Origin of the sequence: Mycoplasma enhydrae, assembly GCF_017116825.1 — a bacterium.
Classification (GTDB): Bacteria; Bacillota_I; Bacilli_A; order Mycoplasmatales; family Metamycoplasmataceae; genus Metamycoplasma; species Metamycoplasma enhydrae.
Map to the genome: position 1 here is coordinate 1 of NZ_JAFIRD010000002.1, position 57671 is coordinate 57671.

48 protein-coding genes and 1 other RNA gene (1 of these 49 running past the window's edge) are annotated in these 57671 nt (G+C 27.3%); 17 read left to right on the forward strand and 32 right to left on the reverse strand.

Going from position 1 to position 57671, the window contains the following annotated elements; all coding sequences use genetic code 4:
- From JXZ91_RS01080 to JXZ91_RS01095, 4 genes are all read right to left on the reverse strand, one after another.
- Positions 1-791 (reverse strand): DAK2 domain-containing protein (locus JXZ91_RS01080; protein WP_205851177.1); only part of this gene is annotated, 791 nt, incomplete at its 3' end.
- Positions 791-1084, reverse strand: coding sequence for a hypothetical protein (locus JXZ91_RS01085; protein ID WP_205851178.1), 294 nt, complete (start codon positions 1082-1084; stop codon positions 791-793). The genes JXZ91_RS01080 and JXZ91_RS01085, both read right to left, overlap by 1 nt.
- 11 nt (positions 1085-1095) lie before the next feature.
- The gene (gene glyA, locus JXZ91_RS01090) at positions 1096-2352 is read right to left on the reverse strand and encodes a serine hydroxymethyltransferase (RefSeq protein ID WP_205851179.1); all 1257 of its coding nucleotides are present in this window, start codon (positions 2350-2352) and stop codon (positions 1096-1098) included.
- A gap of 47 nt (positions 2353-2399) precedes the next feature.
- A complete protein-coding gene (locus tag JXZ91_RS01095; protein WP_205851180.1) occupies positions 2400-2924 on the reverse strand; it encodes a hypothetical protein in 525 nt (174 codons plus the stop codon).
- 324 nt (positions 2925-3248) lie between these two features.
- Here JXZ91_RS01095 and JXZ91_RS01100 point away from each other — a divergent pair, with 324 nt between their 5' ends.
- Complete coding sequence (locus JXZ91_RS01100) at positions 3249-6170, forward strand: SMC hinge domain-related protein (RefSeq protein ID WP_205851181.1); 2922 nt, start codon at positions 3249-3251, stop codon at positions 6168-6170.
- 166 nt (positions 6171-6336) lie between these two features.
- Positions 6337-6633, forward strand: coding sequence for a virulence protein (locus JXZ91_RS01105; protein ID WP_205851182.1), 297 nt, complete (start codon positions 6337-6339; stop codon positions 6631-6633).
- A gap of 48 nt (positions 6634-6681) precedes the next feature.
- Here JXZ91_RS01105 and JXZ91_RS01110 read toward each other — a convergent pair whose 3' ends face one another.
- Positions 6682-7482, reverse strand: a complete 801-nt coding sequence (locus JXZ91_RS01110; RefSeq protein WP_205851183.1) for a leucine-rich repeat domain-containing protein — start codon at positions 7480-7482, stop codon at positions 6682-6684.
- Between the two features lie 74 nt (positions 7483-7556).
- Here JXZ91_RS01110 and uvrB point away from each other — a divergent pair, with 74 nt between their 5' ends.
- From uvrB to JXZ91_RS03610, 11 genes are all read left to right on the forward strand, one after another.
- The gene (gene uvrB, locus JXZ91_RS01115) at positions 7557-9527 is read left to right on the forward strand and encodes an excinuclease ABC subunit UvrB (RefSeq protein ID WP_205851184.1); all 1971 of its coding nucleotides are present in this window, start codon (positions 7557-7559) and stop codon (positions 9525-9527) included.
- A gap of 69 nt (positions 9528-9596) precedes the next feature.
- Positions 9597-10904, forward strand: a complete 1308-nt coding sequence (locus JXZ91_RS01120) for an MnuA family membrane nuclease (protein WP_205851185.1) — start codon at positions 9597-9599, stop codon at positions 10902-10904.
- 210 nt (positions 10905-11114) lie between these two features.
- A complete protein-coding gene (locus JXZ91_RS03600; RefSeq protein ID WP_205851186.1) occupies positions 11115-12770 on the forward strand; it encodes a ribonuclease J in 1656 nt (551 codons plus the stop codon).
- A 30-nt stretch (positions 12771-12800) separates the two neighbouring features.
- Positions 12801-14048, forward strand: coding sequence for a hypothetical protein (locus tag JXZ91_RS01130; RefSeq protein WP_205851187.1), 1248 nt, complete (start codon positions 12801-12803; stop codon positions 14046-14048).
- A 34-nt stretch (positions 14049-14082) separates the two neighbouring features.
- A complete protein-coding gene (locus JXZ91_RS01135) occupies positions 14083-15957 on the forward strand; it encodes a hypothetical protein (protein WP_205851188.1) in 1875 nt (624 codons plus the stop codon).
- A gap of 32 nt (positions 15958-15989) precedes the next feature.
- Complete coding sequence (locus JXZ91_RS01140; RefSeq protein WP_205851189.1) at positions 15990-16655, forward strand: LemA family protein; 666 nt, start codon at positions 15990-15992, stop codon at positions 16653-16655.
- 135 nt (positions 16656-16790) lie between these two features.
- The gene (locus JXZ91_RS01145; protein ID WP_241006149.1) at positions 16791-18761 is read left to right on the forward strand and encodes a DNA topoisomerase subunit B; all 1971 of its coding nucleotides are present in this window, start codon (positions 16791-16793) and stop codon (positions 18759-18761) included.
- A gap of 9 nt (positions 18762-18770) precedes the next feature.
- Positions 18771-19523: a phosphotransferase gene (locus tag JXZ91_RS01150; RefSeq protein WP_277395144.1), complete on the forward strand. Its 753-nt coding sequence runs from the start codon at positions 18771-18773 to the stop codon at positions 19521-19523.
- A gap of 10 nt (positions 19524-19533) precedes the next feature.
- Entirely contained in the window at positions 19534-21021 is a 1488-nt protein-coding gene (locus tag JXZ91_RS03605) for a hypothetical protein (protein WP_205851190.1), read from the forward strand.
- 2 nt (positions 21022-21023) lie between these two features.
- Complete coding sequence (locus JXZ91_RS01160) at positions 21024-21836, forward strand: hypothetical protein (protein WP_205851191.1); 813 nt, start codon at positions 21024-21026, stop codon at positions 21834-21836.
- Positions 21837-21983: 147 nt separating this feature from the next.
- Positions 21984-26144, forward strand: coding sequence for a lipoprotein 17-related variable surface protein (locus JXZ91_RS03610; protein WP_205851192.1), 4161 nt, complete (start codon positions 21984-21986; stop codon positions 26142-26144).
- Positions 26145-26201: 57 nt separating this feature from the next.
- On the opposite strand, the gene JXZ91_RS03615 is transcribed toward JXZ91_RS03610, so the two are convergent.
- Both JXZ91_RS03615 and JXZ91_RS01175 read right to left on the reverse strand, forming a co-directional pair.
- Positions 26202-27941 (reverse strand): MATE family efflux transporter, encoded by a 1740-nt coding sequence (locus JXZ91_RS03615; protein WP_205851193.1) that lies wholly within the window; start codon positions 27939-27941, stop codon positions 26202-26204.
- Positions 27942-27962: 21 nt separating this feature from the next.
- Positions 27963-28736, reverse strand: coding sequence for a DUF2779 domain-containing protein (locus JXZ91_RS01175; protein WP_241006151.1), 774 nt, complete (start codon positions 28734-28736; stop codon positions 27963-27965).
- Between the two features lie 99 nt (positions 28737-28835).
- On the opposite strand from JXZ91_RS01175, the gene JXZ91_RS01180 reads away from it, so the two are divergent.
- From JXZ91_RS01180 to pepF, 3 genes are all read left to right on the forward strand, one after another.
- On the forward strand, positions 28836-29411 hold the full coding sequence (locus tag JXZ91_RS01180; protein WP_205851195.1) for an NAD(P)H-dependent oxidoreductase: 576 nt from the start codon (positions 28836-28838) through the stop codon (positions 29409-29411).
- A gap of 70 nt (positions 29412-29481) precedes the next feature.
- The gene (locus JXZ91_RS01185; protein WP_205851196.1) at positions 29482-30000 is read left to right on the forward strand and encodes an adenine phosphoribosyltransferase; all 519 of its coding nucleotides are present in this window, start codon (positions 29482-29484) and stop codon (positions 29998-30000) included.
- Positions 30001-30050: 50 nt separating this feature from the next.
- Positions 30051-31877, forward strand: coding sequence for an oligoendopeptidase F (pepF, locus tag JXZ91_RS03620; protein WP_205851197.1), 1827 nt, complete (start codon positions 30051-30053; stop codon positions 31875-31877).
- Positions 31878-31925: 48 nt separating this feature from the next.
- Here pepF and dnaK read toward each other — a convergent pair whose 3' ends face one another.
- Complete coding sequence (dnaK, locus tag JXZ91_RS01195) at positions 31926-33713, reverse strand: molecular chaperone DnaK (protein ID WP_205851198.1); 1788 nt, start codon at positions 33711-33713, stop codon at positions 31926-31928.
- Positions 33714-33985: 272 nt separating this feature from the next.
- On the opposite strand from dnaK, the gene JXZ91_RS01200 reads away from it, so the two are divergent.
- Positions 33986-34378, forward strand: a complete 393-nt coding sequence (locus tag JXZ91_RS01200) for a hypothetical protein (RefSeq protein ID WP_205851199.1) — start codon at positions 33986-33988, stop codon at positions 34376-34378.
- 22 nt (positions 34379-34400) lie between these two features.
- Here JXZ91_RS01200 and JXZ91_RS01205 read toward each other — a convergent pair whose 3' ends face one another.
- From JXZ91_RS01205 to JXZ91_RS01320, 24 genes are all read right to left on the reverse strand, one after another.
- Positions 34401-35501: a nicotinate-nucleotide adenylyltransferase gene (locus JXZ91_RS01205; protein WP_205851200.1), complete on the reverse strand. Its 1101-nt coding sequence runs from the start codon at positions 35499-35501 to the stop codon at positions 34401-34403.
- Positions 35501-36748: a Y-family DNA polymerase gene (locus JXZ91_RS01210; RefSeq protein ID WP_205851201.1), complete on the reverse strand. Its 1248-nt coding sequence runs from the start codon at positions 36746-36748 to the stop codon at positions 35501-35503. The genes JXZ91_RS01205 and JXZ91_RS01210 overlap by 1 nt, the downstream gene beginning before the upstream one ends.
- Positions 36741-37163, reverse strand: a complete 423-nt coding sequence (locus JXZ91_RS01215) for an iron-sulfur cluster assembly scaffold protein (RefSeq protein ID WP_205851202.1) — start codon at positions 37161-37163, stop codon at positions 36741-36743. The genes JXZ91_RS01210 and JXZ91_RS01215 overlap by 8 nt, the downstream gene beginning before the upstream one ends.
- Positions 37150-38325: an aminotransferase class V-fold PLP-dependent enzyme gene (locus tag JXZ91_RS01220; RefSeq protein WP_205851203.1), complete on the reverse strand. Its 1176-nt coding sequence runs from the start codon at positions 38323-38325 to the stop codon at positions 37150-37152. Before JXZ91_RS01220 ends, JXZ91_RS01215 begins: the two co-directional genes overlap by 14 nt.
- Before the next feature lies 1 nt (position 38326).
- Positions 38327-39061 carry a TlyA family RNA methyltransferase gene (locus JXZ91_RS01225; RefSeq protein ID WP_205851204.1) on the reverse strand — a complete coding sequence of 245 codons (735 nt, stop codon included), beginning with the start codon at positions 39059-39061 and terminating at the stop codon, positions 38327-38329.
- Between the two features lie 10 nt (positions 39062-39071).
- The gene (locus tag JXZ91_RS01230; RefSeq protein WP_205851205.1) at positions 39072-39491 is read right to left on the reverse strand and encodes a transcription antitermination factor NusB; all 420 of its coding nucleotides are present in this window, start codon (positions 39489-39491) and stop codon (positions 39072-39074) included.
- Complete coding sequence (locus tag JXZ91_RS01235; RefSeq protein ID WP_205851206.1) at positions 39491-40300, reverse strand: TIGR00282 family metallophosphoesterase; 810 nt, start codon at positions 40298-40300, stop codon at positions 39491-39493. Before JXZ91_RS01235 ends, JXZ91_RS01230 begins: the two co-directional genes overlap by 1 nt.
- A 125-nt stretch (positions 40301-40425) precedes the next feature.
- A complete protein-coding gene (gene recA / locus JXZ91_RS01240; protein ID WP_205851207.1) occupies positions 40426-41430 on the reverse strand; it encodes a recombinase RecA in 1005 nt (334 codons plus the stop codon).
- 124 nt (positions 41431-41554) lie between these two features.
- The gene (locus JXZ91_RS01245) at positions 41555-43726 is read right to left on the reverse strand and encodes a phenylalanine--tRNA ligase subunit beta (protein WP_205851208.1); all 2172 of its coding nucleotides are present in this window, start codon (positions 43724-43726) and stop codon (positions 41555-41557) included.
- A gap of 11 nt (positions 43727-43737) precedes the next feature.
- The gene (pheS, locus tag JXZ91_RS01250) at positions 43738-44676 is read right to left on the reverse strand and encodes a phenylalanine--tRNA ligase subunit alpha (protein WP_205851209.1); all 939 of its coding nucleotides are present in this window, start codon (positions 44674-44676) and stop codon (positions 43738-43740) included.
- A gap of 3 nt (positions 44677-44679) precedes the next feature.
- Positions 44680-45897, reverse strand: a complete 1218-nt coding sequence (locus tag JXZ91_RS03625) for a replication-associated recombination protein A (RefSeq protein ID WP_205851210.1) — start codon at positions 45895-45897, stop codon at positions 44680-44682.
- Positions 45898-45960: 63 nt separating this feature from the next.
- Positions 45961-46386, reverse strand: a complete 426-nt coding sequence (locus tag JXZ91_RS01260; protein ID WP_205851211.1) for a hypothetical protein — start codon at positions 46384-46386, stop codon at positions 45961-45963.
- A gap of 56 nt (positions 46387-46442) precedes the next feature.
- The gene (rpsR, locus tag JXZ91_RS01265; protein WP_205851212.1) at positions 46443-46760 is read right to left on the reverse strand and encodes a 30S ribosomal protein S18; all 318 of its coding nucleotides are present in this window, start codon (positions 46758-46760) and stop codon (positions 46443-46445) included.
- A gap of 14 nt (positions 46761-46774) precedes the next feature.
- On the reverse strand, positions 46775-47233 hold the full coding sequence (locus JXZ91_RS01270; RefSeq protein WP_205851213.1) for a single-stranded DNA-binding protein: 459 nt from the start codon (positions 47231-47233) through the stop codon (positions 46775-46777).
- A gap of 34 nt (positions 47234-47267) precedes the next feature.
- Positions 47268-47723, reverse strand: coding sequence for a 30S ribosomal protein S6 (gene rpsF, locus JXZ91_RS01275; RefSeq protein ID WP_205851214.1), 456 nt, complete (start codon positions 47721-47723; stop codon positions 47268-47270).
- Positions 47724-47893: 170 nt separating this feature from the next.
- Positions 47894-48601, reverse strand: a complete 708-nt coding sequence (locus JXZ91_RS01280) for a ribonuclease HIII (protein WP_205851215.1) — start codon at positions 48599-48601, stop codon at positions 47894-47896.
- Positions 48602-48603: 2 nt separating this feature from the next.
- On the reverse strand, positions 48604-49560 hold the full coding sequence (locus tag JXZ91_RS01285; RefSeq protein WP_205851216.1) for a Cof-type HAD-IIB family hydrolase: 957 nt from the start codon (positions 49558-49560) through the stop codon (positions 48604-48606).
- 143 nt (positions 49561-49703) lie between these two features.
- Positions 49704-50333 carry a uracil phosphoribosyltransferase gene (gene upp / locus JXZ91_RS01290; protein WP_205851217.1) on the reverse strand — a complete coding sequence of 210 codons (630 nt, stop codon included), beginning with the start codon at positions 50331-50333 and terminating at the stop codon, positions 49704-49706.
- A gap of 27 nt (positions 50334-50360) precedes the next feature.
- The gene (gene deoC / locus JXZ91_RS01295; protein WP_205851218.1) at positions 50361-51023 is read right to left on the reverse strand and encodes a deoxyribose-phosphate aldolase; all 663 of its coding nucleotides are present in this window, start codon (positions 51021-51023) and stop codon (positions 50361-50363) included.
- Positions 51024-51058: 35 nt separating this feature from the next.
- Complete coding sequence (locus JXZ91_RS01300) at positions 51059-52354, reverse strand: thymidine phosphorylase (RefSeq protein ID WP_205851219.1); 1296 nt, start codon at positions 52352-52354, stop codon at positions 51059-51061.
- A complete protein-coding gene (deoD, locus tag JXZ91_RS01305) occupies positions 52354-53070 on the reverse strand; it encodes a purine-nucleoside phosphorylase (protein WP_205851220.1) in 717 nt (238 codons plus the stop codon). The genes JXZ91_RS01300 and deoD overlap by 1 nt, the downstream gene beginning before the upstream one ends.
- Positions 53071-53158: 88 nt before the next feature.
- Positions 53159-53908 carry a DNA-processing protein DprA gene (locus tag JXZ91_RS01310; protein ID WP_241006153.1) on the reverse strand — a complete coding sequence of 250 codons (750 nt, stop codon included), beginning with the start codon at positions 53906-53908 and terminating at the stop codon, positions 53159-53161.
- Between the two features lie 92 nt (positions 53909-54000).
- Positions 54001-54301: RNase P RNA component class B (gene rnpB / locus JXZ91_RS01315), an RNA gene on the reverse strand.
- Positions 54302-54453: 152 nt separating this feature from the next.
- Positions 54454-57671, reverse strand: the 3' portion of a protein-coding gene (locus tag JXZ91_RS01320) for an SGNH/GDSL hydrolase family protein (RefSeq protein ID WP_205851221.1). 2278 nt of this gene lie beyond the right edge of the window; 3218 of the gene's 5496 nt are visible here — the last part of the coding sequence; the start codon falls outside the window, past its right edge — the gene reads right to left on this strand; its stop codon occupies positions 54454-54456.

Here is a 57671-nt window from a genome sequence, read left to right on the forward strand (position 1 = left end):
TGAACAACAACCATTGAACTTCCAATTCTTTCTAATTTGTTAACCAAAAGGTCTTTATTAAATTTTTTAGGCTTTTTGAGTTCTAAAATAAATTCAGTACAATAACCAAATTCTCCTTCAAAAACTTCAGTATCAGATATAAATTTGTTAACTTCATCTTCAACATTTAGTAATTGTATTGGTTGCCCTTGGAAATAAGATAGCATTCCTTCTAGAACAGCATATAATCCTTCACCACCCGAGTCGGTAACCTCAACTTCTTTTAAAACTTTAAGTAAGTTAGGAGTATTATCACAACTTTTTCTAGCTAAATTTAAAGCGATTGTAAAAATGTCTTCAATATCGCTATCTATTAGTGCATTATCAATTAAACCCTCTGAAGTTTCTCTAATAACAGTTAAAATTGTTCCTTCAATTGGCTTTAAAACTGCCTTGTAAGCAGAATTAGAAGCTGACTGAAAAGCTTTAACCAAATCATAAGAATTAATTTCTTCTTTATTATTGAAACCTACTGCAAAACCCCTAAAAATTTGACTTAAAATTACACCAGAGTTTCCCCGGGCAGAAAATAACATGTTTTGAGCTATCTTAGAAGCAACCTCTGAGATATTTGTATTATCTTTATCAATTCCAGTTAATACAGACAAAATTGTAGATGCCATGTTTGACCCTGTATCTCCATCTGGCACAGGAAAAACATTCAAAGCATTTATGGAATTTTGTTTATTTTTAAGATTATAGGCACCAGAAGTGACAGCTTCTAATCAAATTTTTCCATTAATTTTTTTCATTATTTTGTTCCTTTAATATATACACATAATTTTCCAATTTTTCAGTTAATCTGTTTAAGATTGTAATTAATAATTTGGTAGATTTCTTCAACAATATTTTTAGCACTAATACTTACTAATGTAATTAAACCAATATAAACATCAATTGCATTTTTTTGTTTTTCACTTTTTAACACCACAATTCCATCATTAGGAGTATTTATTTCATTAGTTTCATCTAAGGTTTCAAAATCAATTACACCAGCGATTGAAGAAATTCAGTTTTTAATTTTGCTATCTATTTCTTTATTCATAATTTTGCCCCTTAATTTTTAATATAACTTCTTTTAATTGGGAACATTGAAGTTAATTTTGCTACTTCTTTTTTAATAACTGTTTTAAGGTTTTCATTATTTGGGTCACGCAAACATTTATCAATTAAATTAGCTAAAATAATAAACTCATCTTCACCAAAACCACGTGAAGTCATAGCGGCTGAGCCTAATCTAATTCCACTTGAAATCATGGGTGATTCGGTGTCATTTGGAATTGAGTTTTTATTTACTGTAATATTACATTCTTGTAAAATAGCAGAAGCCTCTTTGCCTGTCAAATTATATGAACTTTTAACGTCAATCATAAATAAGTGGTTTGCTGTTAAACCCGAAATTACTTTAGCACCCTTATTCATAAATGTTTGACAGAAAACTTTAGAGTTTTTTAACAACTGTTTTTGGTATTCAATAAATTCTGGTTGTAAGGCTTCATAAAAGGAAACAGCTTTAGCGGCTATTTGATGAAATAAAGCGCCACCTTGATAACCCGGAAAAACAGCTCTATCAATCTTTTTAGCAATTTCTTCGTTGTTGGTTAATATAATTGCGCCCCTGGTACCCCTTAAAGTCTTATGAGTTGTAGTCATAACAACGTCAGCATATTCAGCTGGAGAAGGATGTAATCCAGCAATAATCAACCCAGAAATATGTGAAATATCAGCAAATAAATAAGCACCTACTTCATCAGCAATTTCTTTAAATTTATCAAACTCAACAATTTGCGAATAAGCTGAATATCCACAAATAATCATTTTAGGTTTAATCTTTTTAGCAATTTTTAAAATTTCATTAAAATCTAGTATACCTTCTGAAGTAATTGTGTATGAATGAGATTCATATAAAATACCACTAAAAGAAATTTTATATCCGTGGCTTAAGTGTCCTCCCGAATCTAGTGATAGGCCTAAAACTTTGTCACCTGGTTTTAATAAAGCCATATAAATGGCAGCATTTGCCACAGAACCCGAATAAGGCTGTACATTAGCATATTGCATTTTAAATAATTTCTTAGCTCTTTCTTGTGCAAGAGTTTCTATCTGGTCGATATATTCGCAACCACCATAGTATCTTTTGTCTGGATATCCTTCGCCATATTTATTGGTTAAACAAGACCCAGCTGCTTTTAGTACATCTTCTGAAACAAAATTTTCAGAAGCAATTAGTTCAATATGGTCTTCTTGTCTTTTTGTTTCGTTATTTATTATTGTTTCTATTTCTTTGTCTGCTAATGATATTTTTTTGTACATAATATTACCTCAACTAATTATTAAAATAAAAAACTAAACTAAATTTTTTAGTCTAGTAATGATCTTTTTGCTTTTTCTTCCTCTTGAACTACTTTTTCCAGTTTGTCTTTTTTCTTTTTTTCAATATGTTTAACTAGTAAAAGAAGTGGTATTGCCAAGAACGCTAATCCCACGGCCGGTAAAACTCTTAATATTCAATTGTCAGTGCCCGAAGAAACTATAAAAGAATTCATTGCTACAGCAATCGGGACAAGAAAAATTAAAGCATTAATTTTAAAGACCTTAAATTTGAAAATTAATAATACCACAACTGATATTTGTATTAAAACCATACCAATTGCTATTGGTAATAAAACACTTCATGTGTTTAATAAATTCCTTGTTGAAGTAATAATTCAGCCATCTCTTCCTACAAGTAAAAAGACAAAAAATGAAGGAAAGGCAATTAAAAATAGCCCCGTAAGTGCAATTTTTCAATTTTCAGATAAACTTCTTCTTTGTTTTTCAACTTTAAGAGTTTGATAGTTAGCTAAATTAATTTTTTTATTTCTTCATTTTTTATTATTTGACATGTTTACCTCAATTAGTATAAGAATAATTAAAATTTTACCAAAATTCCTTCATATTTTAAAACCTTTTATGTATATGAAGGTCTTTATTAGTAAATAGTATCAAACAAGCACTAAAATCTGAAACTAATATTTGAAAATTTTGTTATAAAAAAACTTGAAACAGACCCAACAATTCAAATTTACTTATCGATAAATTAAATTTATTAAAAATAGTGACCATTTTAAGCCAAAAAAAGTTACAAAAAGCCTATTTTTTAGTAGGTAAGAATTTTTCTTTTATAATGTATAGATACGCATTTGTGTATTAATTTTGAAAGGAAAATAATGAAACTAATACAAGTAGAGGCACATGGGTTTAAATCATTTGCTGATAAAGTATCATTAAAGTTTGATGGTGGAGTAGTTGCCATAATAGGTCCTAACGGTTCTGGTAAGTCTAATATCAACGATGCCATAAGATGAGTTTTAGGTGAAACTAGTTCAAAAGTTCTTCGTGGTGATAACATGGAAGACGTTATTTTTGCGGGTTCTAAAACCGAAAAAGAAATGAACAAGGCAGAAGTAATTTTAACATTTGATAATAGAGATAGAGCAGTAAGCATACCTCATGACTATTTTACAATTTCTCGTGTTCTAAACCGCGGTAAAGGCGCTAACGAGTACTACATCAATGGAGAAGTGGCAAGACAAAGAGATATCAAAGAAATAGCTATGCAAAGTGGTATTTCAAAATCATCATTAGCTATCATTGGTCAAGGTACAATTTCAGATATTGCTGAAGCAACTCCTGAAAGAAGAAGAGAAATTTTTGAAGAGGCTTCGGGGACTTCAATGTATCGTTCTAAAAAACAAGAAGCTATGCGAAAACTTGAAAGAACAGATGCTGCTTTGGAACAAATAGGTACCATTGTTCAAGAACTTGAAAGACAAATTAAACCATTACAAAAGCAAGCAGAAAAAGCAATTATTTATAAACAAAAATCAGAACAACTAAAAGAAATTGAAGTTTCAGTTTTAGTCCATGATTTTATGTCATATTCAGAAAGACTTGAACAACTTAATTCTGAAGGTTTGGCTTACAATCAACAAAAAGAGGAACTAGAGATTAAAATCAAGATGTATCAAGATCTTTATAAACAAAAAGAAGCCGCAACTTTGAACCTTGATCAATCAATAGTTAAGTTAAATCAAAGAATTGACGAAATTACAGCAGAAATATCTGAATTAGAAATTAGATCTGCTCGTGAAGAAAAACAAAGAGAAATGCTAATTAGTGGAGAAATTAAAGTTACCACCGAACAAAAAATTCAAGCTCTAAAAGAAGAATTGAGTACTTTAAATACTAAGATAGCATATTCTAAAACATACATTGAAGATCAAAAGCAAAAAATATCTGAAATATCTCAAGAAATTCAAGATCTTTCAGCAAAGAATAACAATCTAAAAAGAGAGCTAGATATTAAAAGACAAAACCTACAAAAAATAAATTCAACACTCGATGTTATTCAAGAAATGAGACACTCTAAAACTAATCTTCAAAAAGGTACAAAGCATGTGGTAGAAAATGCCCATTTATTTAAAGGATATAAGGGATTAGTATCAGAGATATTAAACGTAGATTCTCGCTATGCACTTGCAATTGAAACAACTTTAACTAACGCGCTACAACACATTGTTGTTGATAATTCTGAAACAGCAGTTAAAGCAGTTGAATTCTTAAAACAAAATCGTGGTGGTAGAGCAACATTTATACCTTTAGCTTCAATTAGTCCTAAACGTATTTTAGAACAACACATAGTTGTGGCCCAAACTCAAAAAGGGTTCTTGGGAGTTGCTTCAGAATTAGTTCAAGTTGAAAAAGAATTTGACATTTTAAAAGGATTTTTATTAGGTAGCATTTTAGTTGCTGATAATATTGAAAATGCAAACAGAATATCACAGTTATTAGAAAAAAGGTATATGGTAGTAACTCTAGAAGGAGATATTATCAGATCTGGTGGTGTAATAACTGGTGGTCAAAAAAATGAAAGTTCAAATATACTAAATATTGAAGAAAGAATAAAAGAATTAGAATCTAAAAAACCTGAACTAATTGAGTTTATTTCTGCAAAAGAAAAAGAAGTAAATGAAATTAGTCAAAAAATCAATGAATTATCAGGCTTACATACTAATTTGAGTCTTGATAAAACAAAACAAAGTATGTCTCTTGAAGAAGCTTATAGAAAATTTGATGAATTAAGAGTTCAATATGAAAATATATCTAAAGAAAAAATCGCGGATTTAGAAACAGTTGATATATCATTGAAAATTCAAAAATTAACTTTAGAAAGAAGTGAACTAAACGCCAAAAAAACTTCACAATCTGAACTATTACAAACCGCTAAAAAAGAGTATTCTGAAGCTAACTTTAAACAATCTGAAGCAAGTAATGAATTAAATGCTTTAATTATGGAAAACTCTCAAAAAATAGCTGAAAAATCTAGAGCAGAAACTTCAATAAATTATGCTAAACAAAGATTATCAGAACAATATAATATGTTATTTGAAACAGCAAGAGAATTATATAATCCAGAAATTGATTTTGATACAGCTAGAAGAGCTGTAAATGACTTAAAAAATGATATCAAGGACTTGGGACACGTTAATTTAGACTCTATTGCTCAACTAGAAGAAACAGAGAATAGATATAACGAAGTTAAGAAACAAGAAAAAGACATAATTGATGCCAAAATAACAATTGAAGAAGTTATTGCCGAAATGGATAAAATTATTATTGAAAGAATAAGTAACACAGTCACTTTAGCTAATAACGAATTTAAATACGTATTCTCAAAAATGTTCGGTGGCGGTATGGCTGAAATAAGATATACCGATCCCGAAAACTTATTAGATAGTGGAATTGATGTTATGGCGCAACCTCCTGGTAAATCAATCAAGAATTTAAAATTATTCTCAGGAGGAGAAAAAGCACTTATAGCTATATCTCTATTATTCTCATTACTTAAAGCAAAACCATTACCTCTATGTATATTAGACGAAGTAGAAGCCGCTTTAGATGAAGCCAATGTTATTCGTTTTGCTGAATTCTTACAAAGTTTAAAAGAAAATACACAATTTATTGTTATTACACACCGTCAAGGAACAATGGAAAGAGTTGATAAACTATATGGTGCAACAATGCAAAAAAGAGGGGTTACCACATTCTTTAGTGTTAACTTAACTGAAGCTCAAAAGTTGATTGATTAATTTTTTAAAAAAATTGAGTTTATAGCGCTCAATTTTTTGTTTGAATTTTAAATTATCTCTTAAATTATGGCAATTAATTACAGTTATGAGGTCCCATAGCAATATTTTAAGTGCGTTTTGTGGTATAATAATAAGCGCAATTAAATTTCAAAAATTAAGGAGAATTATGTACGGGCTAGTTTTTTATTTAAGAAAAGAAATATTAATTAGAGAATATGGAAAAGGTAATGAAAATTACAAGCAAGCATATGAAGATGTCAGAGATATTTTAAGGCATTACGGGTTTCATTGATTATCAAATAGCTTTTATTTTTCACGTTCAATCAATAATCTATTACAAATAACTAAAGCCTTGCAACATATAAAAACTATTTCTTGATTTAAAAAATCCTTAGTATCTTTACACGTTTTTAAGATGGAAGATTTGTCAAATTTCACTGAATATATAATTGGAGAAGAATAGGGCACATTGCTCTATTTTTTTAAAATAAAAAAACTAGAAAATTCTAGCTTAATCAATTATTTCAAAGTAAAGAGGCTCTTTTGAAGAAGTTAATGAATTTTTTAATTCTTTCTTAAGTATTTCATTTAAAACCTTTAATTTCACTTTTTGAACATTTTTCATTTCACCGCTAAAGAAAAATAATTTTGGTGAACAATTATTTAAATTAGCAGGCAATTCTAATTCAACAAAGCTATTCATAGCTAATGCTGAAGGTTCAATAGCATTTATATTAGATAAATTAATTGTTGTTAATTTGTTTTTGGCAAATACACCAATACTTAATTTTTTTAATTCTTTTAGGTCTGGAAGGTTAACATTACTAATTTCGTTACCATAAAAAGCTTCTTCATGTATTTCTTTAATAGAAGAAGGTAAAACTAAATTTTGTAACTTATTTTGTTTGAATGCTTCTTGTTCTATTGTTTTTAGTTTACTTGAGGTTGTATTAAAAACAAATTCTTTAATACCTAATCCTAAAAAAGCACCTTTACCTATAACTTCCACATTATTCGGTAAAATAACTTTTTCTACATTTTCTAAGAAATTTTTAATTTCAGGATATTTTAATAAATTAATAGACTGAAATGAAAAAGCTGCCGCAGGAATAGATTTTATATCTTCTTTAGAAAGATCAAAAGTTTTTGTACTTTTGTCATAATTTATTAATGTATTTTCTTTACTTATTAGATACCTTCTTGCAAAATCATTAAGTTTTTCTTTTTTTCCACAAGAAATTAAAGATACACCCGCAATAATAGGTGTTGAAAGCCCAATAAGTGATAATAATATTTTGTTTGATTTTTTCATAATTACATGTTATTTTACCACAAAAAGGCCGCTTCTGCTCTAAAAATTCTGGTGCTGTAGTTTATAATTAAACCATGAAAAAATTTAAACTAGTTTCTAAGTTTCAACCTTCAGGAGACCAGCCACAAGCAATTAATCAACTTGCTGAAGGAATAATCAATAATAAAAAACACCAGGTTTTATTAGGTGTAACTGGTAGTGGAAAAACTTTTACTCTCGCAAACGTAATTGCAAAAACAAATAGACCTGCTTTAGTCATAAGTCATAACAAAACTTTAGCTAGTCAACTATATATGGAATTAAAAGAACTTTTTCCAGAAAACAGAGTCGAATATTTTATTTCTTATTTTGATTATTATCGCCCTGAGGCTTATATAGTTTCTTCGGACCAATATGTAGAAAAAACATCCAAAAATAATAAGCAAATTGAAGCTATGAGAATGTCAGCGGTAAATGCATTAAGTACAAGATATGACACGATTGTCGTGGCCAGTGTGGCATCAATCTATGGTGAATTCAATCCCAAAGAATATCGTAAACATTTCTTTCCAATTAGTGTAGGACAAAAAACTACTAAAAAAGAAATAATGAGAAACTTGATTAAACTGCGTTATGAAAACAAGCGTTTGGCCCCTCAAATAGAACAAGGTGAATTTAGTTCTTTTGGCAATATTATTACAATTAGTCCTGGATATAAATTTGATTATCACATTCAAATCGAATTATATGATGATGAAATAGTTAAAATTAGTTTCATTGATCCTATTACAAAAGATGAAGTAGAACAAGTAAAAGAACTAACAATTTTTCCTTCCACAACCTACTTAATTAATATGGACAATATGGATCAGATTTGTAATGAAATAGAAAAAGAAATGGAAGAAAGAGTTTCTTATTTTAAACAAAATGAAAAGTATGTGGAAGCTCAAAGAATTGAAGATAGAACTAGAAACGATTTAGATTCAATTCGAGAATTTGGTTATACCAATGGCATGGAAAATTATTCAAGATATATGGACGGAAGAAAAGCAGGTCAAAAACCTTATACACTTTTTGATTATTTGCATGAAGATACAGTTATTTATATTGATGAAAGTCATTTAATGTTGCCACAGTTAAAAGGAATGTATGAAGGCGACAGATCAAGAAAAGAAACGCTAGTTCAATATGGTTTTAGATTACCTTCCGCTTTAGATAATAGACCATTAAAATATAGCGAATATCAACAAATTGACTTACCTAGAGTGTATTTGTCAGCAACTCCCGGAGATGAAGAAATCTCTAATGCTGAAGGCGAATTAATTACTCAATTCATAAGACCAACAGGTTTATTAGATCCAATAATAGAAATCAAACCTAAAGCAAATCAAATTAACGTTATTCATGACTTATTAAAAGAACAAATTTCAAAAAACGAAAGAACATTAATTCTTACACATACTAAAAAGAACGCTGAAGAATTAGCATATTATCTAAAAGAAAAAAAATTCAAGTCAGCATATATACACAACGAATTTAAAGTATTTGAAAGAAATAATATTTTAAATGGCCTAAGACTTGGAAAATATGATGTTGTAATTGGGATAAACTTGTTGCGAGAAGGTATTGATTTACCAGAAGTCAGCTTAATTTTAGTCTTAGATGCTGATATAACTGGCTTATCTAGAGATAAGCGCTCGTTGGTCCAAATTGTTGGACGTGCCGCTAGAAATGATCATGGTAGAGTTATCTTTTTTGCAAACGAAATGACTAAATCAATGAAAGAAACAATTGATGATAACCTACTAAAACGAAGCATTCAGCAAAAATATAATTTAGAACATAATATAGTTCCACAAACCATAATTAAACCCATTCCCAAAATAATTCAAGATGTAGCTTTAAATTTTAAAATTGAAGATATTGGAAATGAATCTAAAACTCATAACCGCAAATATATTAAACAATTAATTAGAGAAATGGATGAAGCCGCTAGAAATAGAAACTTTGATAGAGCTATTGAAATACAAACTTATTTAAGAGAAAACAATATCGATATTGACTAAAAAAAACTTGTTATTGTTTTTATAATTATTTTGTAAATAATAATAAAAAAACATTTATCATATATGTGTATGAACAAATCAAAAATACTACTACTAGCTTCTTTGGCAGTTCCAATTGTACCAGCTATTACAGTTAGTTGTTACAAGGACACCAAACAGGTTGAACTAAAAACTGAAGAAAAAGATGATACCGATTCATCTAAAAAAGCGGAAGATAAAACTAAAGAAATTAAACAAAAATTAGACCAAATATTAGTTGAATTAGAAGAACTAAAAAACCAAAACAATGAAGAATGAAAAAAATTAATTGAAGAGTTTCAGGCTCAATTAGTTATATTTAAAGAAAAAATAGAAAATGAAGATTCTGAAGAAATTCTAAAACAAATAGACGAAGAGTATAAAAAGTTTAAAGAACGTATTACTGAAGTTAAAGACGAAAAAAAGCACACCTTAAAATGAGGTCATTGAAATGTCCTAAAATTTACAGGAGATAAAACTAAACAAGAAGCAAAAACCAAAAGATTGGCTTTACTTACATTTTTAGAAAAATTTGATATTTTAGGCTTAACAGAGGTTGGTCACAAATTCGGTGTTCAGGAAATGACTAAATATCTAAACTTATATGACGGTAGTTCGAATAAATATTCATATGTAATTTCAAAAAAACTAAAGGGAGATAAATTTAATCCAAGTTCTGCTGAATATGTAGCTATTATTTATAATACTCAAAAAGTAGCTCCAGAGGCATTTGATAATGGTGAAATTGGCTATAGTTGACAAAAAACATTTGATGATGGTATTAAGGAAAAAGATGCACAATATTCTAGACCTCCTTATGGTGTTAAATTTAAATATAATTTAAAACCAGCCAAAAAAATGACTTTTGTATTTTCTCATTTTGATAGCCCTGGAGCCAAAAAAGGTGAAGGAACGTATAAAGAAACAGGAATAGGAATATATGAATATCGAGAATCAAAGAAATTAGTAGATGTATTGGATTATTTCGATTCAATAGATGGGCAGCAAAGTAATATATTTTTTGGTGGTGACACTAACATCAAGAAAGGTAAACAAAAAATTGCTTTTGAATCTATGGGTAACAGATATAAATTTATTTTTGAAGATAGAGATGAACATAAAACTTCATTAAGCACTAAGCCTGGTAAATATTCTCAACCTTATGACAAATTAATCTATAAAACTGAATTCAAAATTTCTAACCCATTTATTTTTGATATTTGAAAAACAATAACAGATTCTTATTACATTCAAAAATTTGAAGAGCAAGGAATTGCTATTCCAAAAGGCACTAAAATAAGTAAGCCAAGTGTATTAAGTGACCACACATATTTAGGGTCTGAAATTGTTATAGACTAAACTTATGATTTAATTAGAGGAATGTTAGCTAATGACATTCCTTTTAATTTTTTGATAGTTATAAATTAATTACCAAAACACTTTATTTGCCTTAAAAAGACACCTTTTTAGTTATATTCAATAAAAGAAGTTAAAAATTGCTAAAATTGTTATTAACAAAAACACAAAATTTCATTTAAAAATAATAAATTAAAGGCTCAAAGGAGAAATATGAATAAAATTAATTTTTTTGCATTAGGCGGATTAGACGAAAACGGTAAAAATGCCTATGTTTTAGAGATCAATGAAAAATTATATGTAATTAATTCAGGTACAAAAGTGCCAATAAATTCACATAATGGTATTGATACTTTAATATGTAATTATGAATTTTTAGAAAGACGAAAAAAAGACATTGTAGGTTTATTTATAACAGATGTTAAAAATGAATCTTTTTCAGCTGTTCCTTGATTACTAATGAAAATTCCCGGACTTAAAATATACACTAGTCCTTTTAATAGAATTGTTTTATTAGATAGAATTTCAAAATATAATATTGAAACCAGAAACTATGAAGTTAAAACACTTAAATCACCCTTAAAATTAAATGACATAATTATTAGTCCTTTTGACGTAGCGGGTGGTTTACCAGGTCAAATAGGTCTAAATTTTGAATACAGTGAAGGAAATATAATTTTTATGACCAATTTTGTGGATGGCGATTTAGGGCCATATGGCAAAATGGATATTAAAAAAATTCAATCAATTATAAATAATGGTAAAAAAGTTCAATTATTAATACTAGATTCAGGTCATTCAAACTATCCAGGCAAAAGTATAGACAAGCTTTGAATTTCAAAAAAAATAGAATATAAATTTAAAGAAACAGCAATGAATAAAAGAATTATTGTTGGTTTATATGATGAAGATATGATCACAGCACATGAAATTTTAGTACTTGCTAAAAGATATAATCGCCCCGTTATTACATATGGACGTAATTATTCACAATTAATCAATTTAGTAATCAAAATAAACCCAGAGTTGCAATTACCAGAATTTATTGATTATCGCTTAGCTAATGAAACAAAAAATGCTGTGATTTTAGTTACTGGTGCTATTGAAAGATTATATTTAAGATTTATAAGAATAGCTTCTAATAATGATGTTTATTTAAAACTAAAAAAAGATGATGCAGTAATTGTTATAGCTCCACCAGTAAATGGTCTAGAAGTTAATTATGCACTGACACTTGATGAAATTGCACGTAATACTTCAAATCTAATTGAACTGGGCTCGGATCAATATTATTCATGTAACCCAGCTAAAGAGGATATATATAGCATTATAAAAGCACTTAAACCTAAATATTTTATTCCTATTCAAGGGTTATATAGATACCTAGTAGTTGCATCACACATTGCCAGAGATGCTGGAATGAATTTTAATAATTGTATAGTTTTACAAAATGGCAGAATTGCTGAATTTGTAAACAATGAATTAGTGTCACAAAAAAAATCAATTAAAGGTATTGGAGATACAATAATTGACGGCTTTGGTATTGGAGATATTTCTCAAGAAGTAATTAATGAAAGAGAAACTTTAGCCAGAGATGGCATCATAGCTCTTAGTTCCTTAATTGATTATAAAACCAAAAAACCTCTTGGAGAATTACACATCACATCTTATGGAATTATTACTAAAGATAATAAAGAAACTATTACTAAAATCGTTAATGATTTGTTTTATAAAGAATTTAAAGATGAAACAACAAAAGCACTTGATTTAAAAGCTATTCAAGAAAAATTGCGTAAAAGTATGAAAAGAAAAGTTTATAAGGTTTTAAGTAAAGAACCGATGTTTGTTATAACATTGTATGAGATATAATATAATTTAAAAAGTTAAATAGGGCAACACATGAAAGAAAACATCAACACACAAGAAAACTCTGTTCCAAAACCAGAAATCTTAAAAACCAAGAAAACAAAGTTTTATTTTTTCTTAAAAGATAAGGCATTTATATGAACAATAGTTAGTTTTGCTTTGGTTTTTTTCATTGTGATTTCTTTTTTAAATGTAAGAGGATTGACAACAATGCACTCTTATACTTTTGGTATGTTTTTTGGTATGTTTTCGATAGTTATATATGCACTATTATTATTACTAGCACTTAAAAAAATATTCAAAATGAAGAATACCTATTCAGTGGGTGTTTTTCATTTTAGTTTGTGACGTATTAGTATCATAATAGTAACTTTAATTTTATTAGGCACTTCAATTTATTACACCAAATATAAACCAGATACTTTTACATTTAGAGATGCCTTATCTAAAATCATGTCCAAATGATACCTTGATTTCAAGGAAAGTAAAGCAGCACCTGAAAATGTAGTTTTATTACCTAACAAATGAACTCCAGGCTCAATATTTAGTTTATTTTATGTACTGTTTGCTTTTCCAGGAAAAACAGCTGGAATGGTAACTTCTTATATATTTCCAATAATTTTATTTTGCTTGGCATTTGCTACTCTTTTTGTAAGTGATAAGAGATTTAAAAAAATATTCAGAATAAAAAATAAAACAAACAAAGCTGAATCAAAAGACCATTTGCAAAAAAATATAAATGCTAATTTAGATAAACAACTAAATATAAACAAAAACGCCAACTTAAAGGAAGAAATTAAAATAGACAGCTCTGAAATTGCTCTAAATCAACAGAAAGAGCAGCAACATCAACAAGAGCTAAATAAAAGAATCATTATAGATGAACCAGACTTTAGTACTCAAGAATTTGAAGCTGCTCTTAAAACAGAAATGAAGGAAAATAAAAGTTATTTCAATAAGGATGAACAAAACCCAGTTGCTAATTATAAAGTAACAAATGAATTTATAAATATTGAAGAAGAGTCCAATTTTCAAAATAAACTTAATACCCCTTCAAAAGAAGATATTTCAATTGCATCTTCAAAACTAAACACTTCTGAAGTACAAAACGTAAATTCTTTTAGCTATCATAATAACATTGAAGATATAAGTTTTGATGAGCAATTTGAAGAAGAAGACTTAGAAGTACAATTAGATCAACAACCTGAGCCAACGAAAGCCAAAAATCCTCAAGAATCAAAAAGATTTTCTATAATTGAAGATAAAGAAAAGCTATTTTAGTTTATAGACATTTTGTTAAGGAAAGTAAATATTTATGAAAAACCAAAAGAAAATCAAGAAAAATCAATCAAAAACAAGCTTTGAGGTTATTTCAGAACGTCCATTGGATTGAGATAAGATCTTTAGTGACCAAGTACACACTATTTATGAACCTTTAATTAGCAAAATTAAACCTTCACTTGATAAGGTTTGAAATGATGAAATAGAAGCTAAACATGGCGACACTTTAAAAAAAGTTGAATCCAGCAAGGATAAAATTAATGATTTAATCAATGAAATAAAAAAAGAAAGAAAAGATAAAAAAATCAATGCAAAATGAGCAGCGAACTGCTTTATTGTGTTTTTTTGTTTCTTAATAGTTGGTTTATTCTTCTTAGGTTTCTTTATTAAAAACAGAAAAGTAATTAAGGAATTTAATCAATTTTTAAATGAAAGAAGCCAACAAATTAAAGATCAACTTGATGACAATTTTTACAATTTATCGCAAATTTTTAGTAACAATTCGATTGTTGATTGAAAAAACAAAATTTTGAAGGCGATGGAAATTAATGAAATTAAATCATTTAATGATGAAGAAATAAATATGTTTCAGCAAAACGACAAATTTTATTCTTTTTATTCAATATCAAAATATGACATTCGTAATTCGGTTTTTTATGATGTTGTATATAGCACTGAGGAATGAAGACCAGTTGTAACTTCAGGTACAGCATACAAACAAATTAAAACAAAAGATGGTTGAATAACACATGCTGTTGTGGCATATCACTCAGAACCTACCCCATTTATTGATATTAAACAATCTGTTAATATACCAACAAACTATTTACCAGAGCTATCATTTAGCCCAATTTCTAATAAATTTAGTTTAAAAGAATATAACAACAGAATAAAAAAAGGTGAATTTCTTTTAGAAAATGCTGAGTTTTATCAACACTTCAATTTTAATTTCAATGAAAAAATAAAATTTATGACTTATTTTCAGCTAAAAACTCAAGAAAATTTTGTTGAGTTTTCAAAGTATTTTAATGGCAATACACATTCTATGTTCAAGTTTGCAAGGAACTTATATACTACAAGAAATTATGTTCGTGGTCGAATAGAAATGGACTATAGATTTTATGATGTTACTCATAATTGAATGTCATTATATTTTGATTCAAGTCAATTCATTGAGCCATTAAGCATTTATAATTTTTTACTTCAAATAATGATTTTAAATTTATATCCGATTTTCAAATCAATTACTCAAGCATATTTGAATAAAAATATAGCTTCAGAAAATTTCAGTCAATATGGAAGTTATTTATCAACATATATCGATGACAAAAAATTTGATGAGACCAGAGTCTTAAGTCATTATGGAGTTTTAACTAAAGCGGTTGCTGGATCAAAATTAATATTAAAAACCAACAGTGTGGATAAAGATGACCGCTATGTAATTGAAGGTGTATATCATTTAAATGACACTATTGTATTACCAGTAATAATGTCTTCATATTGAGCTGAAAATTTAATAGATAGCGTTTTTAAAGAAGGGGTTATAGTTAATGTTCCTTATACAAAATATAACTATTTTGAAGAACTTAAATTCATAGTTTATTCGCCAAAACATTATACTAAGACGCAAGGCGCATTCATGTCTTATAACAGCGATATTGAAACATCGGTTTTAATGAAAGAAGAATTTTTATCTAATGAAGAAGATTGGTCTATTAATTTTAATTTGAATATGACTCAAAACCCTAAAGAAATGACCAAGTATTTAGAATTGATTAAACAAATAAAAAATGTTAAATCTGTAATCAAGGAAGATTCTCAAATTTTGATTGATAATGATGGGTTATTTATCTTTATAAATGATGATCTAGAACCAAAAGAATTAGAAAATATTATTAATTTATTATAATTTAATATAGCAAAACCAAATGGAGGAAAAACATGTTATTCGATTCAAGAACACCCCAACAAAAGGAAGGCTTTAAACCAGATGTAGATAATTCAATTAAACATCCAACAGTAACTGGAGGAGAAAAATTTTTATATGTTTTACTATACATAATTACTCTTGGTTTCTTTTTCATTGCTGTTATTAAAAGAAAAAACCTTTTATTAGCACAAATGAATAGAATTCAAGAAGCTTCTTCATTAATTCAAGCAGCTGAGAAAAAAAGAAGAGCAATCCTATTAAAACAACTAGATGCTGTAGTTGGATATGCAAATTTTGAATCTAAGACATTAAAAGAAATAACTAAATACCGTTCAAAACTTAATGACTTAGAAACAGAAGAAAATCCAATTAAAATGGCAAGCGCTTTAGACACTGTTCAAAGAGGAATTAATGTTCAATTTGAACAATACCCAGATCTAAAAGCAAACCGCAGCTTTTTACAATTTCAAACTGAAATTGCCTTGCAAGAAGATGAAATTTATTCAACAATAAGACACTACAATGGTATAGTTAGAATATTTAATTCAAGTATTTATCAATTCTGAACAAATGTTGTAGCTAAAAAAATAGGTGCATATAACCAACCACTATTTCAAGCTTCTGAAACTGAAAGACAAGACGTTGATACTAGTTCATTGTCAACAATGTTTAAATAATACTAAATGCCAGTTGGCATTTTTTATTTTCCTAATTCAAAATAAAAATTTCATTAGCTTATAAATAAGCTAATAAATATGACAATTTGGTATAATTATAAAATCCAAAATAAATCACAATTCGAGGAGAAAATTATGTCAGAACAAAAGAAATATGAAGCAAGTGATATACAAGTTTTAGAGGGTTTAGAACCTGTTCGTATAAGACCAGGTATGTATATTGGTTCAACTGGTTATAAAGGACTTCATCACTTAATTTGGGAAATTTTAGATAACTCTGTCGATGAAGCAATGGCAGGTTTTGCTAACAAAATTAGTGTTACATTACATCCAGGAAACTTTATTGAAGTTGAAGATAATGGTAGAGGAATGCCAGTAGATATTCACCCTTCAACAAACAAATCAGCTGTGGAAACCATTTTAACTGTATTGCATGCTGGAGGAAAGTTTGATGGTAACAACTATAAAGTTAGTGGAGGTCTACATGGTGTAGGTGCAGCTGTTGTTAATGCACTTAGTGATTCATTTGAAGTTTGAATCAAACGTAATGGACAAGAATATTATCAAAAATATGAAAACGGTGGAAAACCCTTAGAAGATCTAAAAGTTATTGGAAGTGTTCCAGCTAATGAAACAGGTACCAGAATTAAGTTTCATCCAGATTATACAATTATGGATAAAATTGACTTTGATTTTGGAACTATAAATGACCATATTAAACAAGTAGCCTATCTAAATAAGGGCTTAAGTTTTAAAATATCTGATTTAATAAAAGGCACTGAAAAAACATTTTGTTTTGAAGGTGGAATTGTTGATTATGTTAGAGAATTAAACAAGGGCAAAAGATTAATCAATAATGATGTTATATATGCACATGGTTCAATAAGTGATACTGAAAAACAAACAGAAGATCAAATAGCTAATAATATACCACCTAAAAAAGTAGATATATTTGTTGAAGTAGCATTTCAGTATAATGAGGCATATCAATCTTCAGTTATTTCTTATGCTAACAATATTCAAACCACAGAGGGCGGAACTCATGAAAACGGTTTCTATGATTCAATTGTTAGAATTTTTAATAAATATGCCGAAGATAATAAATTATTTAAAAATGCAGGTGAAAAGATAAGCAAAGATGACTCTAAAGAAGGTTTAATTGCAGTTATTTCAGTTAAGCATAGTAATCCTGTTTTTGATGGTCAAACAAAAGCAAAATTTGGTTCAAGTAATGCTAGATTTGCAACTAATAAAGTTGTTTCAGAAACTTTAGAAAGATTTTTAGCTGAAAACCCAGTAATAGCTAAAAATATTATTAACAAGTGTTTACAATCACAACGTGCTAGATTAGCGGCCAATGCAGCTAAAGAAGCTTCGAGAAAAAAAGATGGTGCTGAATTCAGTGGGTTACCTGGTAAATTAGCTGATTGTTCTTCTAAAAATGCTGAACTAAGAGAACTATTTATAGTCGAAGGTAATTCAGCTGGAGGTTCAGCCAAAGGTGGAAGAAACCGTAGTATACAAGCAATTTTACCATTGCGTGGAAAAGTTATTAATGCTGAAAAAAATGACCGTACAAAATTCTTGTCTAACCAAGAAATTCAAACAATTATTCATGCTTTAGGTACAGGTATTGGTGAGGAACTTAATATAAACAAAGTTAAATATCACAAGATAATTATCATGACTGATGCTGACGTTGATGGTGCCCATATAACAACATTATTATTAACATTTTTCTATCGTTATTTAAAACCATTAATCGAATACGGACTTGTTTATATAGCAATGCCACCATTATATAAAATTAGTTCAGGTAAAATAGTTGAATATGCTTATAATGATGTTCAAAAGAATGAAATATTAGAAAAATTAGAAGACAAAAAAAATATTTCAATTCAACGTTACAAAGGTCTTGGTGAAATGGATGCTGAGCAATTATGAGAAACTACTATGAATCCTGAAACAAGAAAAATGTTACAGGTTCAAATTAATGACATGGCAATATGTGATACAGTATTTACAACTCTAATGGGTGAAGAAGTTGCTCCAAGACATGATTTTATTGAAGAAAATGCTAAATATGTTTCAAACATTGACTTTTAGGAATTATTAGTGAAATTAATTTTAAATCAGGGTTTTACAAATAAAACCTATTATGACGAAGAAAATAATCAATTTATTAAAGTAAAAAGCTTTGATTCATTTAATCATAGAACACCCAATGAGTTGCTAAATAAACTAAAGTTCGTACCTAAAACAATATTTGAAGATAAATCAAGAATTATTAATGAATGAATAGAAGGCACAACTTTAAATCATGAAAATGTTTCAGAAGAAGATCTAAAGCAAATTGGCAAAATGTTAATAACTCTTCATAACTCAAAACTACCATTTTATAAAGAAAATCAAATAGCTAGACGATTTAAGGTTTATCGTGAACAAATAGCATTGCTAAAAAGAAAAATCCCAGGTTTGGATAAATACTACAACCGAATTAATTCATTTTTAAAACATATTGATAATTCTGCTCCTGTACATAATGATTTGTGATTATATAATTTTATTAGGACTGAAAAAAGCATTTATCTAACAGACTGAGAATATGCCACAATGGGAGACGTTCACTTTGATTTAGCATATTTTATTGAATCATCTAATCTAACTAAAAAACAAGAAGAAATCTTTTTAGAAGCTTATGGAGACGATTATGAGCCTAAATTCTTAATGGCTCATAAAGTAATTGTTAATGCCCTAATAGTTTTGTGAATCAATAAACACCCACAAAAACCTTTTGATGATTCTATGTATATCAAAAGAGTGGATAAATGAATTAAAGAATACGATAAAACATACAAATTAAAATAAAGAATTTCCAATGTATTTAAATGATAAGCAAGATTGTATTGAAGATAAACAAAACAATGATAAATTAGATCTAATGTACAAGGCAATAACGTCTACTTTTGGTGAGAACATTAACAAAGAAATAAAAAATGCACGATTCTATTACAACCAATTTAATAATTTATATTTTATAGCTCAATATAAAAATGTTTGAGTTCAGATTAAAATTCCTAAAAATAGACACATGCGTGACTATAGTAATGAACAAACAGTTGTTAAAAATTTTAAAGACTATTTATTTGTTAAAGATGGCATTATTATTAAAAAATGATTTCCAGGAGTTGATTTATTTCAAATTAAACTGACAAACAAAATTGTTTTTTCAGTTTTAAATTGCATAAAAAACTTTCAATCTTTAAATTTAAAAGTTAAAAAGTTTAATTGAAATAAGTTTAAAATTTGTGACAAAAAATATCACGAACTGTTGCATAAATACAAAGATGATGAATTAGTTTTAAGCCATAATAATATTCAAAAGAATAACATTATTATTAACAAGTATGGTTTTGTTAAAATGGTTGACTTTGAATATGCTAGCTTAAATAATAAGTATTTTGATTTAGTGTCTTTATATTTATATACAGGTATCGATAAAAACATGATAATTGAGTTTTTTGATTTAGAGGAACAAAAATTTCATGACTTTTTATATCTAATTAATATATATAGAGAAGCAGAATATAAAAAGGATTATTGTAATTTAACAGTCAATAAAAACAGGGTTCCTGAAACCTTAAATTTATATAAAAGTAAGAACTTTTATGACAATAAATATATTGTTCATAAAAACCACAATCAATTTGACAACAGACTAATGATTAGTGATATTAAAGATTTTTATTTTGTACCATTTTATGTTTATGAAGATGAAAATAAAATAATTTGAAAATGGCTGGGTAACAAAAGTGATTTTGAATTAAACTCTAGAACAATAAAAATACTAGCTAAGTGTATGAGAACCTATCACGATTCTAAAGTTGAATTTCCAAGTTATATCTTGGAAGAAAAAATAAATTGATATTTAGATAATATTAATTCATCAGATTTGTTTAATGATATAGGACCCAAAGACTTTATTGATCAGGTTTGCCAGTGAGTCAAAGAATTAAAAATTGATGCTAACTGTCATAATAACTTAACACTTGACAATATTATGTGAGGTGAAAATCAAAATATATTTATAATAGACTGATCAGTGGCATACAAGAACTGTCGGTTTTTAGATATAGCTTTAATGTTTGAAAACTTACATGTTAATAACATTTTAGAAAAATTCTTTTGAAGAGCATATGGAATTACCAAACCAAAAGATTTTTATAAATATAAAATAATTTCACTTTTTACGGAATATTTATATAATAAGGTTTTAAATGGAAATCCACAAAGAGCAAAAAGTGATGCAAAAAGAATTAAAGAAATACTATTTGAGCAAAGAACAACCCAAGAAAAGCAGGTTTAAATATGAAAAAAGAAGCTAAAGAACAAAATACTTCTCCTGAATCTAAAACTGAAAAAAGAAAGAAACAACGCAAAATTGTTTCATCAGTTTTTATGTTTACCGGCTTAATAGGTTCATTAGTTGCCATTACTGCAACTGCTATATATTTTTCAATCAAAAAAACTAAAAAATTTAATTCTATTCTAGATAGCAAAGATGATATTACATTAATTCGAATACCCTTAGCAGGAAATCAAAAGAAATATAATATAAAACTTAACAAAGAAATTGAAGCTAAAGATTTATATAATTTTGATAAGTCAATTGAATTATCAAAAAAACCAGAACATAATTTTGGTATTAATGCCGAAATTAAGTATTCTTTTTATAAAACTGGTTATCCTCTTTCACAATACTTTGATGTAGAACCTCGCATTGGAGGGTTAGAAGAAAATATTCAAAACAAAGAAGTTTTAAGTATTGATATTTTAAAACAATTTAATGAATTTAATAAGAAGGAAAAAAATACTATTAGCTTTGAATATTTTGTTCAACAAATAGCCAGTGCAAAAATACCTATTTCCTATTTTTATACAGACTCAGAAACCAATAAAGCTTATTTTTTTGATTTTAAAAACGGTGTTTCAGGTTTTGAAATAAAAGAATTTTTTTCAAAAATTCATGAAGAAATTAAAAAAATACAACATTCTCATGAATTTGTACCAAATAAATTTCAAATTTCCATTTTTGGAACAACAAAAAACGGTGTAATTGAAAAATTAAAGTTCGTTGCTGAATGCGAATTTAGTACGAAAGAACCAACAAAGAAGGGTTAATAGTACCCCTTTTTTTATTTCTAATAAAAAAGAGCATTTTTGAACCCTAAATTTTGAAAAACGACTTCAAAAATTATAGAAACCTCAAAATTTTTAGTTTTTCATTATAATTTTGCTATGTTTATAAAAACACAGTGAGGAAAAATTATGTTAGTCAAAACAGTAAAAAAAGCTAAATTTGTAAAAATTTTAGCTGCTAGTGCTTTAATGACTCCTATTTTGCCTTTAATGGCAATTAGTTGTATTAATGGTACAGAAAAAACTAAGAAAAAACTATCAGAAGATGCTAATAAATTAAAAGTTATTATTGTTAACAAAGCCAATAAACTACCATCAACAATTAATGATAATGATGTAACTTTTGATAATGATAAGAACCTTAAAATTTCAATAATTAGCAAAAATGCGAATGATGCTGAAGGAAAATTGGAATTAAAAGTTAAAATCACTTCAAAATCTAATGAAGATATATCTATAGAAAAAACCATCACAATAGATGGGTTTCAAAAAAAATCAGATGAACCTAAAACTAATAAAAAATTAGAATTTCAAAAATCTGACAAATTAATTTCAAAAGACGAGAAAGTTAAATATCTTGCAATTGGAGATTCAATATCAGCAGGTTTTACAGCTGCACTAGATAAAGACTATCCAGGTCAAAAAAACGGTAACAAACTTGAAGGAATGTCATTACCAGTTTATTTAGCTCATTACTTAAACCAGGATGATTCAAATAGAGTAGAGAGTTTTTCTAACCTTGCTACTTCTAATTCAACCATTATGGAATGACTAGATCTTTTAGATGTTCAATATGAATCTAAAAAACCAGATGTATTCAAAAAACAAGATGGTATCTATCAACATACTTTTGATGGTAACTATACTAAATTTGGTGGTAAAGATAAATTTAAAGAAGCTTTAATAAATGAAATTAAAGCTGCTAATTTATTGACCATTACATTAGGGGCTAATGACTTTTTAAGGTTTTTTAGTTCTGTGCTAGAAGCAGCAAATTTTGATCAAGTTTTGAAAGAATTACAAAAAGGATCTAATGTTGACGTACAAAAACTAATTGAATTTTATACAAAATTTATTGAATTAAGTCAAAACGAAATTCAAGATAGATTAGTAAATCTATTAAATAAAATCACTGAAATTAATTCAAACGTAAATGTAGTTTTATTTAATTATCCAGCACCTTTCCTAAGAATAATTAGTGCTATTGCTGAAAATATTCCAGGAGGTATTAAATTACCAAACGGTGGCAGCGACGCCTTAAAATTAATCATGGATCCTTTAACAAGTTCTATTAAACAATCGAAAGAAAAAGTGGGCAAAAATATTCATTTTGTTGACTTATTTGATGCACCATACTGAGAAGAAAACCAAAGTTTATTATCTTCAATTATTTTCGACATACATCCAACAGTTCACGGCTACAAGAAAATGGCTATGGATGCATTTATTAAATTGACTGCAAGTTCCGTTGAAGAAGATACACTAAAAAATTTAGGATGATCAAAAAATTACATTGAAGAACCAACTTCATCTGGAAATAAACAAATTATTGAATTAAAGGCACAAAATTTAGATGCTTTCTATAAAGCACAATTAGGCGCTTCTAAGGAAGATAATATTGCAAAAATCAAAGAAGAAGATGAAGTATTTAAAAATGTTAAAGATAAACTAAAACCCAACAATATTTCAAGAAGACTAGAAAGTTTTCCTGATAAACAAATTAAAGAAATATTTTTATCTTTATTAAAAAAATCAACAACTTTAGGAATAGTGAAAGAATATGATCCTAATAGTGATATTTTAAGTTTTTTTACAGATAATCCAACAGCAGCTGATAAATTAATTCTATGGATTAAAAGATCAAACTACATTACTAAACAATTAGATAAGTTTCAAGAATTAATAGCTGAAAACGACTGAGATAAAGATGGAAAACCAGGAGCTAAAAAACTTCGTTCAGAATATTTACTAAAGGCTATAGATCAAACATTTTTCAAAAAAGAAAACTTATTAAATTTAGTTAAGGAATTCGTTTCAAGTGATTTTGCAACAGATTTTAAAGCACCACTACTTGACCTTATTACAAAGCTTTCGAAAAACATTTTGAAAAATCAAAATATTAAAGATTTAATTAAAAAATCTATTGAATCAATTCCTGGAGCTGAAGATTATGTTTCAAAAGAATCACAAACAATTCTTTTAAACAAAATTTTTAGTTCGGATAAATTACCTGAATTTATTAAATCAGCTTTAAATAGCTTTTTAGATAATGGAAAAATTAATTCAGCGGACCCTGAATTTCTAACAATTGATTCATTTGATAAACTAATTAGATTTTTATTTAAAAATCAACCTAAAAACGGTGAACTTCAAAAAGCATTTTCAGAAATATTTAGAGAACTATTAAGTGATATAGAAACTAAACAAATACTTGTAAGCTCAACTAAAGCTTATATTAATAAAATTGATGCTATTAAACCAATATTTAATACTATTAGTGATGAAGAAACAACCAAATTAATTAATACATTCTTAGAAGCATTTTTATCAATTGAAAATGATTTCAATCTAGCAAATATTTTTGCAAATTCAATGATTTCAGAATTAAGCAGTTTTAATGTCGATCTTGCTTTCAAAACATTTTTAGAAGAATTTAAAAACAATACTCTTTCAATCTTTAATGATCAAACAAATATTATTAAATTAGTTTCATTAGTGCGTAATAACCAAAATATTAAAGATAACTATGAATTAATTAAAAAACTTTTTAATAATACACTAGATTATTTAAACCAACAATCAATAATTACTAAAGAAATTGAAAAATCTCCTCTTTTCAAAGAATTATTAAAATCAATCGATGAAAAAGATCAAAAAGCAGTAACTGATTGAATTAAAAAAACAATTAGTGAACCTTCACTAAGATCAATAATTAATTCAGTACTAGATTTAGTATTTAATACTAATGTTGATTTATCATCTGCAAAGAATGTATTAGACATAGTTAAAATAATTGCTGTTTCTCCTCAAATAGATCCAGTTAAAAACTCAATTACTGGATTCATAAAAGCAATGTTTAATGATGCTGAAGCAGGATTAGCTAAACAATTAGATATTCTAATAACTACTATGTGAAAAAACAATCCTGATAAATATAATTTAGAAGTAATCAAAAGTAACCCAGATACAATTAAGAACTTTGTTGATTCATTTTTAAAATCAGTTATTCAAGAAAGCACCTTATTTAACACAATTGTAAATAATACATTTAACCAATTAAAAGAAATTAATGTTGATAATGAAGACATTGCTTTAGAGTTACAAAACACCTTAATTTTAGGTTTAATTAAGTTTGCTACCACAGACGAAAAACCAACAGAAATATATTTACCAAACGTTTTAAGCAAACATAGAAATAGCCTACAAACTATATTTAGTAAAATGGATTCAAATGCATATGTTAAAATGATTAACTATATTTTTGAAGTTTCAAAATTTAGTTTAGATGGCGGAATATATTCAATATTATTTGCTAATAGATTTAAAACCTTAGCACAAGAAAACATAGTTGATATTCAAAAAAATAATTATGTAGCTAGACAAACAGCACAAGCTAAATCACAAAAACTGCAAATAACATTTAATGTTGGTAGTGGTTTAGATTTATTATCATTAGCTAGTGTAGATAGTTTATTAGCAGCAATTTACGAACCCGCAGTTAGAGCATTTTTTAAAGAAGTTAGTGAATTAATAAAAACCAAAGGAACTCAACTAGATATTAAAACAATTAAAAAATTGAGTAGCTACAAAGCAGCTAATAGAATTTATTCTTCTTTAGCATTATTAGCTGCTGGTTCAGGAGATTTAAGTCAATTCTGACCAAATGGTGGCGGTTTTCTCTCTGCATACTGAACTGGTCTATATCCAGAAAACTTTATTTCTAAAGGTATGGATAAAGCTTATGACAAGCTACTTAATACTGAGGCTGATGCTGATGTAGTGGCACAAATTGCAAAATTAGGTGAAGCTAACTGATCTAAATTAGGAATTAAGAAATCAGGATTAAAATTCGTATATGATAAACACTTTTTTGCAGGATATTCTGATAAAAATGAAGACACAAGACATTTAGATTTCAGAAACTTCAAAAAATGAACAGATGATTCGATCTTAGCATTTATTGCTAACCCTGAAAAAACAGATAACAAATACCACAATCAAAAGAACATTGTTTTAATTGCTAAATTATTGCAAAAAGGTTATTTATACAAAGATATGGATAAAGAATAATATTTTAAAAATAGGCTTTCAATATGCGAAAGTCTATTTTTTTGTCCATAATTAAGATTATTTTGAATTACAAGGAGCAATTGCTGCAATTTGTTTAGTATTTTCATCAGTAATATTTCTTTTTCAATCTGTTTTTGCAGCTACAGTTTCAAAAATTATTAATCTTAAGAAATCAATAGCAAAAAAAGCAAAATAAGATAACTCTAAACTTATGTAAGTGCCCTTGTTTCTTAAAGGAATTATTATTCCAAAGGTTAATATGATTAATCATATAAATGACAATCAATGAGCAGATAACATTGTAATTGAACCTACCATGTTTCTTCCGCCAGCACCTGGCAGAGCTGCAGCTGTATAAAACCAACACCAGATAGGATTAATTAAAATAAAAGTCAAGCAACAATAAATGAATATTTGTCTAAAAGATTCACCCGTTTTAAACTTCATTTCTAAAACTAAATTTTTAATTTCGCTTTTATTTAAAAAGCTTTCAAGTTGAATTTTGTTAGGAATACCATTAGTTCATGTTGTTAGATCATGATTATAAACTTTTTGTGCCTCATTTACAATGTTAGAATTTAGTCAACTTGTTGAAATTGAATTGTTCAAAATGCTATTAAAAGCACCTTTTTCTAAATAAATTTTTACATTTGCATCAATTGCTTCTTTTGAGCCTCTTGAAGTAGCGGGAGAATACGCTATTCCAAAAACAACACCAATCATTAATGCCGACATGCAAGCTCCCATTATGGCATGAAAACCTCTTAGGGCATAAGCATGCTTTTCAGCTTCTTCAAAATTATTTTTTCCTAAATTGCCGGCAACAAAATAAGAAACATTAGATGAACAAGCAGAAGTAATGGCAGAAGCAATTGATGCTAAACTTTCTACTAAGCCTAAAATAGTAACAGCATTAATGCCCATCCAAGCTGCTCTTATGCCAGAACCTCCAATTAAATTATCTGGATAAGCCCGAGATCAAATTATCATTCTTATTGGAATAGTTATCATTGCAGCAATTGTTATTAACATAGCTGGTATTCTTTTAAGAATTTGCTTAGCTATTGGTCTAGAAATTATATGTATCTTAAATAAATTTACAAAAATAGGTCTGTCTTTGTGATAAGTTAAAAGAGAATCAGAGGCCAAACAAACAAATGCGCTAATGATTGAACCAAAAGCAGCATAATATGCTTTTCCTTTAAATGCATATAAAGATATTGCATTTATTGTGGCATTGCTAATTAAGGTCAAACATGCTGAAACAAAAGCTAGATTTGAATGCCCAGTTTCATTAAGTTGCATATTAGTATTAAAGTTAAATGAAGTAATAATTCAAGAAATGCAAATAAGCATTAAATACATTCTAGCCTCATTTAATGCAGCTGAGTTTATTTGTCGCCCTCCGACAAAATAAATTAAATTGGTAGGCATACTCCAACATACAATTGCAAATACAACAGAAACGACAAGATACATTCAAATTCTAAGGTTCATAATTTGATTAACTTTGTCATAATTCTTTTTACCATAATACTGACCTACGAACATTCCGGCAATTCCTTGAATTGCAAAAAATATTGTATATATAATGCCAGTATAAGTATTTGCATAAGTTAAAGCATCAATTCCAGAAGGAATATGACTAACCATAAAATTATCTAGAAAACCATTTAAACAAAATAGTATTTCTCCAATAATGATTGGTCATGTTTTAGAAAAATACATTTTTCAATCAAATTTTGATTGTGGCAATAATCTTTTAAAATAATGCTTTTTTCTAACACTTGTTTGCATGATTATCCCCACCTTTCTATTTTAAATATTTCAAATCTTTTGTTTTATATCCTTAATAGTCAAATTGTCGTCTAAATTTAAATTATTTATTTGTTTTAATAATTCTTTTTTGTATGAATATTTTTTGATTAATGAATCAGTTTCCTCTTTATTTGAAGTTAAAAATAACATTTTCCTAACATCATCACCAGAATATTTTCTTAATTCTTTAATTACAACGTTTTTATTCAATTTTAAAAAGAATCTTTTTCTTCTGTCATTAACTCTTAAGTTTTTTATTGAATTAATAAATAATCAATGACCTAAAAAAGAAGCAATTGCTCCATTTCTTCCCAATACCCTTTTTTTAAGGGGTTCAATGTTTGAATCATTTATAGCTCTTTTTATATTAGGAAAATAATCATCTTCAAAAATAGGACCTGTTAACTTGGATAAACTTAAGGCAGGACATGAAGCATCTAGCAATGGTTGAACATCATTATTGGGAAAAAGTTTATGAAGAATTTGTTTTTCTAAATTAGGATTATGACCAATAAAAACGACCTCTTCAATTTTTAACTTTGAGTTAATTTCATAAAGATGTCTAATAATATTTTGTTTTATAATAGCTCATATATTACCAACACTATTACCCTTTGTAAAATCAACAATGAAAGTTTTGGTTTCAAAAGTATTATTTTTGTTAAGGGCACCAACAGTATATGCATATGGTGTATTCGAAGCTAAATTAACTATTCGAGCAAAAGGATTGGTAATTGCTTCGAAATCAATATATACGTAATTTTTGTTGTTCATATTCATAATTTCCTAATTATAGCACTAAAATAAATTCTGAAATATCTAAGTGTTATAATTAATTATAACTTAAATTTAAGTCTAAATAGGAGTATAACAATGAAAAGTACAAAAAATATTTATTTAATATTAGGACATACAACACTTGATTCATTTAATGGCAAGTTGGCTGATGAATATGAAAAAAAGCTGCGTCAACTAAATAAAAATGTTCGCAGAATCAATTTAAATCAGAATGATTTTGATGTTTGTTTATTAAAGGATTCTCAATCTGAAAAAAATAAGCAGTTTATTTTAAAAGAACAAGAAAATATAAAATGAGCAGATGAAATTGTTTTCTTTTATCCACTGTGGTGAGCTTCTGTTCCTGCCATTTTAAAGGGATATATAGACAACGTTTTTCAATCAGGTTTTGCTTTTAAATATCATGAAAATGACCCTTTCTGAGATAAGTTATTAACTGGCAAAAAAGTTAGAGTTTTTTCAACCTCTGGTGCTCCGTCAATATTTATAAAATTACTTTATAAAAATGCTGATTTTTCTATGTTTAGAACAGGTGTTTGCTGATTTACAGGTATGAAGTTAATTCAAGCTAAAAGAATTGGCAGTCTTGTTAAAATGGATAGTGCAAAAAGAAAAGAAGTTATTGATAAGATTATTTCAAAAATTCGTTAATCATGTTTTGGATTTTTAAAGATAGCCAAAGCTAAATTAATTGACTTAATTGTCATATAATTTTATAGTCATGGAATTAAAAAAATATATTAGAACAGTTATGAATTTTCCAGAACCAGGTGTTAAATTTAAAGATATATCTTTATTGTTGGCTAATGGTCCAGCACTAAATTATACAATTGATAAAATGTCTGAACTTGCACAAGATGCAGATATTATTGTAGGACCTGACGCAAGAGGTTTTTTATTTGGTACACCAGTTGCAGCAAAACTATCTAAACCATTTATAATGGTGAGAAAAAAAGGTAAGTTACCTGGAGAAGTTATAAGTTGCGAATATGGTTTGGAGTATGGAAGATCAATACTAGAAATTCAAAAAGGATTGGTAAAACCGGGTCAAAAAGCTGTCATTATTGATGATGTTTTAGCTACAGGAGGAACTCTTGAAGCAATAATCAAACTTTTAAAAGACCAAGGTGTTGAAATATTGAGAATTATAGTGCTAATGGAATTAGATGGTTTTGAAGCTAGAAAAAGACTAAACTGTGATATTGAAAGTCTGATATTTGTAGAGCAAGATGACCAATAATAGGGCATATAAGCCTTATTTTTATTAAATTTTTAGCAAAGTAGGTAAATATGAAAAAATATAATAAATATATAGATATAGAAGAAAAATATCGTTTTGACTTAGAAGATATATTATCTAATTCTTCGTATGATGAGTTATTAAAACAATATTTTGAACTATATGATAAATTAATTAAAATCAAAGATTCTAAGTATGAATCACTAGATAATTATGTTAATTCTTTAAAATATGATGAACAAATGACACTTTTGGGTAATCGTATAGAAAACTATTTGTCTAACAAACTAAATACTAATTTAGTTGACCCTTTAATTAATAAATTAATATCTGAATTTGATTCTAAAAAAGCAGAATACTCAAAATTGTTTGGTTCTGAAATTAATAGAATTGCAGAACACAAGGATAAAATAAAAATCTGAATCAATGATCCTCAATTGAAATATGTTAAAAAAGATTTAGAAGCAATATTAGATGAATTAGAACACAAGTTGGACAATAATGTTGAACTGTATTTAACACAAACAGCACATGGAAATCCAGATGTTGAAGAGTTATTTGGTATTTTAACAGATAGTGAAATTGAATTTGGCTTTGCGCGTGATAAGAATTCAAAAAAATATGAAATCACTGAAGGTACTAGACCAATGCTTATGAAACACAAGGATGAAAGAGTAAGAAAAGAAACATATATTAATTTTGCTAATGGTTATTTAAAGCATAAACAAAGTTTAGCTAAAATGTTATATCAACATATTAAAGAAATATCAGTTAACGCCCTTCATAGAAAATATAACTCGTCATTAGAATCAATACTATTATCTGATAAAGTTGACACTAAACTTTTAGAAATTATTTATAAAAATGTCCAGGATAATATGCACATATTTAAGAAGTATCACAAGCATCATGTTCAATTTTTTGAAGCTAAATTTAATAAAAAATTTAAGCTATGAGATTCAAGTGTTGACCTAGTTAAGATCAAGAATAAATATAGCATAGAAGAAGCTCAAAAAATACTGAAGAAAATAACGTCAGTAATGCCTTATGAATATTCAAATATAGTTGAAAAAGCAATCAAAGAAAGATGAATAGATTATATTAATGTCCCGTCAAAAAGATCTGGAGCTTATTCAATAGGTGGAACATATGGAATAAACAAAATATACATTCTAATGAACTGAGATGATACCATTAATTCAGTCAACACTTTATGCCATGAAATGGGACATTCAATGCATTCATATTATTCAAATAAAACACAAAATATTTTTAGAAGCCAATACCCCTTATTTTTAGCAGAAATTGCTTCTATATTTAATGAGTTACTTTTGAATGATTATTTAATGGAAAATGCCAAAACAGATGAAGAAAAATTCTTTTTAGTAAATGAAAGTATTAATGATTTTATTGGCACTGTTTTAAGGCAAACTCAATGATCTAATTTTGAATATGAACTATATAATAGAATAGATAAAAATGAACCGTTAAATACTTATGAAGCAATTGAAGAAATATATGTCAATAACGCTAAAAAATATTCTATGGCTGATATTAGTCCAAAAACTGGCGACCTAATAAATGTTTATAGTGTAATGGTCCCACATTTTTATTACTATTTTTATGTATATAAATATGCCTTGGGATACATAGTTGCTAATGTATTTTTCCAAAAATATAAACAAGAAGGAAAAACAGCTTTAGAGAATTATGTTAATAAGTTCTTATCTGCCGGTGATAGAGACTGACCCACAATAATACTTAAAGAAGCGGGAGTTGATATATATTCAAGTGATATATACCAAAAAGCATTTTCAATACTAGATTCTAAAGTAAATGAATATATAAGATTAGGAAATAAGATATTTAAAAAATAAGCCCCTCTGTGTAAATAACCACAGGGCTTATTTTATTAATCTAGGAAATTAATTAGCTTCTTTATTTTCTTCTTCAGTATTTTTGGTATCCGTTTTATTTTGAGCTTCCATTTGTTTTTTTACAAATTGCATCTTTTGTTCGAATTCATTAATTTTCTTTTCAAGATTATCAAAATCTTTATTGTTTAATAATTTTTGTAGCTCATCTTTTTCTTTTTTAACTTCTTCAAGTTGATTTTTTGATAATTTTTTAGCTTCTTCAGAGTTTGTAGCTTTATCTAATTCTTGAATTAGTTGTTCTGCTCTAACTGTTAGTTCTACTTCTCTTCTTTTTTTCTTATCTGCTTCACGATTTAATTCAGCTTCTTGAACCATTTTTTCAATATCTTCTTTTGATAAAGAAGATGTATTTTGAATAGTAATACTTTGTTCTTGGTTTGTTTTTTTATCTTTTGCAGTAACTTTAGTTATACCATTAACGTCAATTGAGAAACTTACTTCAATTTGAGGAACTCCTCTTGGAGCAGGTTGAATTCCAGTTAAATCAAATCTTCCTAAGAATTTGTTATCATAAGCCATTTGTCTTTCACCTTGAGTTACAACAATTGAAACACCTGTTTGATTATCTGCAGCTGTTGAAAATATTTGACTCTTAGTTACTGGAATAGTAGTATTTCTAGGTATTAAAGGAGCTACTATATCACCTTCAACAACAATTCCTAATGTTAATGGAGTAACGTCTAATAATAAAACATCATTGATATCTCCTGCTAATATAGCACCTTGAATAGCTGCTCCAACACTAACTACTTCATCAGGGTTAATTGAGTTGTTAGGTTTTTTACCAGTTACTTCAGCAACAATTTTTTGAACAGCAGGCATTCTTGTAGAACCACCAACTAAAAGAACTTCTGTTATATTGTTTCATTCTAATTTTGCTTGTTTTAGAGCATCCAATAAAGGTTTTTTAGTTTTGTCTAATAAATCAGATGTCATTGATTCAAATTCTGATCTTTTTAGCTCTAATTCAACGTTAATTGGACCATTTTCATTCATTGCTAAGAATGGTAATGAAATATTAGCTACCATTGATTCAGAAAGAGAAATTTTAGTTCTTTCAGCTTCCTCTTTTAATCTAGCCATAGCCATCTTATCTTTTTGAGCATCAAAATTGTAATTTTCTTTTATTTTTTCAATTAATCATTGAACAATTCTATTATCTCAGTCATCACCACCTAAATGGTTATCACCAGAAGTTGATAAAACTTCAAATGTTCCATTTTCCATTTCAAGAATTGAAACGTCAAATGTACCACCACCTAAGTCAAAAACTAAAATTTTGTGGTTTTTGTCTTTTGATTTATCTAAACCAAATGCTAATGCTGCAGCAGTTGGTTCATTAATAATTCTAACTACATCCATTCCTGCAATAATTCCAGCATTTTTAGTTGCTTCACGTTGAGCATTATCAAAATATGCTGGAACAGTTATAACTGCTTTTTTAACACTTGAGCCAATTTTCTTTTCAGCATATTCTTTCATATAAGAAAGAATTATTGCACTAATTTCTTCTGGTTTATAATCTTTACCATTAATTTTAGTTGATTGTGAAGTTCCCATTAATCTTTTAATTGAAGCAATACTATCAGGGTTAGTTTCTAATTGTCTTTTAGCAGCTTCTCCAACTACTCTTTCATTATTTTTAAAAGCTACAACTGAAGGGGTAGTTCTTTTTCCATTAGGGTTTTCTAGTACTTTTGGTTTACCGTTTTCAATAATTGAAATTGCTGAGTTTGAAGTTCCTAAATCTATTCCTAAAATAATTTCTTTTGTCATATTTCCTCTTTTAATTTCAGATTTACATTTAATATAAAATTTTTACTTTTACCTAAATGCGCACTTATTCCACTTTTAGGTTACAGAAATATTTTAACATAATTTTTAGCACTTTGAAAAAAAGAGTGCTAATTTTATTTTTAGAGTTTTAAATAGCCAAAAAGCTTATTAAAATGACAAAACCAGTATTTTTTAATTGCATTTATTTACTAAAAAAGCAGTTTATCTTAAATTTTGTTTAAAATATGTACATAAGAACGAAAGGAATAACTATGAACAGAAAAATACATGTGGCAAATTTAATTTTTATGTTTTTCATATTAATTTTTGTTTTAACGGGTACTTTATTATTACATTTTCTTGTTATTAAACCCGACAAAATTGCACTTAACTCAAATAACATAACGGCACTATCAAATCAAATATGAACAGCTTTAAAAGCTAAACCAATATGAGTAATGATTTTGTCATTAGGTTCTATTGGAATGGCTAGTTTACTAAGTATATTGTTATTAGTATTTATTATTATTGGTTCAATTGACGGATTTAAGAATAAAAACTATGCAGTTGGAATATTGTACATAATTGGTGCGTTTATTCCATTTTCAATATTCACTCTTATTGCAGCTAGCGTTGGAGCGGCAGCACAAAGAAAATCAAGCTAGAAAACAGATTTAAAAAGTGAAGCTAATTGCCTCACTTTTTATATATCATTTTTTGATGTTCAGAAAAAACACATCCCCTAACTTCTGATTCGTATTCAGCGCATCTAGTAACAATATATTTAAATGCCTTATCAAAGTCTTCAAAGCATAGGTTTCTAATTTTTTCAATTCCTTCTCATCTTCTGCCCTTGCTAATTTTATCTGCCACATATAAAATTTTATCTAGTAAGGTTAAATCAAGGTCAAGTGAAGTGTGCTTTTTAATAGCATTAAGAACTTCGTCATTATTATATTTATAAATATCTCTCAGTCAATAATATGCTGTTGTTTGATGTAATTTGTAATTCTCTAGATTTTCTTTTGTATAACCATATTGCTCTAAAAATTTATATGAAGCATCTTCAGTTCAGTTTTTAGTTATGTCGTGAGCATAACCTGCTTGATATGCATTTTTAATACTACACTTAAGGTGTTGAGCTAGTTTCGCTGCGAATTCACCTGTTCAGGCTAAATGGAAATAGCGAAATTGTTTTTCTTTATCTTTTATATCAAAAAGCAAACCCTTAGCAATATCTTCAAAATATAAAAAGTTAGTCCCTATATATTCTTGTACTTTTTCATTCACTATATCTAATTGGCCATTTCTATATTGAGTAGATGAATAATTTCAAACAGGATTATTCAGGATTTGAACTTTATATTTCTTGACGTTAATTTTTGAAAATTTATTATTACGATTAAATGCTACTATTTGACTTAATTCACTAATTTCTTCTATATTTTTTCATTTATTTAATGATGGTATATTATCAGTTCCAATAAATAAAAAAAGTTCATCATTAGGATATTTTTGCTTGAAATATTTAATAGTATCGATAGTATATGAAGTGCCGCCTCGTCTAACTTCAAAATCACTTAAAAACATTTTATCTTCTAAAACTAAATTAATCATATTAATTCTGTGTTGATTATTAACATAATTATTAACTTTTTTAAAAGGGTTTACATTTGCAGGCACAAAAAATAATTTGTCTAAATTTAAGTGTTTTATACCATATTGTGCAAGCTGAATATGGCCCTTATGTACAGGATTAAAGCTGCCTCCATATATTCCTATTTTCATTAGTTCTCCAAATCTATTTTTTTATCGCGTTTTGCTGTATTTTTTCTTAAAAATTTAATGTTTTCTTTTTGAACACTTTGTTCTTTTAAATACTGATTCGCACTTTTAAGAACATTTTTTTCAAACTTAAAGTTATTATTATTTATTATTTTATCAATTTCAGAAGCATTTTTATTTTCAAATAATTCAATACTCTTGTTAATGCTAAATACTGATCTAAGGGAAGATAATGCTATTCCTAAACCTCTTATATATTCACTTTCTCACATGCTTTCAAACAAAAATAAAACATAATTTCAAATAGTCTCTTCATTATTTGTTCAGTTTGAAAGTTTTTTGCTTTTTCTAATTCATTCTCTATTTTGGTGACGAATCGATACTGATATTTCTCTACCTTCTAAATTTAAGTCTTTAGCACGGTTACAGATGTTGTTTAAAATTCTTCTTAGCTCTTTAATTATAAAAAGATAATCATTCGAATCATCATTCATAAAGGTTTCAGAATTACTAATACTTTTTATATCTTCATTAAGCACATGTTGTTTATTCTCGTTCTCACCCCTTAGATCTTTTATTAACATAAAATATCTATTTCCAAAAACTTTCTTTAAAAAAATATCATTTTTACAATTAATTAAGTCCCTATATGTTTGTATACCATAGTCATTCAATTTTTTTACACTGGCTTTTCCAACACCAAAAATTTTCTTAATGTCTAAGTCATAAAAGCGAGTTTCAATGTCTTCTTTTTTAGTTTCAATAATGCCAAAAGGCTTAGCCATGTTAGTGGACATTTTAGCTAAGAATTTTGTATACGAGATGCCAATCGAGCAAGGTATTTTGAGGTGTTTTAATAATGATTGTTGAATATGCTTTGCCATATTTAATGGTGTATCATATTTTTTATATTCATTTGTGATATCAATAAAACATTCATCAATTGAGTACACTTCAATTTTATTAGAATAATGATCCTGTATGTATTCAAAAATTTTTTTAGACATCATTGAATATAAATCATAATGTGGTTCTATTACAACTAAATCTTTAATTTGTTCTTTTACTTTATAAAAAGGATCACCCGTTTTAAAACCTAGTTTTTTAACTTCATAAGAAGCAGCAGAAATAATTGCTCTTTTTAAATTGGAAGCAATAACTACAGGTTTATTTTTTAACGTATCATTTTTTGCTCTTTCACAGCTAACAAAAAAAGTATCCATGTCAATATGTAAAAACACTCTAGCCATTAATACCTTTCTTAAATGCACGATAAACAATTGAAGCACATTCTAGTCTATTTAAATGTGCTTTTACATTTTCAAAAACAATTAGTTTATTTAATTTAACATTTGAATCATATTCTTTTTGATTTATCATTTCAAAATAAGCATCTAATATTTTATTAATGTCTTCTTTATTCTTATTTAATAATTGTTCAATCACTAATTCAACACTAGCAATAAAAACAGCACAACCTTCTGCAAAGTAGTTGGCTTTTATTAATACATTATTTTGAAAAGTTAAATATAAAGTTAATTCATCAACACAAATGCTAGAATGTTCAAAAATTCCGCCTTCTTTTTTATTTTTTAAATTATACTGAGGGTTGGAATAGGCATTAAATATTATTTTTTGCTTTTCTATATTACTAAAAGATTTCAATAAAGTTACCTCCTTTTTTTAAGGAACTTACAAGACTATCAATATCTTTTTTATTGTTATATAAAGCAAGCGAAATTCTAACATAGTCATTGTTATATTTATTTACTTCTTTAAATTTGTAAGCACAAAAAGATCCAGAGCGCACATAAATATCTCTCTGACCTAGAAAATGAGATATTTCTTGAGAAGGAATACCTTTTATATTAAATAAAATAATTGTATCCCCCCGTTTTGAGTCTATTTTTATATTTGGAATTTGTAACAGTTTATCAAATGCATATTCAGCAATTGCTTTTTCATGTTCTTTAATTTCATTAAAATTAAATGATTTAAAAAACTTAATAGCTTCACCAAGTTGTAAAATACCTGCTATATTAGGAGTACCAGGCTCTCATTTACCTATTGTTTCTCGAATGGTTCATTGTCATGATTTCAAAATATTTTGAACCTGTCCACCACCTCATTTTTGCGGAGATAGTTTTTTTAATAAATCATTTTTTATAGCTAAAACACCTGTACCTGTTGGTCCATATAATTTATTTCCAGAAAAAGCTAAAACATCACAATAATCAAAATTAACTTCATCATGCACAATAGCTTGAGCAGCATCATTAATTAAATTAGCACCAACTGACTTACATTTTTCATATATTTTTTTCATATCATAATGAACTTGAAAATTATTAGTTGTTTGAGCTAGAACCACAATTTTAGTATTGAAATCTATTTTATTCAAGATATCTTTTTCATCGAAAGCATATTCTATACTAAGCTTACTATTTTTAAAATTTTCTATAAAAGGAATAATAGCTGAAGAATGATTAAAATAACTAAAAATAATCTTCCCTTCTCTATGAACTGAAGATAACATTTTGGCAATTAGATTAAGTGATTCTGTAGTTCCTGATGTAAATATCACTTCATCTGGTTTTGAATTAATAAATTTTGCAATTTCATTTCTTGTATTTTCTAAATCAAATTTAACTTTAAAACCGATTTTTGTATCAGCGGTTCTAGTAGATATAGAATATTTTTCATAAAATTCTGTGCCTTTATCAATAACTATTTGAGGTTTAAAAGTTAAAGCAGCATTGTCTAGATATACAATATTTGGATTATTTTTAAACATTGGAAACAAGTTTCTAATTTTTTTAATATCCATGTTAACTCCTTTTTTCAAAATGTGATAAATATTCTATATTTTTTGACTTCTCACCTAATATTGGACTCTCAACAATTTCATTAACTAAAACAAAGTCGTTTTTCTTTGCATGTTCTATTACTCGATCAATGATGAATTTATGATGTTGTTTGTCAACAAAACCTCCAGGCTGTACATATTTGCTACTAGCTTCAAACTGAGGTTTGATTAGAGCTACGAGTTGACAATTATTATTAAAGATTTTATTACATATTTCAAATACATGTTTGAGACTTATAAATGACACATCGCAGGTTATTAAATCAATATTTTCATCAAACATATTTTCAGTTAAATTTTTTAAGTTTGTTTTTTCATAAACAAAAACATTATCTTTGATTCTTAATGAATAGTCAAGTTGATTAGTTCCAGAATCCACAGCATACACTTTTGAGGCATTATTTTCTAATAGAACTTGAACAAAACCTCCAGTAGATGATCCAATATCTAGGCAGACTTTATTATCAACTTTAATATTGAATTTAGTAATTGCCTCTTTTAGCTTGTATGCCCCCCTGGACACATATTCTTTTTCATAATTGATTATTTTAATTTTAGAATCTTCTGGAAATTTTAAACTAGATAAAAATACTTTTTCTCCATTAACTATTATTTTGCCTTGCATAACAATAGAATCAATAGTTTTATCATCTAAATTATGTTTAATTTTAATTAGCTCTTTTAGTGTTTTTTTCATATTTCTGTTATTATTTTTTGATAATGTTTTTATCTACTAGGTCCAATACTTTATTTATAAACTTATAATCATCATTTGGTGAAAAAATCTTAGATATATTAATCATTTCATTAATGACAACTTTAGAGTCGTTATATGTTAATTCATATATACCAAAAATAATTATTGCCCTAGTTAAAGGATTTATTCTTATCCAGTCTCAATTTTTAGAAATAAAGTTTTTAGCAATATTTTGAATAATTTCATGTTTAGATTCAATGATTTTCAGAGTTTTAATTTCTTTGTCGTTTAGAACATTTAATTCATTATCAACAATTTCTTTACTATCAAGAGTTTTATCAAATAATTCATATTGATATATGTAACCAATAATATTTTTTCTAAACTGATATCTTTTTATAAGAAATCTATTTTTATTTAGTTCATCCATTAATCCTCCAAAATATTGATTAACTTAATTTGCTTATTAGCATCATTTTTTGTTAATGTAAAAATAACACCATTTAATTGACATTTATTTTTTGATACTTGAAAAGGTAATTTAGAATTAAAGCGCATTTTTTTATATACTTCATCAAAATTAGATCCTATAGCACAATCCCTGGGTCCGCACATCCCAGCATCAGTTAAATAATATGTACCCTTAGGTAAGATCTTAGCATCGTTTGTTTGAACATGAGTATGTGTACCAATAAATGTATCAGCCTTACCATCTACATATAATCCAAATACAGATTTTTCTGATGTGGTTTCAGCATGAAAATCAATAATACAATAGTCTGCTTCCAAGTTTTCATAAGCTTTATCAAATTCATCAAAAAAGTTATTTGCACTTTCTTGTTTTCAAGGACTTAATAAAGGATTAAATGTTATACCCATGAATGACATGATTGCAATTTTATTTCCTTTTACATCAAAAATTCTAATTCCAGATCCTGGATAACCTTCATCAATGTTTATTGGTCTGATTAAATCTTCATTCTCAATGATCTCATTAATATCATCTTTAGCTCACACGTGATTTCCTAAAGTAAACGCATCAACCCCTATTGATTTTAGGCGTTTATAATCTTTAGGAACAAACCCCTTTCTACCTGAAACATTTTCAGCTTGTGCAATAACAAAGTCAATATTATTATCTTTTATTATTTTGTCTATTTGTTTTTCAACAAAATCAATTCCCGGTGTTCCAAAAATATCACCAAGAAACAAAACGTTTATATTTTCTTCTTTTTTCATAGTTTAAATTATATATAATTTAACAATCATTGTGGTTATCTAATAAAAATAAAAGCGAAAACACAACGATTCGCTTTTAAATTTAAGTATTAAAATGAGTAAGTTACTTTGCATTTATAACTATTTTAGTCTCCATTTAACTTCTCAATTACTAGATTATAAATTTCATCATATAGGTCCTTATTAGTTTGTAATAATAATGCTAAATTAACTTGACCTTGGGCAATATTATCTCCATTATAGCTATATCATGAACCTTTTCTATTGATAATTTCAAATTGCTCTGCCATATTAATAATCTCAGTTATTTTTGAAATTCCTTTTGAAAATACTATCTCAATTTGAGCCGTTTTATAAGGTGGAGCTAATTTGTTTTTCACTACTTTACACTTAATTTGGTTTCCGGTAATATCACCATTATATGATATATTTTGAACTTTTCTTACCTCTAAACGAATTGAAGAGTAAAACTTTAGTGCTTTACCACCAGAGGTGGTTTCTGGATTACCAAACATGACACCAATTTTTTCTCTTATTTGATTTAAGAAAATAACAGTAGTTTCATTTTTTGAAAGGGTTCCGGTTATCTTTCTTAACGCTTTTGACATTAATCTAGCTTGTGCACCAATTGTTTGATCCTTCATTTCTCCGTTTAGTTCAACTTCTGGAACTAAAGCAGCAACCGAATCTACAACAATTAAATCAAAAGAACCACTCTTAGCCAGTGTGTCAACTATTTCTAGAGCTTCTTCACCTGAACTTGGTTGCGATAAAATTAAATTGTTAATATCAACACCTAAATTCTTGGCATAAATAGGATCAATTGAATGCTCTGCATCAATGAAAGCAGCAATGCCTCCTAATTTTTGAACTTCAGCAATTGCATGTAAAGCCAATGTTGTTTTTCCACTGCTTTCAGGCCCATAAATTTCAATTATTCTTCCCTTAGGTCATCCACCAATTCCTAAAATGTTATCAATTGCTAATGAGCCAGAACTAAAAGTTTTAGGTATAACATCCAAACCTTCACCCAAAACCATAATTGCTTCATCGCCAAAATCTTTTCTAATATCTTTCAGAATTTTATCTATGCTTTGTTTTAAATTATTTTCTTTTTTATCTGCTGACATTTTTTCTCCTTAAACATAATTTTGGCCCTTAAACTCCAAGATTTACTTATTTTGCTAATAAAATAAGAAAACTATAATAAAAAACTAGGAAATCAAAAATACAAGCATTTAAAGCTTATATTAATTATTTAGAAAAGACTTGTTCTAATTTTTTAATAGCTCAATCTTCTATTTTGATTGATAAGGTTATGGTCTTTGTATTTTCTGTTTTTTGATATACATCTATGATTTTGTATTCGTGAATACCTTTAATTGTTTTTAGTTTATCGATATGACTTTGAATACTTTCTTTGTTTTGTAATTCAATTGTAATATCTCTAGATTTAATTGGTTCATGACGGTAATTAACAAAAGAGTTTTGTTTGTTTGTTAATTTATTTAGTTTAATTTCAGCAAAAATAGCATCACTATTAATCAATTTTGGATGTATTTTGCCAATATAACCAATCATTTCTTCATCTAAATAAATTTCAGCTGCAGCATTTGGACTGAAATTGGCGCTATCTGTTTTTTTAAAATCAAGATTTTGATTTGTTAAAGAAATAATATCAAGTTTAATTTCGTCAAAGCTCTTTTCATTTGACACTAAACCTAAAACATTCATTTCTCTTTCAATCATACCTATATCAAAATATGAACCTTCTTCAAAACCTTGCTTTTTGTTTGAAATCAGTACATCATTTAAAACACTTATAAATGAATAACGAATTTGTGAATGTTCATAATTTTTTGAATCACTAGCATTTAAAGTTTCTTTAAAATTAAAAGGATTAAAGATATTTTTTTCTGGATTAATTAGAGTATATGTTTTAACATTAGCATAATTTTTATTAGCAAGTTTTTCTATATATTCAAAAGTATTATTTTTTTCATAATTTAATCTTTGAATTTTAGGTTGTTTTAGTGGAAAATGATTGTAACCATAAAATCTAAAAAACTCTTCCACAAAATCTTGCATTGTTTCCATGTCATAACGATAACTTGGAAAAGTAACAGCAGAAAAATCACTTTTAAACTTAAAATCTAATATTGTTAATTTCTTTAAAACTTCATCATATTTTTTGGTTTTAATAATGCTAAAACCAGCAAACTTTGTTAAATATGCTTTATCTAGTAAAATTGTTTTTTTAGTTACTTTAGGAGCATTAATTTGTACTGAAAAATCGGTTAGATATTTAGCTAAAAAATTGTAAGCTAAGATAACTAAGCCATTAGATATTTCACGACTAGCTCTTAAAGAAGCATTAGTTATCAATTTAATTTCTTTTGAATTTTTTCTGACACTGGCTATGTTAAATGAAGCTAGTTCAAAAATTGCTTTTGAAGATTTGGGTCTAAATTGCTTATTTTCAAGGCCAATAGTAGCCGCTAATGAAACCGGTGTATCACCATTTTTAACTACTAAAGCATTTTCTACTTCAACTTCTTTATTACCTAAAATGTTTAATTTGCCAGAGTAATTTTCAACACTAAATTCATTTGAATTTAAATCATCCTTGTTATAAACATGGCAAGGAACACCAGTATATAATAAAACAAGATTAGTTAAATCAACTGCACTTGAAAAAGTTTTAATGCCATGTTTTCACAATAACATACTTTCTTTAATGCAACATTTTAAATTATTGTTTGATGCCTCTACAAAACTAAAAGCATTAGTTGATTTAAGACTTTTTACTTGAAAATTAGAAATAAGATTTGGTGTAGGTTTTTTTGGTCATTTAATTTCAGTATCAAAATAAGCCGCTAGTTCTTTAGCCATTATTAAATAACATTGTGCATCAGCTCTATTTGATAGTATTGATACATCAATTAAATAATCATCTAAATCAAAATATGAAATAGGATCAATATTAAGATCCATTTTATTTAATTGAAAAATTCCATCTCTAAATTCTTCTGGCACAACATTAGCATCAAAACCTAATTCTTCTAGCCCAACAAGCATTCCTTCTGAAACAATACCTTGCATTTTTCTGGCACTAAAAACCATTTTTCCGTTTCTAGAACCAGGAACAAAAGACATTACATATTGGTCATTTTTCATATTTGTAGCAGTGGTTTGAATAATTGCTTTGTGCCCATCTCCATATTCCACTTCACAAACAGTTAAACGGTCGGCTTCAGGATTTTTATAAGTATTAATAACATGGCATATTTTTATACCTTCAACATCACAAAATTTATTATAGTTTTCGACTTCAAATCCTATTGAATTTATAGCATTAACAACATCTTCAATTGATTTATTTTTTAAATTAGCTAAATTACATAGCGTTTTATATGAAAAAATCATTATTTAATCTCCTATCTAAATTGCTTTAAAAATCTTTTGTCGTTGTTGTATAGTTCTCTTATATCTTCGATGTCATATTTTATCATTGTTATTCTTTCAATACCTATTCCTGCCGCAAAACCATTCATTGAATTAGTGTATCCCGCTGATTTAAGGACTTTTTCATGTAACATTCCCGCCCCTAAAACTTCAATTCATTTGTTTTTAAAGAATATATCCACTTCCACACTTGGTTCTGTAAAAGGAAAATAAGAAGGCCTTAATCTAATTTCTATTTTTTCTTCAAGAACATAAGAAAGCATTTCTTTTAGTGTATACATTAATGATGAAAATGAAACATTACCTACACTTACTAAGTCTAGCTGTGTAAATTGATGAGTATGTGTTTTATCTTCTTCATCATTTCTATACACTTTTCCAATGCTAAATTGTGAAAACTCTTTATTAGCATATTTTTCTAGTGCTCTAGCACTAATACCAGTATTATGGGTCCTCAATAATTCATTTTTATTTAAATATAAAGAATCTTGCATATCTCTAGCTGGATGAGATTTAGGAATGTTTAAATGTTCAAAATTATATTTATCAATTTCAATTTCAGAACCTTCTAGTTCAATGTAGCCATTCATTAATAATCAATCTCTAAAACGTTTGCTAATAAGATTGATTGGATGAATTGAGCCTGAATAACTTAATGGAGTTGCATAATCAATAAATTCATTTTCTAGTTTTCTTTGAGTTTCTAATTCATTGATTTTATTTTTAGCTTCTTCAAAAAACGCTTCTGCTTTATTTTTTAATTCTTGCAATTGGCGACCATAAATTGCTTTTTCAGCAACTGGTGCTGTTCTTAATTTGTCCATTAAATCTTGTAATTCTTTAGATTTTGAAAATTCATTTTTTGCCAATTTTAAATCTTCTAAATTCTTAATTTTATCTAATTCAAACATACTTTATTTTCCTTTCTTTTCCATTATAGATTTTCAATATTCTTTAATTTTAATTTCCATTCCTTGATTTTGGTATTCAAAAAAACTAGTATTTTTAAGTTCATTAGGTAAGTATTGTTGCTCAACAAAATTTTTATCAAAATCATGAGGATATTTATATCCTACTCCTCTTCCTAATTGAGATGCGCTTTTATAATGTGCATCTTTTAAGTGTATTGGTGGCTCATAAATTTTGCCTTGTTCAAGCAATTTTTTAACCCTATTAATAGCCAAATAATTAGAATTTGATTTAGGACTTAAAGCAATATTTAAAATTGCAAACCCAATTGGCAAATAACCTTCTGGTAAACCTAATCTTTCAAATGCTTCAATGGCATTTAAGACTTGGTGTCCTAAATTAACATTAGCTAAACCTACATCTTCATAGGTGGCGCATAACATTCTTCTAAATAAGCCATCAACATCACCAGTTTTAAGTATCAATAAACCTCAATACAAAGCAGCATCGGGATCAGAACCACGCAGTGATTTATGAAAAGCGCTGAGTAAATCATAATGCCCATCACCGTCATTATCAGAATAAAACTTAATTGAAGGTATTATATTTTTAATTGTTTCTAATGTTATTGAACCTTTAGTAAATAATTTATTAATTAATTCAACATTATTTATTGCACTTCTAAAATCTGAGTTTGACTGAACTGCTATAAATTCTTGAATTTTTTTATCTTCAAGTCATTTGATATTTTTTTCAATCGCAATTTTATTTAATTGATTAACAATATCATTTTTTGAAGGAGACTCTAGTTCAATAATATGGCAACGAGACCTTAAAGCAGGGTTAATTTTAAAATAAGGATTTTCAGTTGTGGTTGCATAAATTGTAATCTTATCATTTTCAAGATAAGGCAATAAAATATCTTGTTTATCCTTATTTAATCTGTGAATTTCATCAATTATTAAAATATCATTATTTTTAATTTTGATTAGCAAATCATCTTTTCTATCAATGGCGGCATTAAAATAATCATAACTAGCATTGATGCTGTAAGCTAAAATATTTGCAATTGTTGTTTTGCCGGTGCCAGGTTTGCCATAAAAAATAAAGGAAGAAAAATCTTTATTTTCAATAATTGATTCAAACAATTGTTTTTTTTCAGTCGAACAAACAAAATTGTCTAATTTTAAGGGTCTCAAGAGGTTTGCTAAGTTTGCCTTCATGTATTAAATTATATAAGATAAAACTTTCCAGAATAAAAATAGATTTTTATTTTTATAACATGACTATTGGTTGATGTTTTCATGCTTTTCTTTTTGTTTTTTATATGCACTTTTTAGTATTAAACAACCCGAAATTATTCCAAGAATTCTAAATGCTAGACAAGCACCCAACGAAAGTCAAAAAATAACCTTATTTTTAGATTTTCAAGATTCATATGCAATTAAACCATTGAAAACTATTGATACTAAAAAAACACACAGAAATGTTACTAATGCTCCAATAAAAACAGTTGTTGATTTTTTAAGAGAAATAGTTTCTTCTGATTTTAATAATTTAGTTAATTCATCATATTTTTTAACATTATATTTTTCTAGCAGCGAGCATTGGTATTTAAGGGCCAAAATTAATGAAACAATTAAGAAAATACTAAAAATAATTACCACTAATGATAATACGATTTGAATTCAGCCAATTTTCTTTCTATTCATAAAATTCCTTAGTTAGATTAATTATAAAAAAAATGCGCAAAATTACGCATTTAAATTTATTTTTCTGGTTGTGTATTTTCAACCACAGGTTTTGATTCTTTAACAGCTTCCTTTTTAACAAATTCTTTTTTTACTGTGCCAATATAAGGTAAAATAGCAACAAGTCTAGCTCTTTTAATAGCTAATGAAACAGCTCTTTGGTGTTTAGCACATGTTCCTGTAATTCTTGATGAAAGAATTTTTCCTTGTTGGTTTACTAATTTTGATAATAGTTCTTCATTTTTATAATCTACATAAACAACTGGTGATTTACTTAAACAAAATTGACATGGACGTCTACGTACAAATGGTTTTTTACGAACAATTCTTGCCATAATAAATTCCTAACTTATCACTCCAGACCGTTTGGATCATCTTCGATTCTTCAGTTTAAATCTGGATTTGAATTTTGTGTTGAAACACTAGCTTTTTCTTCTTGGGGAATACTAAATTCTTTAGTAGCATTGTTTTTTCTTCTAGCTTCACTAACTTCTTTTGTTTCCAGTGATTGAAGTCTGTTTACACTCACAACATAATTATTAACTGTTTGTCCATTTTGATCTATTGTTTTAGAAGATTGAAAAGTTCCTTCAACAGAAACTAATGAACCTTTATCAATATATTTGTTAATAAATGCAGCATCATTTCTTCATGCGATGCAAGGAATGAAATCTGAAACAGGTTCAGCATTTGCATTTACAAAAGGTCTTGTAACTACAATAGTGAATCTTGAATATTCAATATTTGATGCAGTTTCACCTTTGTATGGTTTTGAGGCTAATCTACCAATTAAAATAACTTTATTCATTTATATTCTCCCTATTTAGTTGAAAGTTGGTCAACTATTTTTCTTCACTAGTTTTTTCTACAGCTTTTTTTGTATATCTAGGTTTTTTGTCAGTTTTGTTTTCTTCAGTAGAATCTTTAGTTGTTTCTTTATTTGTTTTACTATGTGATTTTACATATGGTTTTCTATTATCAAAAGATTTTTTTATAAATCTTTTTTGCTTTTTAGGTTTTAGGCCTTTTTCAGAATCTAAATTAATTATCAATGTTCTTAAAATTGATTTGTCAATGTTAAGTCTTCTTGTCAATTCTTTTAGTGCTTCAGGCTCTGATTTTGTTAAAACTAAAAAGTATTTGGCATGTGTTAATTTGTTAATAGGATATGCTAATTCAGTTCTTTCCAATCTTTCGATTTTAGTGTTTTCTTTATTTAGAATTGATAATAATAATTTCTTTACACTTTCTTCGCTAGATTCTGGATTAACTAGAATCATAATTTCGTAATTTGACATTAGTTCTCCTTTTGGACTTTTGGGTCTTTTGCGACCAAGGAGTCTTTACCCTTGTTAAAATTTCATGTAAAAATAGTTTTATTTTGAATATTTAACTTTTAAATTATATATTATATAATTCAATATTTTGAATAAATTTTTAGTATAAAAAATGACCTAGATTTAGATCATTAATTATCACATTTAATTTTTTCCTTAGCTTTATCGGTGGTTTTAAATGAAACTTTAGCTACATTGCCCAATTCTTTTTCACCAAATTTTAAAATAAAATCTGCCGCTAAATCAACAATTAAGTTTGATGCACCTAATTTAAAATTAAAATTATCATATTTTTCTTTTTGCTCTTCCATTTTTTGCAACAAAATATATCTAGCAAAAATTGAAGCACAAGCAACACTTAAATAATTATCTTCTGCACCAGTTTCCAACACTAAATCATAATCATTCAAGTTAATGTCTAAAAACATATTTTTAGATTTAAGAGTTTGATCATGTTTTTTAATATTTTCAATCGAAGCATACTGATCAATAACAATTGGAATATTTTTATTTATTCTTTTTTTCAGCCTACTAATTGAATTAAAATGAATTAGTGTTTTAACAGCATTATTATTAATGCCCATTTTAGTTAATGTATTGTAACCGGCTTGGCTTAAAATAGTGTGCTTGATGAAAACTAAATTCTTTTCTTGAATATATTTAGCTAATTCAATAATTTTTTTATCACTAAGTTTTTTACTATCTTTAATTCCTAAGGATTTGATTAAAGAAATACTTTGTTTAGGTATATAGCAAGCCACTGAAATAACAGGAGTAAAATAATCTCCTACTCCTGTTTCATCTACTCCTATATATTCAAAGTATTTTTCTTCTGTCATATTTATTTTTCTTCTTTGTTATAAAAATTATCTGCCTTGACGGTCTTTAATTTCTTTTTAGCTTCGTTTTTCTTTACTCTAGCCATTTCGATATATTTATCTGGATTGTCCAAAAATTCATCGATAAAATATCCAACTGCTCCTTCTTTGTTAGTCTGTCCCATAACAACAGTTGAAACTTGCTTAATTGCTTTTTCAGCATTAGCTGGACAAACTCCTACGTTACCTATTTCATACATGCTTAAATCATTATATGAGTCACCAATAACAACTGTGTCATCAATATCAATATTGTAATATCTCATCATTAATGAAATTACTTTTCCTTTGTCTACACCAATTGAAGTTATATCAAATACAGGACTTAAACCTTCACCTTTTGATCAAGATGAAAATTCTCCTAAATCACCATATCTTCTTTTTAAGTAAGTTAATAATTCCAAAACATCAGTTGTTGGTTGACAATCGAATACAATACCAGTAGGTTTAAGTGGTAGTTTTTCTAAATTGATTGATTCTCTAAATTTAGTTGCTTGGTTAAAACCAAAAACTTTTTCCAAATTAGGATCTCTATGCATTAATTGAACTCAGTCAGGTCCTTCTATTGCATAGTTAGAAATTTCTTTTTTAACTTTTTCATCACCTAAAATATATAAAACTTCATTTAAATCTAAATATGTTATTGTAGGAATAAAAAACGGGTCAGCAGGATTGTGAATATGTGCTCCGTTGTAGTTACCTACAATTGCATTTAAGTTAAGTTTGTTATATACTGGCATTGTACTTCTTCATGGTCTACCAGTAATAATTGAAACAATATGTCCCGCCTCCACAGCTCTTTTAATTGCTTGTTCAGTTTTAGGATTAATTGTTCCAGCTGCTGAATCAGCTAATAGTGTACCATCAAGATCAAGAGCAAATAAAAATCTTCTTCCTTCAGATTGTTTATTAAAAGCCATTTTTACCTCTTTCTATTTTTGTAATTATGAGTATTTATATTTTTTTGTTAAATATAAAATTAACATAACAGCATTAATAATTTTACTATAAAATTCGCCACAAATTAAGATAAATAAAATAGGAACAAGCTGTTCCTATTCGATTATTTAACTTTTGTGCCAAAAATACGATCTCCAGCATCACCCAAACCGGGAATAATATAATTATTTTGATCTAATTTTTCATCTTTCGCAGCTAGATAAATGTCAACATTAGGATATTGAGAAACAACTTTATCAATACCTTCTTGAACACCTACTAAACATATTAATTTAATGTTTAGAAAACCTAAATTCTCTAATTTCTTTATTGCATCACAAGCTGATGTTCCTGTAGCAAGCATTGGGTCTACAATAATAATGTAACTATCCTTAGGTACTTCAGGAATTTTAAAAAAGTATTCTACTACACTATTGGCTTCTTCGTTACGGTACATTCCAATATGTCCAACCCTAGCTTGCGGTACTAAATCTAATATTCCATTAACCATCCCTAGTCCTGCTCTTAAGATTGGAATAATTAAAATTTCTTTATCTAACTGTTCACCTAAGAAAACAGCACCAGTAGGACTTTGCACTTTTAATGGCTTAGTTTTATAATCTCTTAACATTTCATAAACCATCAGTGAAGAAATTTCATTTAAATTTTGCCTAAATTCATTGTGAGTAGTACTTTTGTCCCTCATTTTGGTTAATTTTGCATTTATCAGTGGATGTTGAAGAATTTTAATCATATTTTTGCTCCATAAGTTTTGTTGATATTAGTATTTAGAACTATTATCTACTTTGCCTTCCATAATAGCAATTGATTTAGAAGTACCCAATCTATTAGCACCCAATTCAATCATTTTCATAGCATCTTCTTTAGACTTAATTCCGCCTGATGCTTTAATCAATAAGTTATCTTTGGCAATTTTTTTCATAATTTCAACATCTTCAAAAGATGCTCCTCTGTATGAAAAACCAGTTGATGTTTTAATAAAATCAGCTCCCGATTGTAAAACAATTTCTGCCGCTTTAGCAATTTCATCATTAGTTAATAAAGCAGTTTCAATAATAACTTTTAATGTTTTATTTCCACACACTTCTTTAATAGCTTTAATTTCATTTAAAACATATTCATACTGTTTATCTTTGAAACGACCAACATTCATTACCATGTCAATTTCATCTGCGCCATGTTCAAGTGCAATTTTGGTTTCAAAAACCTTAACACTTGTCACATTGTAACCCAGTGGAAAACCAATAACTGTACATACTAAAACATCACTCTTTGCTAATTGTTCCTTTGCATATTTAATATATGAAGGAGCAATACATACTGATTTAAAATCGTATTTTTTTGCTTCTTCAATAAGTTTATCAATATCTTTTGTAGTACCTGATTGTGCTAAAAAAGTATGGTCTATCATTTTATTTAACATTTTATTCTCTCCTTATAAAATACTCATTCAACTAATTATAACAATTTAGCTAACACTTCTTTTACTTCAATCTTATTTGAACTAAATTCAATTACATTTAATAAGTCATTCGCTAATTCAGTATTAATTTTTGTAGATGAATACATTGTAAATAATGTATCACCAATATTCACGTAGTCGTTTGTAGTTTTATTTAATAATATTCCTGCTTCATAATCAATTAAATCTTCTTTTTTTGTTCTTCCTGCTCCCAATTTCATTGCAACAAGACCAAATTCAATAGCAGAATTAATTTTTAAATATCCTTCTTTTTCAGACTTGATTTCATACTTAAATTTAGGATTAAACCAATTGTTATTATAAACACTTTTTACATTGCCACTTTGGGCACTAATTCACTCATTAAATTTATTTAATGCTTCACCATTCCGAATGACTTTGTCTATCATTTGTCTAGCTTCTTTTTCATCCTTGGCCTTTTGTGTAAGAACTAAAAGAGTTGCCCCTGAAGAATAAACAATTTCGCTAAAATCACTAGGACCTTGGCCTTTCAGAGTATTAATTGCTTCCAAAATTTCAATTTTGTTTCCAATTGCTCTTCCTAGAGGTTTTTCCATATTTGTTATTTCTACAGCAATTTTTCTACCTAAAGCCTTACCAATTTTAATCATTAAGTTGCCTAGTTCTTTAGCCTTGTTTAAATTTTTCATAAATGCGCCATTACCACATTTTACATCTAGTAATATGCAATTAGAACCCGTAGCCAATTTCTTTGACATAATTGATGAAGCGATTAAAGGAATTGATTCAACAGTAGCGGTAACGTCTCTAAGAGCATAAATTTTTTTATCTGCTGGTACTAATTTTTCGTTTTGACCAATTATTGCAATATTATGCTTTTCTACTATTTCTTTAAATTCTTTATCGCTTAAAGAAATATTGTAACCTTCAATTGATTCTAGTTTATCAAGTGTTCCCCCAGTGTGTCCTAATCCACGCCCAGACATTTTAGCAACAGTTAAACCTAAGGATGCCAAAATTGGACATAAAGCAATACTGACTTTATCTCCTACTCCTCCTGTAGAGTGCTTATCTACAATATTTGTATTTAAATAAGATCAGTCAACAACATCTCCAGAATGCATCATTGCACTTGTCAGATGTGAAGTTTCGATTTCATTTAATGAATTAAGTCTTATAGCCATTAATAAAGAAGAAATTTGGTAATCAGGAATGTTTCCTGCTACATAATTATTAATAGTAAATTCAATTTCATCTTTACTTAATTCAAATCCATTGGCTTTTTTTTCAATAATATCAATTATTCTCATTATTGAAAGTCCTTTGCTAGTGACAATGCCAATTTCATCATTTCGTTAAATGAATTTTGTCTTTCCTCGCTTGTAGTGTATTCATGTGTAACTAGATTATCAGAAATTGTTAAGATAGTTGCTGCTTTTTTATTTAATTTTTCAGCAACTGTAAATAAACCATATGCTTCCATTTCAACACAAACAGCACCACCCGATTTCTTAACTCTTTCTTCCACAGTTTGATCTGCATAGAAAGCATCTTCACTTAAAATACGCTCAAAATGAATATTCATGTTCAATTCTTTTGCATTATCTAAAATCAGTCTGTTTAAATCACTGCTAGGTTTTGCAATATTGCTGCTATTTCCTCTTATTATTGAGCTTCTAAAAGCTGAACTTTCACTATAAGCATCAGAAGCCAACACCATTTCATAATTTTTAATATCAGCTTTAAAAGAACCAGCTGAACCAATTCTAACAATGACTTCAACACCGTATTGGTCAAACAATTCGTATGCATATATACCTATTGAAGGAACACCCATTCCTGATGCACAAATTGAAATTTTATTTCCATTGTAATAACCTGTGTACATTAGCATGTTTCTAACATCAGAAACCAGTTCTACATTTTCTAAATAATTATCTGCAATATATTTTGCCCGTAAAGGATCTCCAGGCATTAGTACTAATTTAGCAAAGGCATTGTCCTTTGCGTTTATATGAGGTGTCATAATTACTCCTTAAATTTAATATTTTTATTCACATTAAAATTTTATTACAAATTAGAGCATTTATGCCACATTTGCGCTTGACCAATATCTAAATCGGACAGTTTTCAGATATTAGTTCAGCTCCTTGATTAATAAGTTCTATATTTTTATCAGCTTCCAGTCTATCCTTAAAAAGTAAGCACTGTATATCTTTACCATAGTCTAAAAAGTTGTCAATTAAAGTGTTATATTTATATTCTAAAGAAGAAAGTAAAATCATTTTATTACATAATCCTGCACTTATTCTATTTCGAGCTAAATAAGATTTTTTCGTTGCATGATAGTCATCAGGATATTCTGATATAAATAAACAATTTTCCGCAATATATTCATTTAAATTCAAATTACTAATTGCTCAATTGATACTACAAGGTAGTACAACAATTACATTAATATTTTTTTCAATTAACTTTTTTAAAATATTTTGCTCAAGTCCGTTTCAATACATGTTCATAAAAGTTACATTTGATTTATTTGAAATATTATCTATGTATTTAATTATTTCATTTGTTTGATAACTACCAGTCATATAGATTTTGTTAGTTGAATTAGTTAAAATATCCAAATTGCCCAAATAATGCAAAATAAATGGAGGTTTCTTGTGTGCTAATAGTTGTTGGGGATAATCACCATCCAATATACTTATATATTTATTCATATTTGATTTTGATTTATCACTAAAACTTTTAAATTCATCCACTTCAATTTTTTCTTTAGTTTTAATTGCTTCATAAATTCTATTTCAGTCACCTTTATACTTGTAATTAAAGTACAATAAAATTTCATTCATATCTGCCATTTTTTGCTCCTACAAATATTATTTTTTATTTTGGTTATTTTTATTAAAAAGCAAGAAAAAGTAAAGAAAAAAAGGCGAACGCCTTCTTCTTGCACTATAAACCGCTTTTTGTACCATATTTGCATATGGCGCCAACTATTTATCTAAGTTTATAAAACTTCTTGATTTTAATTCAAATTATCTTAATCAAGTTCCCCTACCAAAATTTGGGTTTCTAACTCATGGAGTTTACATCGTTGCACCTTAACTAAATAAGCTCGTCTCTGTTGCACTTGTCGTCAACCATTAAATAGGCTGCCTAGGCTTATTTGGCCTAGCATGAACACTACTCGCATCGCAGCGAGTGTTAGAGCGGATTTTCCTCTACGTCTTACGCAGCAGTTGGCCATGCACAAACTATTGTACAACAATTTGAATTTAAACTCTTAAAAAATAATTTTAAATTATGAATTACAAAGTATAAAAACCCTAGTAGTCTTTTTTAGTATATAAAAAAGCACCAAACCAATATATAATTTGACACTTCTTTTTTTGAATTTAAATTATTAATAAAATTCACCTTTTTTAACTTTATTCAGTTCTGATCATTCTGAAGCAGATGTTCTGTCATTAATGCTCATAAATTTACCGTATCCACCTTCTTTAAGTGTTAGTAAAATGTATTCTTTTTTAGAAATAACGCCAGCTTCACCATCTTCTGTAATTTTAAATTTAAAGTTCTTTAGTCTATCTTTTTCACTTTCTTTGTAACCTGAACTTATCAAAATATACATAATCGATTCAGGGCCATAGTTATTTTCATTAAAATAAGTAGTACCAGTGAAAAAACCTCTTTTGATTGCATAGTTTGTAAATTGGCGTAAATCAACAGGTTTTTTGAAATAACGTTGAAGTCCACCAAATTTTGAGCCTATGCCTGGAATAAGACTTAGATTTGTAGCTTCCTGTAATTCTCACAAGATAGCCCTACCTCCTGAATATAAGTTTATTAGATTACCTCTTTCACGTTTAGATATTTCGGTTTCACGGCCAAACATTTCGAAAATAATATAATTAAGCGCTACATAAAGCCTATAAACACCTTTTCATTCAGGAGTTTTAGCTCTTTCTTTAAATATAGGATTTTTATAAGCGCTGCTTTTTTCATATGTTTGCCACAATATTTTAAATATTGTATCAGCTAGAACTAGAAAATCCAAGTCCACAGTAACATTATCAGGATCAGTTACTGGTGGTTTGGAATCTCCACCACCTGGTAATATGAATTCATTTAATGTCTTCATATTTGATCTTTTTGAATGTTCAGGATCCATATTTAAATTTCTTAGTGCGTTAAATAGAGTTGATTTTTCAAAGTTACTTTTTTCAAATAATAAATTAACTAATTTTACTAAAGTAGCTCCATCAATAGGTTTGTTTTCACCTATAAGAGTTGCCACAATTTTGGCATCTTCAAAACTAAATGCCGATTTAATTTTATCAATAGCATCAATAATTCATTTTGTAGGTTCTTTTAAACTGAAATCTAGACTTGATTTTGTGATTATATTAATAGTTCTATTAATTAATTTCTTTTCAAAATATTCAGTTTGAAGTAAGTTTTCTGCCATATTCTTAATTAATTGTGCTAAGAAAGTTTTATCTGATTGTTCAACATTTTCAAGTTTAAGTATATCAACGATTTTGTTTACAAAAAGATTAATAATGTCATCATCTTTAAAAATTGCTTTAGCTAAGTTTTTGGCATTAGTTTTTAAATTAATAGAAATTTGAGTTAACAATTCATTTAAGGTTTCACCAAAAGTTTTATTGCTGCTTAGTTTATTTTTAACTAAGAAATCCTCTACAAAATCTTTAATCAAAGTTTTTGTTTCTTGTTTTTCTATTAATTTATTAGCTATATTTTTAACTTCTTCATTAGTTAAGAGTTTTTGATTTTCAGATTCAATATTAATGTTATTAATTTGGTCTTTAATAGTATTAGTGATTGAATCAATTAAAGCTTCTCTAACATTATTTGAACCTGCTTCAATAGAACCACTTATTCCAACTAATAAATTAGCTAAAACTTTTTCAATATTCTTAAATAATTTATCTAAATCAACTTTTTCTTCTGGTTTAGGAATTTTTGGAATATTTCTAGCTAAATAATTAATTAATGAAGTTAGTTCGGTAGTTAATTGTTCCTTACTCAATGTTTTTAAAAATGTATCTTTTGATAATTTATCAAAAACACTGGAATCTAGTATTTGTACAAAATCAAAATTACTAAAGGTTTCTACCAATTGACTAGCAATTTTTTGGATATTTAGTTCTTGTTTTTCATCAAATAAATCAACATTAATAACACTTTCAAATAATTGAGATACTAAATTGGAAATTATTTTTTGATTATTTCCTTCTAAACTATTAAGTGCTCTTCATAAAAACGAACTAATGTTTTCAACTTCATTGCCAACAACATCAAATTTGTGTTTTTTACCTAAAGCACCCATTGTGAAGCTAAATAATTTTTTAATATAATCTTCATCAGCTAAGATGCCATTAAGGTTTTCTTTGATAAATGTTGATAGTTTGTTTTTATTTGTATTTAAGATTTTCTTTAATAAATCATTTACATTTTTAATTTCTTCTAATCCATCTTTGCTTAAGTTTGAAACTGATTCAATTAAACTTTTAATAATATCTTTAGCTTCTGGTTTGTCTAAAAGTATATTTTTTATTTTATTAACAGTTGCATCAGCAAAATCGTTGCCGTTTTCATTAAGTTTTAATAATTCATTTTTAATTGAACCTAAAGAATTTTTGGCTGCTTGTTCAACTTTTTGAATAATAAAATTCATTACTTTTTCTTTTTGACTAAAAAGAGAAATAATCTTAATGAATTTATGAAAACCATCTCCACTAGAATTTCTTAAACTAATCAAATCGATTGCATGTGCAATTAATTGTGAATTATTTTCTAATGAAATAAATTTTGATAATTCGATTTTTAAATAATTACCCAATTTTTCAAAATCATTTACTTGATTTTTATCAAGTTTAGTCATTATTGAAATAAAGTAATCTTCAAAGTTTTTATATAGTTTTGAATCACCAATTTCCTTTAATAAACTAGCCACATATGAAGAAACTAAATTTCTTTCTTCTTCAGTCATTTGAACATCTAAAAAAGCTACTAAATAAGAATTAATAATATTCGAAATTGCATTACTATCTTTGTTAGCATTTTCTAATTCATTTAGAATTGTGCTTATGATGTTTAATAAGCCGTTTTCTTTTGCTCTTTGCAATGCTGAAACGCTAAATGCAAAAGCACTTGATTTGTCATAGTTATTACCGTTATCAACTAAATCATTAATTAATTGTTTTAATTGATTTATAACCATAGGACTATTGATTGATTTGTATATGTTTTTATATGTATCTTTCACATAGTCTTCTAAATTGTTGAATTTAGGATTTAAAGCCAATATTTTGGCTTCTAAACCAGAATTCTTTAAGTAATTAGTTAATGGATGAATAACAGCATAATTGCCTAAGTTATCAAGTAGTTGGTTAACTAAACTGCTATCTTGGCTAAAGGTATCAATTGCAAGTGAGCCTAGAGCTTTAATATAATTTTTGCCCTCTTCATTTAATTCATTATGTTTATTAGCTGAGATGTTATCTAGCAATTTAAGAATTGAATCGCGGTATTCAGGTTTTAAAATATTGTTTAAATTTTGAATACTAATTAGTTCTTCAATTTTTATTAATTTTA